36 protein-coding genes are annotated in these 45,427 nt (G+C 53.3%); 25 read left to right on the top strand and 11 right to left on the bottom strand.

The annotated features are described in order from the left end of the window. Window positions 1–322: 322 nt before the first annotated feature. The 3 genes from THS27_RS20785 (at window position 323) to THS27_RS20775 (ending at window position 3,436) form a co-directional block, all read left to right on the top strand. Complete coding sequence (locus tag THS27_RS20785; RefSeq protein ID WP_085594074.1) at window positions 323–1,303, top strand: C4-dicarboxylate TRAP transporter substrate-binding protein; 981 nt, start codon at window positions 323–325, stop codon at window positions 1,301–1,303. A gap of 307 nt (window positions 1,304–1,610) precedes the next feature. Further along, on the top strand, window positions 1,611–2,156 hold the full coding sequence (locus THS27_RS20780) for a TRAP transporter small permease (protein WP_085594072.1): 546 nt from the start codon (window positions 1,611–1,613) through the stop codon (window positions 2,154–2,156). Window positions 2,157–2,158: 2 nt separating this feature from the next. Further along, on the top strand, window positions 2,159–3,436 hold the full coding sequence (locus THS27_RS20775) for a TRAP transporter large permease (RefSeq protein ID WP_085594070.1): 1,278 nt from the start codon (window positions 2,159–2,161) through the stop codon (window positions 3,434–3,436). 103 nt (window positions 3,437–3,539) lie between these two features. On the opposite strand, the gene THS27_RS20770 is transcribed toward THS27_RS20775, so the two are convergent. Next, window positions 3,540–4,433, bottom strand: a complete 894-nt coding sequence (locus tag THS27_RS20770; protein WP_085594068.1) for a LysR family transcriptional regulator — start codon at window positions 4,431–4,433, stop codon at window positions 3,540–3,542. Between the two features lie 133 nt (window positions 4,434–4,566). Here THS27_RS20770 and THS27_RS20765 point away from each other — a divergent pair, with 133 nt between their 5' ends. The 4 genes from THS27_RS20765 to THS27_RS20750 all read left to right on the top strand — a co-directional run bounded on the left by THS27_RS20765 (window position 4,567) and on the right by THS27_RS20750 (window position 8,990). Then, complete coding sequence (locus tag THS27_RS20765; protein WP_085594066.1) at window positions 4,567–5,853, top strand: TRAP transporter large permease; 1,287 nt, start codon at window positions 4,567–4,569, stop codon at window positions 5,851–5,853. A 37-nt stretch (window positions 5,854–5,890) separates the two neighbouring features. Next, window positions 5,891–6,889, top strand: coding sequence for a TRAP transporter substrate-binding protein (locus tag THS27_RS20760; RefSeq protein ID WP_085594064.1), 999 nt, complete (start codon window positions 5,891–5,893; stop codon window positions 6,887–6,889). 16 nt (window positions 6,890–6,905) lie between these two features. Further along, complete coding sequence (locus tag THS27_RS20755) at window positions 6,906–7,448, top strand: TRAP transporter small permease (RefSeq protein ID WP_210402961.1); 543 nt, start codon at window positions 6,906–6,908, stop codon at window positions 7,446–7,448. 99 nt (window positions 7,449–7,547) lie between these two features. Then, entirely contained in the window at window positions 7,548–8,990 is a 1,443-nt protein-coding gene (locus tag THS27_RS20750) for an amidohydrolase family protein (RefSeq protein WP_085594060.1), read from the top strand. A 107-nt stretch (window positions 8,991–9,097) separates the two neighbouring features. Here the strand turns inward: THS27_RS20750 and THS27_RS20745 are convergent, their stop codons facing one another. Both THS27_RS20745 and hmgA read right to left on the bottom strand, forming a co-directional pair. Then, window positions 9,098–10,108, bottom strand: coding sequence for a fumarylacetoacetate hydrolase family protein (locus THS27_RS20745; protein ID WP_085594058.1), 1,011 nt, complete (start codon window positions 10,106–10,108; stop codon window positions 9,098–9,100). Between the two features lie 221 nt (window positions 10,109–10,329). Continuing rightward, the gene (gene hmgA, locus THS27_RS20740; RefSeq protein WP_085594056.1) at window positions 10,330–11,703 is read right to left on the bottom strand and encodes a homogentisate 1,2-dioxygenase; all 1,374 of its coding nucleotides are present in this window, start codon (window positions 11,701–11,703) and stop codon (window positions 10,330–10,332) included. 79 nt (window positions 11,704–11,782) lie between these two features. On the opposite strand from hmgA, the gene THS27_RS20735 reads away from it, so the two are divergent. Beyond that, window positions 11,783–12,211 (top strand): MarR family winged helix-turn-helix transcriptional regulator, encoded by a 429-nt coding sequence (locus THS27_RS20735; RefSeq protein ID WP_085594054.1) that lies wholly within the window; start codon window positions 11,783–11,785, stop codon window positions 12,209–12,211. A gap of 8 nt (window positions 12,212–12,219) precedes the next feature. Here THS27_RS20735 and THS27_RS20730 read toward each other — a convergent pair whose 3' ends face one another. Further along, window positions 12,220–13,038, bottom strand: a complete 819-nt coding sequence (locus THS27_RS20730) for an IclR family transcriptional regulator (protein ID WP_246833051.1) — start codon at window positions 13,036–13,038, stop codon at window positions 12,220–12,222. A 219-nt stretch (window positions 13,039–13,257) separates the two neighbouring features. On the opposite strand from THS27_RS20730, the gene maiA reads away from it, so the two are divergent. From maiA to THS27_RS20700, 6 genes are all read left to right on the top strand, one after another. Further along, window positions 13,258–13,899, top strand: a complete 642-nt coding sequence (gene maiA, locus THS27_RS20725) for a maleylacetoacetate isomerase (RefSeq protein ID WP_085594050.1) — start codon at window positions 13,258–13,260, stop codon at window positions 13,897–13,899. Window positions 13,900–13,982: 83 nt separating this feature from the next. After that, on the top strand, window positions 13,983–15,041 hold the full coding sequence (locus THS27_RS20720; protein WP_085594048.1) for a TRAP transporter substrate-binding protein: 1,059 nt from the start codon (window positions 13,983–13,985) through the stop codon (window positions 15,039–15,041). Further along, a complete protein-coding gene (locus tag THS27_RS20715) occupies window positions 15,038–15,574 on the top strand; it encodes a TRAP transporter small permease (RefSeq protein WP_085594046.1) in 537 nt (178 codons plus the stop codon). The genes THS27_RS20720 and THS27_RS20715 overlap by 4 nt, the downstream gene beginning before the upstream one ends. After that, window positions 15,574–16,887, top strand: a complete 1,314-nt coding sequence (locus tag THS27_RS20710) for a TRAP transporter large permease (RefSeq protein WP_085594044.1) — start codon at window positions 15,574–15,576, stop codon at window positions 16,885–16,887. The genes THS27_RS20715 and THS27_RS20710 overlap by 1 nt, the downstream gene beginning before the upstream one ends. Before the next feature lie 187 nt (window positions 16,888–17,074). Continuing rightward, entirely contained in the window at window positions 17,075–18,247 is a 1,173-nt protein-coding gene (locus THS27_RS20705) for a hypothetical protein (protein WP_085594042.1), read from the top strand. After that, window positions 18,244–19,872 carry a WG repeat-containing protein gene (locus THS27_RS20700; RefSeq protein WP_085594040.1) on the top strand — a complete coding sequence of 543 codons (1,629 nt, stop codon included), beginning with the start codon at window positions 18,244–18,246 and terminating at the stop codon, window positions 19,870–19,872. The genes THS27_RS20705 and THS27_RS20700 overlap by 4 nt, the downstream gene beginning before the upstream one ends. 63 nt (window positions 19,873–19,935) lie before the next feature. Here THS27_RS20700 and hppD read toward each other — a convergent pair whose 3' ends face one another. Further along, entirely contained in the window at window positions 19,936–21,048 is a 1,113-nt protein-coding gene (hppD, locus tag THS27_RS20695) for a 4-hydroxyphenylpyruvate dioxygenase (RefSeq protein WP_085594038.1), read from the bottom strand. A 142-nt stretch (window positions 21,049–21,190) separates the two neighbouring features. Between hppD and THS27_RS20690 the strand changes: the two genes are divergently transcribed. Beyond that, window positions 21,191–21,655 (top strand): Lrp/AsnC family transcriptional regulator, encoded by a 465-nt coding sequence (locus tag THS27_RS20690; protein ID WP_085594037.1) that lies wholly within the window; start codon window positions 21,191–21,193, stop codon window positions 21,653–21,655. Between the two features lie 317 nt (window positions 21,656–21,972). Here THS27_RS20690 and torA read toward each other — a convergent pair whose 3' ends face one another. The 4 genes from torA to THS27_RS20665 all read right to left on the bottom strand — a co-directional run bounded on the left by torA (window position 21,973) and on the right by THS27_RS20665 (window position 28,368). After that, the gene (torA, locus tag THS27_RS20680) at window positions 21,973–24,459 is read right to left on the bottom strand and encodes a trimethylamine-N-oxide reductase TorA (protein ID WP_085594078.1); all 2,487 of its coding nucleotides are present in this window, start codon (window positions 24,457–24,459) and stop codon (window positions 21,973–21,975) included. A gap of 20 nt (window positions 24,460–24,479) precedes the next feature. Then, window positions 24,480–25,142, bottom strand: coding sequence for a molecular chaperone (locus THS27_RS20675; RefSeq protein WP_085594033.1), 663 nt, complete (start codon window positions 25,140–25,142; stop codon window positions 24,480–24,482). Continuing rightward, window positions 25,139–26,674, bottom strand: coding sequence for a c-type cytochrome (locus tag THS27_RS20670; protein ID WP_256376824.1), 1,536 nt, complete (start codon window positions 26,672–26,674; stop codon window positions 25,139–25,141). The genes THS27_RS20675 and THS27_RS20670 overlap by 4 nt, the downstream gene beginning before the upstream one ends. A 563-nt stretch (window positions 26,675–27,237) precedes the next feature. Continuing rightward, window positions 27,238–28,368 (bottom strand): Gfo/Idh/MocA family protein, encoded by a 1,131-nt coding sequence (locus THS27_RS20665; protein WP_085594031.1) that lies wholly within the window; start codon window positions 28,366–28,368, stop codon window positions 27,238–27,240. Window positions 28,369–28,469: 101 nt separating this feature from the next. On the opposite strand from THS27_RS20665, the gene THS27_RS20660 reads away from it, so the two are divergent. The 10 genes from THS27_RS20660 to iolG all read left to right on the top strand — a co-directional run bounded on the left by THS27_RS20660 (window position 28,470) and on the right by iolG (window position 40,420). Continuing rightward, entirely contained in the window at window positions 28,470–29,294 is an 825-nt protein-coding gene (locus THS27_RS20660) for a MurR/RpiR family transcriptional regulator (protein ID WP_085594029.1), read from the top strand. Window positions 29,295–29,502: 208 nt separating this feature from the next. Further along, window positions 29,503–30,453: a sugar ABC transporter substrate-binding protein gene (locus THS27_RS20655; protein WP_085594076.1), complete on the top strand. Its 951-nt coding sequence runs from the start codon at window positions 29,503–29,505 to the stop codon at window positions 30,451–30,453. A gap of 88 nt (window positions 30,454–30,541) precedes the next feature. Then, window positions 30,542–31,639, top strand: a complete 1,098-nt coding sequence (locus THS27_RS20650) for an ABC transporter permease (RefSeq protein ID WP_085594027.1) — start codon at window positions 30,542–30,544, stop codon at window positions 31,637–31,639. Next, window positions 31,639–32,418 (top strand): ATP-binding cassette domain-containing protein, encoded by a 780-nt coding sequence (locus THS27_RS20645; protein ID WP_085594025.1) that lies wholly within the window; start codon window positions 31,639–31,641, stop codon window positions 32,416–32,418. Before THS27_RS20650 ends, THS27_RS20645 begins: the two co-directional genes overlap by 1 nt. Further along, window positions 32,415–34,328 (top strand): 5-dehydro-2-deoxygluconokinase, encoded by a 1,914-nt coding sequence (gene iolC, locus THS27_RS20640; RefSeq protein ID WP_210402959.1) that lies wholly within the window; start codon window positions 32,415–32,417, stop codon window positions 34,326–34,328. Before THS27_RS20645 ends, iolC begins: the two co-directional genes overlap by 4 nt. Further along, entirely contained in the window at window positions 34,325–36,154 is a 1,830-nt protein-coding gene (gene iolD / locus THS27_RS20635; protein ID WP_085594021.1) for a 3D-(3,5/4)-trihydroxycyclohexane-1,2-dione acylhydrolase (decyclizing), read from the top strand. Before iolC ends, iolD begins: the two co-directional genes overlap by 4 nt. Before the next feature lie 6 nt (window positions 36,155–36,160). Beyond that, a complete protein-coding gene (gene iolE / locus THS27_RS20630) occupies window positions 36,161–37,066 on the top strand; it encodes a myo-inosose-2 dehydratase (RefSeq protein WP_085594019.1) in 906 nt (301 codons plus the stop codon). Next, the gene (gene iolB, locus THS27_RS20625) at window positions 37,066–37,869 is read left to right on the top strand and encodes a 5-deoxy-glucuronate isomerase (protein WP_085594017.1); all 804 of its coding nucleotides are present in this window, start codon (window positions 37,066–37,068) and stop codon (window positions 37,867–37,869) included. The genes iolE and iolB overlap by 1 nt, the downstream gene beginning before the upstream one ends. A 44-nt stretch (window positions 37,870–37,913) precedes the next feature. Beyond that, window positions 37,914–39,416, top strand: a complete 1,503-nt coding sequence (locus THS27_RS20620; RefSeq protein ID WP_085594015.1) for a CoA-acylating methylmalonate-semialdehyde dehydrogenase — start codon at window positions 37,914–37,916, stop codon at window positions 39,414–39,416. A gap of 11 nt (window positions 39,417–39,427) precedes the next feature. Continuing rightward, window positions 39,428–40,420 carry an inositol 2-dehydrogenase gene (iolG, locus tag THS27_RS20615; RefSeq protein WP_085594013.1) on the top strand — a complete coding sequence of 331 codons (993 nt, stop codon included), beginning with the start codon at window positions 39,428–39,430 and terminating at the stop codon, window positions 40,418–40,420. 81 nt (window positions 40,421–40,501) lie between these two features. Here the strand turns inward: iolG and THS27_RS20610 are convergent, their stop codons facing one another. Both THS27_RS20610 and THS27_RS26930 read right to left on the bottom strand, forming a co-directional pair. Further along, window positions 40,502–42,295, bottom strand: coding sequence for a ShlB/FhaC/HecB family hemolysin secretion/activation protein (locus tag THS27_RS20610; protein WP_139835684.1), 1,794 nt, complete (start codon window positions 42,293–42,295; stop codon window positions 40,502–40,504). 89 nt (window positions 42,296–42,384) lie between these two features. Continuing rightward, on the bottom strand, window positions 42,385–45,427 hold a 3,043-nt coding region (locus THS27_RS26930; RefSeq protein WP_168184958.1), incomplete at its 5' end, for a hypothetical protein.

Below are 45,427 nucleotides of genomic sequence, written 5' to 3'. Positions count from 1 at the left end.
TAATGAGTCCTGAGCCTAGGTACAACACCCAAAAAGCCCGGCCATCCGCGCACGCCAGGGTCACGGCACCAAACATCAGGTCCAGTCCTGTCAACAAAAGACCGCAAAGACATTAATATCTTTGCCATGTCACCTGGCCTGGGATTACCCATCAGCCCACCTCACCCGAACTGTAATAGCAGCCACCCCAAACGCCTGAAACATACTCCAGCCACCAGAAAGGCAGTTTTTACCCCTCTGTTAATTGACACTGATATATTAGTATGCTATTTGACAAAAAATAAGGCTGGCATCCATAGCTGGCATCTTCAGGGAGGAAAGAATGAAGATCTCACGTTTGACAACTTTCATCGTATCGGGTGTTGCCGGTATGACCATGGCAATGGCGGCACATGCTGCTGATTACACGCTAAGTGTAAACACGGCCCTTGCCACCAGCGACCCGCTTTACAAAGGCCTTGAAGCCTTTGTTAAAAATGTCGATGAACGCACCAAAGGCCAGATCAAGGTAACGCTGTTTCCCAATTCACAGCTTGGCCCGGATGAAGACGTTCTTGAACAGGCCCGCGCCGGTGCCCCGGTTGCTGTTATTGTTGATGGTGGCCGCCTGGCCGTTTTTGAAAAAGAATTCGGTATTCTTGGCGCCCCTTATCTGGCACAGGGCTATGACGGCATTCGCAAGGTTGTCACATCCGACCTGTTTGAAACCTGGGTGCAAAAACTGCGCAAGGCATCGGGCCATCAGGTTTTGTCATTTAACTGGTGGCAGGGCGAACGCCATTTGCTGACCAAAAAACCAATCACCAAACCGGCCGACCTTAATGGTCTGGTTTTGCGCACACCAGGCGCACCTGTCTGGACCGAAACGGTCAAGGCAATGGGTGGCACACCAACACCAATGCCGTTTTCCGATGTTTACAGCGCCCTGCAACTTGGCACCATTGATGGCACCGAAGCCCAGCTTCCTGCTGTGGTCGGCGCGAACCTTCAGGAAGTTATCACGCACATCACCAAAACCGGCCATATCAACCTGATCACCGGTCTGGTGACCAGTGCCGCATGGTTTGACAGCCTGCCGGAAGATTTGCAGAAAATCCTGCGCGAGGAATCGCTTAAAGCCGGTGACATTGCATCATACGGCACACGCGATGCGCTGGCATCGATTGAACAACAGCTTAAAGACGACGGCGTTGAAGTTTCCGAAGTCGACACCACCCCGTTCAAGGAAGCCACCCAGGGCGTTTACGAAAAACTGGGGTACAGCGATCTGCACAAGCAGGTTGATAAAATCCTGAACCAATAAGCATTTTAACAGACGAAGGGCCGTCCAAACGGTCCTTCGTCTGTTGCTTTCCCTGATACATTCCAAATATCAGGCGGAAATTTTCCTGAATTGACCGGCATGTGATGTTCAGGTGTGATAATTTAATAATTCCGGCTAACGGGCTATCGCGGCCCCGCAGCAGCATCTTTTCCGGTGTCAGATCAGCGTTAAAACATCCGGTTTCCACGCTGGATGGCATTTTAAAATCGCGAACACCCCAATTCACCCACCCCACCATTGGTCCATGGCGCTTTTGGGCGCCCAAGCAAAGGGAGGAAAACCGGGCATGAAAAAACGTCTGGCTCAGGCCGAGTTTGCACTGGTTTCCGCAATATTCATCGCCATCGTCATGCTGGTTTTTGTCGCGTCCATCATGCGGACCTTTGGTCATCCTGTCATGTGGTCGGTCGATATGGCGCAATTGCTGTTTATCTGGCTGTGCTTTTTTGGTGCCATCCGCGCCATGCGTCAGCGCGGGCATCTTGGCGTTGACCTGTTTGTCCGTCTTGCACCGCATCGCTATCGGCTGATTATTGAAACTGCCGTTGGTCTGATCTTCTGCGCCATGCTGGCCATTCTTGCGGTCGAAGGTTACGACCTGACGATCCTTAACAAGCAGCGCCAGTTTGGTGATTCCGGTATTTCCTATGCCTTTGTCACCATTGCCGTGCCGGTCGGGTCGGTCATTCTGGGTGGCACCATCATATACAATATTATCGATGCATGGCGAAACCGCCGGGCCGAACAGGTTCTTGTTTATTCGCTGCCGGAAGAAGGGATTGATGCAATCCCGCCCGCGACCACACCCAAAACGACCACGCAGGAAATCTGACCATGCTGTTGATCGGTTCCATCTTTTTGTTTTTCCTGATCATTGGCGCCCCGGTGGCCTTTGCCATTGGCCTGTCAGGTTTCGCATTTTTTGTCACATCCAATGTCATGCCACTATCAATTGGTGTGCAAAAAATTGCCGCTGTGTCGCAAAGTTTCCCCCTGCTGGCCGTGCCGTTTTTTGTGCTGGCCGGTCACTTGATGAACGAAAGCGGCATCACCGACCGCCTGTTTAAATTTTCCAACATCGCCGTTTCGTGGATGGCCGGTGGTCTGGCCCAGGTTTCCATCATTCTGTCGACCTTGATGGGCGGTATTTCCGGTTCGGCCGTGGCCGACGCCGCTATGGAAGCGCGCGTTATTGGCCCCAAAATGATCGAGAACGGTTATTCCAAAGGCTTTTCCGCGGCTGTTATCGCACTAAGTTCCCTTATCACTGCCACCATTCCCCCGTCCATCGGGCTGATCCTGTATGGGTATGTCGGCAATGTTTCCATCGGGCGGCTGTTTCTGGCTGGCATCATTCCCGGTGTGCTGATGATGATTGTGTTAATGGTCACTGCCTATATCATCGCCAAAAAGCGCAATTATGTTGCCAAGGACGCGCGCAAACCCACCGTGCGTGAATTGGCCGTAGCCTTTTGGGAAGCCAAATGGGCGTTGCTGTTTCCAGTCTTGCTGATCATTACCATTCGTGGCGGGCTGTTCACCCCGTCCGAGGTTGGTTCCTTTGCCGTGGTATATGCCGTTGTTGTCGGGGTTTTCAGCCACCGCGAGCTTAGCTTTACCGATATCAAACGTGCGTTGGCCGATGCTATTTCCGATATTGGCATGATCATGTTGATTATTCTGATGTCGGGCATGGTCGGTTTTGCCATTACGTTTTTGCAAATCCCGCAAACCGTTTCAGGCGCCCTGCTGTCAGGTTTAAGCAACCCCACTGCCATTGTTGCTGCCATTCTGGGCATTCTGTTTGTCGCCGGGTTGTTTGTTGAAAGCACGGTTCTGGTGTTGCTGCTGACGCCAATTTTTGTGCCGATCATTAAACAGCTTGGTGTTGATCCGGTTCATTTCGGCATCCTGATGATGACGCTGGTAACACTGGGGTCAATGACACCACCGGTCGGTGTTGCCATGTATACCGTCTGTGCGATCATGAATGTCAGGGTTGAACATTACGTGCGGGAATCCCTGCCATTTCTGGCCGCCATTTTGCTGCTGGTTTTTGCCCTGCTGATGTTACCCGACCTGGTATTATTTTTGCCAAGGCTGGCATTTTAACAGCCAACAAAACCGGTATTTCATACAAACCCCTGTCGTCTTGTCGGCAGGGGTTTTGTTTGTATATAACCGGATTTTACACTGACCTGTTGCCGCCCGTGTCTTATCTTTCTGCCAGCAAACTGCGTAATGCATCGGAAAAAAGGCGAATGGCGTTACGGTTCCCGGTCGAGGACAAGGTCACAGCCCAGATATCAAAATTTATCGCTGGTTCCAGGTCAATACAGACAATATCGGTTTGCAGCAGGGAACGGGCTGTAAATTCATCAATGATGGCGCACCGTTTCAGAATTTGCGCCATCGGCGGCACCGCTTCCAGCGAATTACAGGTCACGGCCCCGGCCATGCTCAGCCCCCGTGTTCTAAGGGCTTCTTCAAGGACATTGCCAATCGGCCCGCGTGCGGTGGTATCCACCATCGGATAGTCAAAAATCTGTTCCAGTGTCACTTGCCGTTTTTGCGCAAGCGGGTTTTCACGTGGCACGATGGCCTTTAACTTTCCACGCCCCAACAGGGTAAATTCTTCGTCGCGCATCGTTACCCGCCCGGCCATAATCCCAAGGTCGATCAGCCCGGCATGTAGCAATTCCATTTGATGCGCCGCCTTGCTGATATCAAGGATCAGGCGCAATTGGGGCATTTTCTGCATCAGCCGGGCGCAGGCCTGGGGCACAAAATGGTTCATCATAAGGCCGATCGACATCACCGAAAGTTTGCCACCCACCCCTTTTTTCAACGCATCGATACGCCCCTCAAGCTGACCAATTCCATCCTGCAAAAACCGGCTTTCGCTGTAAATCGCATCGGCGTCCGCCGTTTGTAAAATACGCCCGCGTTCCAGCACAAACAGCGTCAGACCCGATGCTGCCTCGAAATCGCGCAAATGCTTGCTAACAGTTGGTTGCGACAACCCCAGTGCGCGGGCCGCTGCACTGATCGAATTGCGTTCATAAACCTCGCAAAATACCTGCAATCGCTGAAGCGTTATCCCGCGCATAATGCGCTCCTGTACCTTACCAAATTGTCACGATCCATAGCATATTACTATGGATGAAATAAATATTTTCTATTTCCTAACGTAGGAAAGCACTTCAGTCTTGCTTTAAATAAAAAACAGAAAGGGGAATAGGATGCAGGCGGTATTTCTGCTTATCCTAATCGGAGCGGGGCTTCTATCTGGCGCGGCGATTGCGTATGTCATCGGTGCGGCATCGATCATGACGTTTATTTTGGGCGACCATGCCAATTTCATGGCGGCCCTGCCTCAACGCCTGTTTAGCCAGCTCGACGTTTTTGCTTTTCTGGCAATGCCACTTTTTATCTTTGCCGGGGATTTGATGAACCGGGGCGGCATTGCTTCTGCGCTGATTGATTTTTCAATGTCATTGTTGGGGCGGGTCAAAGGCGGGCTTGGCCATGTCAACGTTCTCACCAGCGTGTTCTTTGCCGGTGTGTCCGGGTCGGCGGTGTCCGATGCGGCAGCCCTTGGCAATTCGCTGGTCCCCGAAATGCAAAAACGCGGTTATTCGCTGGATTATGCCGTCGCCATTACCGGCGCGTCCTCTATCATCGGACCGATCATTCCGCCGTCCAGCATCCTGATTTTTTACGGCGCGTTGATGAATACATCGGTTACGGCCCTGTTTGCTGCCGGTGTTGTACCGGGGCTTCTGTTGGCCGCAGTCCTGATGGTAATGAACGCCTTTTATGCCTGGCGCGATGATCATCCAGGTGGTGGCGACCCGGCAACCATCCCCCCGATCAAAAAATCGTTTTTTCGCGCCCTGCCCGCAATGACCCTGCCCATCATCATTTTGGGTGGCACGCTTTTTGGCATCATGACACCGGCCGAGGCAGCGGCAGTAGCGGTTGGCGCAGCCCTGATCATTGGTTTTTCATATCGCAAACTTGATCTGGAAGCCGTACGCCAAAGTGCCATCCGCACCGCTGTTTTGTTGGGTGCGCTGTTTATCATTTTATGTGCGATTTCGACCTTTTCCTATATTGCCGCCCTTGATCGCCTGCCGCAGGCCATTGCCGCCCAGATCACGGAATGGGGCCTTGGCCCGCTGCAATATCTGATGCTGGTCAATGTGGTATTTTTGATCGCGGGCATGGCAATGGATGTCAAAGCTGCTGTGGCATTGTTCGCTCCCATCTTTGTTCCCGTTGCGCTGGCGATGGGCATTGATCCGGTCCATCTCGGCATCGTTATCTGCTTCAATATTTCAACGGGGCTTTTATCGCCCCCCATCGGCGGGGTCCTGCTGATTTTGGCGACAACATGCAACATCAATTACTGGCGATTGATCCGCGCAACCCTGCCGTTTTTCTTTGCCGAAGTCATCCTGCTGGTCGTGCTGACTTTCTTTCCGGCCATCTCACTGGCTCTGCCACATGCCCTGGGGCTTAGCTGATAACAAAAAAAGGGTACAACAGAGGAGTTCACGTAACATGACCTTGATGAAATCCGGGAAGGCTCTTGCCTCTCTCAGCCTGTTATTAACGACGACAATGGTGGCACCGGCATTCGCCGCCGATGTTAAAATCGCCATGAACGGCATTGATGACCCGACCACCAATGCCGAAGCCGCCTTTGTTCACGGCTTTGCCGATGCGTTAAAAGGTACAGACTTCAAGGCGGTTGTTTTCCCGTCCGATACCTTAGGCAGCGAAAAGGAACGGTTCGACGCAACAGCCCAGGGGCTGGTCGAAATCGATCTGGCAACCGTTTCCACCGGTGTTGGCATGAGCCCGCTTCTAAAAGGCATTTTGCTGCCTTTCATGTTCAAGGACAGCGCTGAATTTGACGCTGTTATTGAAAAAAGCGACCTTCTTGACGAAATGAACAAGCCACTGCTTGAAAACGGCGTTCGCCTTGCCGGATTCAACTATATCGGCGTCGGCATTGGCATTCACAACAGCCAGCGTGACGTCACCAAAATGTCTGACCTTAAAGGTTTGCGGTTGCGCGCCCTTAATGCCGAACAGCTGGAATATGAAGAAGCCCTGGGTGCCAATGGCACAATCGTCGCATGGTCAGAAGTTGCAAATGCCATTCAGGTCGGAATTGCCGATGGCTATCTCAATCCGCCGAATTCCTCGCTTAGAACCGGTCACACTGCTTTTCTGACGCATTTCACACCGGCCGATATTTCGCCTTCAGCCCGTGCCGTTTTTGTTTCCAACGACTGGTACGAAACATTACCGGCCAACGAAAAAGCCGAAATCGACAAGGCACTTGATGCCGGGATTGCGGCCAATCGTGAATGGCTGGCGAACTGGAGCACCAGCGTCATGGCCCGAATGGAAAAGGCAGGTGTCACCATTTCCCAACTGGAACCGGGCGAGCGCGACAAGATGGTGAAGGCGACAGCTCCGACATGGACGTCAATCATGGCCGCCGACGACTTACAAAAGTATCTCGACGCGCTCAAATTGGTTCGTAATTAAGCAGGAGGCGGTGAAGGTGAACACGATCCGAAAAACAGCCATGGCAATCAGCCACGGTCTTGATCAACTTGCATGCTTTATTGCCATTATCGCACTGACGGTGCTGGTGGGGTCGGTATTGTTGCAGGTTATCGCCCGTTATCTGTTCGCCTCGCCGCCCTCCTGGACAGAAGAACTGGCCCGTTATGCCATGATATGGGCGGGTCTTATCGGCGCGACCATGAGCTTTAAACGCCGTTTCGACCCCGCCCTTTTTACAAGCGAGGGCAATGGTGGCAAACTAATGGGCATTATAACCGGCACCGTCCAGTCTGCCGTTGTGATCATCTATCTTACCCCGGTTCTCTGGTACTGCTTTTTTGGCCCTGGCAATAATCCGGCCCGGGGGTTTCTTCTGCGCCACAGCCGGACAATGGCCGACGCGCTTGATTTCTCGACACTCTGGGTCGCGATTGCGGTGCCCCTCATGATCGTGATCATCTTTGTCCATGTCATAGCCCGTTGGGCGGGCGATGACGCCCCGCCTTCTGCACCCGCACAAGCCGACACGTTCAACTAAGGCCGAATATGCAGGCATTTTTCATAATGGCCCAACCGAGGGTCGCCCATAAACACGCCTGAACAACAATAAATTATAAGCATTCTGGAGTTTCCGACGATGCAAGCTGACGTCATTTTTCGCAACGCCGATATCGTGGATGGCACAGGCCAAACACGCATACACGGTGATGTCGCAATCCGTGACGATCGGATTGTCGCCGTTGGCGAACTGTCAAAATGGCATGGCGGACGCGATGTTGATTGCACCGGTTTAACCCTTGCACCCGGCTTTATCGACCCGCATGTTCACCACGACGAAGCCCTGCTGACTGACCCGGGCATGGATTGTATGCTTAGCCAGGGTGTGACAACAATCATTGCGGGCAATTGCGGTTTTTCAATTGCCCCCCTTACGGCAACCATTGATATTCTACCCCAACCCCTGGGCATGATCCTGACATCCACCCGCCCCCGCTTTGCCCGGTTTGCCGATTATCGCAACCAGTTACGCCAATCCCCCGCCGCTGTTAATTCCGCCTGCCTGATCGGGCATGGCACCCTGCGTATCAACGAGGTTGCCGACCTTGGCCGCCCGGCAGACGCCGCCGAATTAAAAGCAATGGAAAAATCGCTTGATCAGGCTCTGGGCGAAGGCGGGATTGGTGTTTCAACCGGCCTGTTTTATCCGCCTGCGCGCGCGGCCACCACCGCCGAAGCCATTGCCATGGCCCGCATTGCCAGGGCACATGGCAAACTTTACGTCACCCATATGCGCGACGAAGGCGACCAGGGCATTGAAGCCCTTGAAGAAACCCTTGAAATCGGGCGCGAAGCCTGTTGCGGGGTACATGTTAGTCATCATAAATGTGCCGGGCTCGCCAATCACGGTCAGTCGGAAATTACCCTGCCAATGTTTAGCAAGGCGATGCTTGATCAGGATGTCAGTCTTGATACCACACCCTGGACGGCATCCTCGACCATGCTTAATTCCGGGCGCCATCGCCAGGCCACCCGCGTGATTGTGGCGGAATCACTGGCTTATCCGAAAATGGCCGGTCGTGATCTGGCCGATATTGCCAGGGAATGGAACACCGACCTCGATACCGCGATGGAGCGTTTGCTCCCCGCCACCGGCATTTTCTTCATCATGGATGAAAGTGATGTAAGGCGCATTCTGTCGTTCGAACACACCATCATCTGCTCGGACGGCATAGCACGCGGCGACCATTCGCACCCCCGCGTGTGGGGCACATTCCCGCGTGTTTTAGGCCATTATGTGCGCGATATCGGCCTGTTTACACTGGAAGAAGGTGTAAAACGCATGACATCAATGCCTGCTGATCGCTTTGGCCTTAAGGACCGCGGACGGATCAGGGAAGGCGGATATGCCGATCTGGTGCTGTTTGATCCGGCAACAATTGAATCCGGTGCAACCTACGAAAAACCCAAAACACCGGCGCATGGCATTAAAAATGTATGGGTAAATGGCCGGGAAAGCTGGGCCGATGGAGCAAACAAAGGAAACCGTGCAGGCGTGGTATTAGACCGCGACCCAAGCTGACCCTCCTTTTTCACCGTCATCAAAACGTTCTGATTAACAATAAAACCCCTGCCAGCATATGCTGGCAGGGGTTTTGTCTTTGGGCCACGTCGAGCAAGCCCGCAAGTTTAACCGTTATATTTTTCAACCGTTTGATCAATCATACCAAAAATCGATTGTCCATCCCGGTTGCACATGCTGATTTTAACATTATCGCCAAACTGCATAAATGGCGTTGCCGGTTTGCCATCGCGAATGGTTTCGATCATGCGAATTTCGGCAATGCAGGAATAGCCCGCCCCGCCATCGGCCACCGGTTTGCCCGGTTCGCCGTTCAGTTTGTTCGAAACCGTGCCCGACCCCACAATGCTACCCGCGCATAGCGGGCGGGTTTTGGCGGCATGGGCCACCAGCTGGCCAAAATCAAACGTCATGTCGATCCCGGCATTGGCACGGCCAAAGGGTTTGCCGTTCAAATCCACATTCAGGGGCAAATGCACCTTGCCACCATCCCAGGCATCACCAAGTTCATCAGGCGTTACCGCAACAGGTGAAAAGGCCGATGACGGCTTAGACTGGAAAAAACCAAATCCCTTTGCCAGTTCGCCCGGAATCAAACCACGTAACGACACATCATTAACCAGCATCACCAACCGAATGCATTTGCGGGCTTCTTCGGGGGACACACCCATCGGCACGTCGCCCGTAATCACGGCAACTTCGCCTTCCATATCAATACCCCAGGCTTCATCGCCCAGAATAATCGGGTCCGTCGGGGCCAGAAAGCTGTCTGATCCACCTTGATACATCAATGGATCGGTCCAGAAACTTTCGGGAATTTCAGCCCCGCGCGCCTTGCGCACCAATTCCACATGATTGACATAAGCCGACCCGTCCGCCCACTGATAGGCACGCGGCAGCGGTGAATGGGCCTGTTTTTGATCAAACGGCTGGCCATAATCGGTGTCGCTTTCCAGCCGGGTTGCAATATCGGCCAACGGAGCCGCCAGATCATTCCAGTGATCAAGGGCAAATTGCAGGTTCGGGGCATGATCGCACGCGATATAGCGGGTTAAATCGCCTGATACCAAAACCAGCTTTCCATCACGGCTGCCGTCTTTCAGGGTGGCAAATTTCATCGGTCCTGTCTCCTTGCCGAATGTTTCCGGTCATTTTTAAAATCATATTTCAAATAGTGAAATTCGGGTTTTCCACGTCTCTGCGAGGTCAACGCGCCGGGACGTGGTTAGGTGCGACGGACGGCCCCGCGCGGCTTATGCCGCGTAAGGCAAGGGCTTTCAAAAAGCCAGCCCGCCGATTGAGGGCCGGTTGATCGGAAATCGATCAACCGGCTTTAACACTAGTCCTGACGGCCTTCCGGGGTGCCGTCAAACCGGCGTTCCAACCCTTGCCAGCAATCCTGATAATCGTTTTGCAAGCCGGGCAGTTCGGCGGCAAAGCGGGTCAGTTGCTGGGGAAAACGGGTTTCAAACATAAAGGCCATCGTGCCTTCCTGTTTGACCGGCTCCAGCTTTGTTTCCGATGCCTTGGTAAAACCTTCGGTATCGGGGCCATGGGCCAACATCATGTTATGCAGGCTCATGCCGCCGGGAACAAACCCCTGTTCCTTGGCATCATACTGGCCCTCGATCAGGCCCATAAACTCGCTCATGATGTTGCGATGATACCAAGGCGGGCGAAAGGTGTTTTCCGCCACCATCCAGCGTGGTGGAAAAATAACAAAATCGATATTCGCCGTGCCGGCTTCGCCCGATGGCGCTGTTAACACGGTAAAAATCGACGGATCCGGATGATCAAACAAAATGGCGCCAACCGGCGAAAAAGTACGCAAATCGTATTTGAACGGGGTGTAATTGCCGTGCCAGCCCACAACGTCCAGCGGCGAATGGCCAATTTCAGTGACATGAAACTGCCCGCACCATTTAACCAGTACCCGGCACGGTGTTTCCTTGTCTTCATAGGCGGCAACGGGCGTTTTAAAATCACGCGGATTGGCAAGGCAGTTTGCGCCAATCGGCCCGCGTTCCGGCAAGGTAAATTTCGCCCCGTAATTTTCGCACACATACCCCCGCGCCCCACCATCGGCCCCCGCATCGAGAATGGAAACCTTAAACATCATGCCGCGCGGGATTAGCGCCACTTCTAACGGCGCGACGTCCATAACGCCCAATTCGGTAAAAATGCGCAGCGCGCCAATTTGCGGCACCACCAGCAATTCCGCATCGGCATTAAAAAAGTAATCGTCAACCATATCGGCATTGCACACATAAACATGTGTCGCCATGCCCGACTGGCCCAATGCATCACCTGCCGTGGTAATGGTGCGCATCCCGGCAATAAAATCGGTCGGGGTGGTTGGCATCTCAACCGGGTCCCATCGTAACTGCCCCAGTGCCAGACTATGATCATTCAGGCAGGGGGCTGTTTTCCAATGCGGCAAATCAAGTGTTTCAAATCGGCCATTGTGGCGCACGCTCGGCCGAATGCGATACAGCCACGACCGTTCGTTGGTGCCACGTGGTGCGGTAAAGGGCGACCCGGAAAGCTGTTCGGCATACAAGCCATAGGCACATTTTTGCGGGCTGTTTTGCCCCTGCGGCAGCACGCCTGGCAAGCATTCGGTTTCAAAATCATTACCAAAACCGGACATATAGTGCAGTTCGCCCATACTTGCTGCCGGGTCCTTTTTTGCAGAAACAATGTGATCAGTCATTGCCTTCTCCCTAACATTATTTGATATAGTTACATTCGTAACTATAATTTTTGTAACTATCAAACAGCGATCAGACGCGATGACAGAAAAATTCAACCTGCACGGTTTCCTGCCGTTTTTGCTGCATCACACCAGCGAAAAAGTCAGCCTTGGCTTTCGCGACATTTACCGGGACCGCTATAAAATGACCCGATCGGAATGGCGCGTGTTAGCCACACTTGGCCAATACGGCCCACAAACCGCAACCGATATCGGCACCCGAACCGGCCTTCATAAAACCAAAGTGTCCCGCGCGGTTCATTCCATCGAAACGCGGCGCTGGCTGAACCGCCGACAGGATGAAAACGACCGGCGCATTCACCTGATCGAACTGACAAAGCAGGGCCAAAGTGCCTTTTTATCCCTATGCCAGGCGGGCGTTACCTATAACCAAAAAGCCCGCGATTTTCTGGGCGACAAAGACTTTGATGCGCTGGTGACCCTCCTTGGCAAACTCAACCACATGTAATCCAGTCGTCAGGGCGTTGCGCGTGCGCGCCCGCCCCAGTTTTGATTAAACAATTCAATTTCGTGCAAAAACGCCTCAAAGGCGGCATGACCGGGCTGAAAATAATTGGCCTGCGGGTTCATCAGGGTCACACAACAGGCAACCGCCCCGTCGAGATTAAAAACCGGCGCGCTGATCGCTGAAAGCCCTGGCACAATGTCACCCTCGATCACGGCCGCCCCGCGCTGGCGGGTTTCCGTGATTAACTGATCCACCTTGGCATCGTTCCAACCCAGAATTTCCTGTTCGGCGACAATCACATGTTCAATGGCTGACCGTGGCATGGCCGCCAAAAATGCCTGCCCGGTGGCAGAGCGCAAAAGCGGCATTACCGTTCCCAGCCCCATGGTTGAAATAACCGGCGGCCCGCCATGTTCCGTCCGGATAAGGACCGGCCCGCGTTCGCCCCAAATTGCCAAATGCCCGGATGATCGCCATTCAATTGTCAGGCTGCGCAGCAAACGCCCGGCCCGCATCACCACATCATTGCGTTCAATCGCAGACAGACCCATGCGCAATGCCATTGGCCCCAGACCATACAAACCGGACCGGTCATCCTGGAACGCCAGGCCGATGCGCGCCAGACTGGTAAGATAACGATGCACCTTTGCCGCAGGCATATCAACCGCGGCCGCCAGATCCTTTAGCGGCACGGGATATTGAAAATCGCACAAGGCCGAAATAATTCGGCCACCAACCTCGATAGACTGAATGCCTTTACGGGTATCGCCGACCTCTTCAACCGTCGGGTCAATGGCATCGTGTTGCGATATATGCGATGGGGTCACGATCAAAAAATGCCTGTGAAAATTTCATATTGCGTAATTCATTATATATAGCATAATTCCAATCTGAAAGAGGAAATCGCTTTTGCAATGAAGTTGGGATTGCCCGGCATCCAAAAATCAGGGCCGTTCCAACAGACAGCAGCAAGGGGGATTTTCTTTGTCATGCGTGCAGAACTGTTCCTATGCACGCCAAGGCCACCTTTTAAAAAAGAGCCAGGGATGAAACCAGACGACCTGATATTCTATGATTACTTCCGCTCATCGGCATCGTATCGGGTTCGCATTGCCCTTAACCTTAAAGGGTTGCAAGCGAACAAGGTCGAAACCGTTGATCTGCGCACCGGGGCACACGCACAAAAGCCCTATAAATCGGTTGCGCCTTCGGGGCTGGTGCCATCCTTTACCTTTGGCGGTAAAACATTTGGTCAGTCGCTGGCACTGATTGAATGGCTGGATGCCATATACCCGTCGCCCCGGCTGATCCCGGCGGAACCGCTGGTCGCACTTGGCGTGCGCGAGGTGGCCCACACCATTGCCTGCGACGTTCACCCGTTAAACAATTTGCGCATTTTAAAATACATCACGGGCACGCTAGGCGCGTCAGAAGATGCCAAGCTGGAATGGTATCACCACTGGATTTGTGCTGGGTTTGACACCCTTGAAGCGCTGATTGCACCGCATCGCGACAAAGGGCCGTTTTGCCTGGGGGCCGATGTGTCGCTGGCCGATGTCTGCCTTGTGCCGCAGGTTTACAATGCCCGCCGGTTCGACGTCGATTTATCGCCTTATCCGGCCATTTGCGCGGTAGATGCCCATTGCACCACCCTACCCGGCTTTGCCGATGCCGCCCCGGAATATTAATGTGCCATCAATTCAGATCAAAACAGTCTGGCTGCATAAATAACGGCAGCCAACAAACAAGATAAAACAACAGGGAGAGAAACATGAATCGCCTGAATTTACGTAAAACCATCCTTGGCCTTTTGGCCGGTGCCACCGCTCTTGCCGGGGCAACCTGTGCCAATGCCGCCGATATTACCCTTAAAATCAGCCATTACCTGCCGCCCAGCCATGGCTTCCAGAAGGATTTTCTGGAACCCTGGGCCAAGCAGCTGGAAGAAAAAACCAATGGCAAGGTTGAGGTAAAAATCTATGACGCCACCTCGGCCTTTGGCAAAATTGACCGTCAGGCCGATCAGGTTCGGGCCGGTGTGATTGACATGGCCGTTGGCCTTAACGGTATTCCGCGTGACCGTTACCCGGCGGCTTCAATTATTGAAATGCCGTTTCTGGTCAAATATGCAGATTCAGGATCAGAAACCCTGTGGAACCTGTATAAGGAAGGCATGCTGGGCAGCGATTACAAGGATTTCAAGGTTCTGGCCCTGTTCACCCATGAAGGCGGCCTGATCCATACCCTTGATAAGCCGGTACGGTCGCTTGATGACCTGAAAGGTCTTCGTTTACGCACGCCAAGCCCCGCAGTTTCCGCCATGCTGGAATCTTATGGGGCTTCACCGGTTGGTTTGCCGCCCTCGGCAATTTATGAAAACCTGCAAAAAGGCAATATTGACGGGCTGGTGACCACCTGGGACCTGGTCAATGCGGTTAAAGCCAACGAACTTTTGAAATACCACACCGATGCCGGGGCCTATGTGGCCGGGTTCTATTTTTTGATGAACCAGAAAAAGTTTGAGTCCCTGCCTGAAGATGTTCGCAAAGCGATTGATGAAATTTCAGGCGATCCTTTGGTCGCAAAATTTGGCGACTGGTGGGACAAATGGGAAGCCGCAGGCAAAGCCGATGCCGTTAAGCATGGCAATGAAATCATCGAAATTGACGATAAAACCCGTGCAGAATGGAAAGACGCCGTTCAGCCCATGATCAAGGATTACCTTGAAGGCCTGAAAGCCAAAGGCGTGAAAGACCCCGAAGCCATTTACAAACGCGCCCAGGAACTGGTTGCACAATTTGACACCAAATATCACGCTGGCGACAAATGACCCAATCGGCCAACTTTCGTGATGAACCGCAGCTTCGTGCTGCGGTTCGCCGCCTTGACCATATCATGACCCGCATCACCGATATTTTTGCTTTTGCCGGCATGACCGCCCTGATCGGTGCAATTGCCGTTGTCGTCGCCGACATCGTTTGGCGGCGCATTGGCGGGCAGTCATTTATCGGTGCTGTCGACTTAACCCAGTTTTGCGTAATGGCGGCGGCATCCTGGGCCATTCCCCATGCCTTTAGCACAGGTGCCCATGTGACCGTCGACCTGTTTGGCAAACGAACCTTTCGCGGGTTTTTCCGCGTGGTCGATACCCTGATCCCGCTGACCGGCGCGGCATTAATGGCGTTTTTGTTTTACCTGTCATGGGGCCGGGCGATGGAACAATTGGCCTATGGCGATGTATCGCAAAACCTGGCGATCCCTATGATTTTGTTCTGGGTGTTTTTGCTAAGCGGGCTGGCCCTTTCGACACTGGTTTGTTTTGTGAAGTTTCTGAAATTTGTTTTTACGGGCGAGACGATTTAATGGCGACTGAGTGGGCAGGATTAATCGGCTTTGTAGTTGCCCTTGGCCTGGCATTGCTACGGGTACCGGTGGCCGTTGCCATGGCGCTGGTTGGCATTGGTGGCACCTTGATGCTGATGGACTGGACATCGGCCAGTTATGTGATGGCAAGCCTGCCGTTCGAGGCGATATTTCCCTACGGCCTGTCGGTGGTGCCGCTTTTCATTTTCATGGGTGTGTTTGCCTCCCATTCCGGCCTGTCGGGCAATTTGTTTCGCGGCATAACAGCCTTTGCCGGCCATCGCCGGGGCGGGTTGGCCGCATCCAGCATTGGGGCCAGTGCCATTTTTGGCGCCATTTGCGGATCATCGCTTGCGACCTGTGCAACGATGGGTCGCGTCGCCCTGCCCGAAATGCAAAGCCGGGGTTATGCCAAAAGCCTGGCCGGGGCGTCGATTGCGGCAGGCGGCACATTGGGCGTGTTGATCCCGCCATCAATCTTGCTGGTGATTTATGCATTGATGACCGAACAGTCGATTGGGGCGCTGTTTGCCGGGGCCATGATTCCCGGTGTTTTGGCAACGGTTCTCTATATCATCTCGATCCGTTTGCAAGTCATGCGCAAACCTGAATTGGCACCAGTCAGCAATTATACCCCATGGTCGCAACGCTGGGGCGCGCTTTGGCGAATGTGGGATGCGATTGTTCTGATCCTGCTGGTGATTGGCGGCATCTATGCCGGGCTGTTTTCGCCCACCGAAGCCGCCGCCGTGGGCGCGGGCGGCGCATTACTGTTTGCCTTTATCCGCAAAAAACTGACATGGACGGTACTGCGAAGCGGTATTCGTGAAACCGCTGGCATGACCGGGATGATCTTTCTGATTCTGATCGGGGCATCTTTATTTAACTTTTTCATCGAAACCAGCGGGCTGACCCAAACACTGGTAAACTGGATTACCAGTCAGGGTTTCTCCCCGCTTGCGGTTTTGGTTTCATTGCTGGTTTTTTATGTCGTGCTGGGCTGTTTCATGGACAGCCTGTCAATGATTTTGCTAACCGTGGTGCCAGCCTATAGCGTGATTACCGGTATTGGTTACGACCCGGTATGGTTTGGTGTGCTGCTGGTTTCTGTGGTTGAAATTGGCCTGATCACCCCGCCGATCGGCATGAACCTGTTCATCATTCAGGGCGTTGCCCCCGATATGACCATCACCACACTTTCGCGCGGTATTCTGCCATTTCTGGCGGCTGATTTTATTCGTGTGGTGCTTATGATCACCATTCCCGGCCTGATCATGTGGTTGCCACAAATGCTGGGGCTTGGCGGGTATTGATTTGTCGACGAGATGTTGTGAACCCCGGGTTTTCCCGGGTAAAATCCGGGGTTCTGTTTTTTCATCAAGAAAAAACCGGTCGAATAATTATCTAACACACTGATTCAATCGCAATAATCCATTCCAAAATCAACCGGATCAATATATAGGATTATACAATCCTATAGTACAAAATCGGACATTGGTAATGGATGAGCAGAAGATCGTTATTAACTGTCCGGTGTGCGATGAACCCACCCGAATACCCCTCAGGGATAAAGTCCTGAAAATCATTTGCCCGTTATGCAAAAGCGATTTTCACTATTCTGCCAGTGCCGGTTTTATTGATCTGGCAACAGAAAATGACGAAACACCGGACAACACAGAAACAGAAAAGCCTGCCGCACCAGAGGCCAAAGCCAATCAACCAACATACGAAAACAAGATAACCGATATCATATTACCAGGTGCGCTGTGGTTTGTTCTGCTGGCAAACGGGTGGTTGATCACGCAATTTGGTCCAGATACATTTCTTGATACCAGTTTTCGCATCATTGCCTTTATAGCGGTCATTGTGACCGGCAATTTCCTGCTCAGCCGAAACGAAAACATCGGCTGGGCGACAATCATTGTCGGTTTGATGCTGGCCACCAAATGGCTTGGCAAGGGGAACTGGCTTTTTATCGAGCAAATATTGGCCGCCTTTGCCATCTTGCTGGCGTTTTATGGGCTTTTACGGCTTATTACCGGTCGCGATAAGGATGCCTATCGGGTCAGCAGATTTTTCAAGGCGTGTTGCATAGTTGCCGTTCCGCTTTTATCGATGGCGGTCCTTGTTTATTCTGACATCTGGGACGCCAGGATCTTTCGTAAAAACCTTATGGTCATGGTCCCGGAAAGTGTTTCCGACACAGAAAACGCATCTTGCACCCCAAAGGCCCTTCCCGCCCTGATGTATCGTTTGGGCCTGTTGCAAAAGAAAACACCGAAAGTCACTTTACCCAAATACCTTACGTTCAACCTGACAGACAAAAAAATTGCCCATGCCCGGGACGTCGAACAAATCCTTTTTGACGATAAAAAAACAGCTGCCCAAAACCTGCTTCGGTTTGCGGCGTATGCCTTTAAAGAAAAGGATTTCGAACTGGGCTTGCAATATATGGGGCGCGCCCGCAAAGAGACCAGCGATCTGCCGGACAGCTATTATTTCTATTACGCCTATATGGTGCAAAAACTTTCCCATTCAGAACGATATTCAACGTCAACCGAATTTTTTGCACAATACACCAAAGATTATGCCAATACCTATCTCGCCCTGTCGGGAGACTGCGCTGCTTTTAAGAACGAGGCCCAGATACTTGCCCGGGGGAACGAGTTGTGAAATTTGCATCAATCCGGTTTGTGTTTTTAATCATTGCCCTGATTTTACCCTTCCATACCCCCGCCTTTGCCGATGATGAGGAGATCACCCGCATTAACCGCGTGGAATCCGACGTCATTACCTTTAAAGATGTACAGGTTCGTTTCCCCGCGCCAATGTTAGATGGATGGGACGCAACAGGGGAAGGAACGGCCTGGGTTGATATTCGGGCAAAGTTGCTGATTTATACCCTGTGGGGGGAACCTGTTGTTTATTGCACGGCAAACTGGACTTTTAAAAAAGCAGAAACCAACAACAGTTTTGTCTCGACCATAAAAGGTGTCGGCACCTATGTGCCTGATGACATTGCCAAAAAGATCGAGCTTTACAGCGTCGACCTGAAATTTTCCCCAAGCCTTTTTGAGAATGTGTGGGTCGAATGTGACCCCGGTATTTTTGGGGCCTCGGGCAACCCGGATGTTAGCTTTAATATCCCCGGCAGTCCAAGCTGGGACGATCTTTTCCAAAGCAGCGGATTTGAACTTTCAGACGCCTCAACACGCGCAAAATCCTATTATCGCGACCTGTTAAAAACCGGCAAGGTCCAAACTAACGCACTGCATGAAGTGCAAAAAGCGCACATTAATCTGTATGCGGTTGGAGAATGGCTTGCGAAGCGCGACCAGAAAATAGCACAGGACAAACTCGACCAGGCCCGCACGCGCCAAAACGACATTCCCGACGACCCGGAAAAAGAGATTAGCGAAGCAGACATCCAGAACCTGTTTGAAAGCACGTTTCGCGCACAGCGCCTTGAACAAATACAGGACCGTTTTCCAACCGATATACCGGTGAATGAGGCTTTGATGGCGCGGGCGGCAGATCTAAAACAACAAATTGCAAACTGCCCGGCTTTTCATCAACCCAATGGGTTTGAAGACGCCCCCGAAGCCCTTGCCGGTTATCGTGCCTGCCTGCCCTCGCCGCTTGATGAACTTGTTGATTTTTCAGTTGACGACGGAAATGACTATCGCTGTGGGTACAAGGATAAGCAGGGCAAGGTTGTGCTGGAGGCGGAATATACAAACTGTAGCGCAAGCCTGAACGGAATTGGCCTTGTTAAAAAAATTGTCGGCACACGGGAAATAGACGTCCCAATGTTCGGACTTTGCAGCGGGCGTTGTTCTGGCAGCACCGTCTCACACACAACATTCACAGAAAATATCAAAAAATGGACGATCATTAATTCGCGCGGCGAGACCCTGGTGCAGGAAGGCAATGCCGCAGACTTCTTTGGCTTTGAACCATCAGATTTCAGGTTCTATGACGGTTATCTGGTTCTGACCCGGAAAGAAAATGATGTGGAACAGGACTTTGTGTACGATACCCGGATGAAGCTAAAAATGTCCCTGCCCGAGAACTGGCGCTATCGCGGATATTCGGAAGGGTTATTCGTGCTTCAGTCCAACGCCGACCGAAATGATGATGACGAGTATTTGTTTGGGTATTACGGTTTTGACGGCCAGTTTGCCTTTGCCCCCATAGAGGCGAAAGACGCCGATCCGTTTGAAAAGGGACTTGCCCGGGTCGAATTTTCAGATGGTGACGTACTGTACTTTGATAAAAATGGACATTATGTGAGATAAACACGAAAACAAAAAGCCAGAGGCGCACCTGTTCACGCACCTCTGGCACCATAATGAACGATTTTATTCCGCCGCATCCACCTTCAAAACACCCCGACGGATCTGGTCTTCTTCGATGCTTTCAAACAGGGCGCGGAAATTGCCTTCGCCAAAGCCTTCGTCGCCTTTGCGCTGAATGAATTCGAAAAAGATCGGGCCGATTACGGTTTTCGAGAAGATTTGCAGCAGAATTTTCGTCATGCCGCCATCAATCACCCCTTCGCCATCAATCAGGATGCCGTGTTTTTTCATCCGTTCAATCGGTTCATCATGGCCATTTACGCGCTCATGGGACTGCTCGTAATACACCTCGGGCGGGCCGGGCATGAATTTAAGGTCGTTGGCGGCCAGTTTGTCGGTCGCTTCGTAAATGCCATCGGTGCCAACCGCGATATGCTGAATACCCTCGCCTTTGTATTTTTTCAGATATTCCTCGATCTGGCTGTTATCATCGGTCGATTCATTAAGCGGAATACGAATTTTGCCGCACGGCGAGGTGATGGCACGGCTGACCAGCCCTGTCATTTTACCAGCAATGTCAAAGAAATGGATCTGTTTAAAGTTAAACAGATTGCGGTAGAAATCCCACCATTTGTCCATATTGCCACGAAAGACATTGTGGGTCAGATGGTCGAGGAAATAAAAGCCAACCCCTTCGGGTTTCGGATCACGTTCGCCGATCCAGTCAAATTCGGCGTCATAAGCCGAACCGGTATCGTTATACCGATCAATAAAATACAAAAGCGACCCGCCAATACCAACAATGGCTGGCACATCAAGCGTTTTATCATCCCCCAAATAAGGTTCGGCCCCCTTCGCAACGGCATGGTCAAAGGCATGTTGCGCATTCACAACGCGCCATGCCATCGCGGGCGCACACGGACCATGCTTTTCAACAAATTTCATGCCATGCGAACCGGGTTCCGCATTGACGATATAGTTAATATCACCCTGCCGCCAAACGGTGATATTTTTGCTTTTATGTTTGGCAACCGGCACATAACCCATGCGATCAAAAAGCACGGCGAGCTTTTCGGGATCATCATGGGAAAATTCAACAAATTCAAAACCATCGGTACCAGCGGGGTTTTCATCGCTAATGGTGGCGCGAGGGGCATCGTGCGGGAACGGACCCATAGGAAGTCTCCTGATTTTGTATTTGTCTAATTATTAACTTGCCTCAATCTTGCACTTAAACCCGTGCAATGTGCTTGCATTTTTGGGCACTTCTGGCAAAATTTTGCACGAAATACGCATTAAAACCTAAAATGGCGCACACATGACGCATCTTGATAAAATGGACCTGAAGCTTCTGGCCGAACTACAAAAAGATGGCCGCCTGACCAATAACGAGCTTTCGGATCGCATCGCGCTGTCGCCCTCGCAATGTTCGCGCCGGCGGACAAGGCTGGAGGCCGAAGGCTTTATTTCCGGCTATCACGCCGCAATTGACCGACAGAAACTGGGGCTGGGCCTGATGGTGGTGATTTCGGTGACACTGGCCACCCATAACCGCGACAATGCCAAACGATTTGGCGAATTACTGGCCGATTTACCCGAAGTGCTGGAAGCCTATGCCCTGACCGGCGAGATGGATTATCACCTGAAAGTTGTCACCCGCGATTTGAATGACCTATCGCGTTTTGTGAATGATGTGCTGCTGCCCCATGATTCGGTTCAACACGTTAAAACATCAATTGTCCTGAATGTACTGAAAGATTTTGAAGGTTTGGCCGTGCAATGAATGTGCATAAAAACTTCAACGGGCAGCCATAGTGACCGCCCGTTGCACAATATTCCCAAGCTGGCCAAAAACACGCGACAAACAGACCGCCAATCAAAATCGGCCAGGCGCACAGGCCAAACTTCGCGGATGGAAGTTGCCATAGGAAGCGTTGTGCAGGCTGGTGATGATGGTTTTAAAACCTGCGCCGGGCCATCGGCAGTATTTTGATAAAACTGCAATTCGTTCATGCGTTCCTGATCAAAGCACAACCAAAAGCCCCGGGGTCTTTAAACTGACCCCGGGGCTTTTTCTGATTACGCTTTCACACAATACGATCAGGCGGCCGGAGCGTCAAACACCGTTACTTCGGGCGGAACACCCTCGAATTTCTCGACCTCGGCGTTACCCGTTTGACCACAGTTTGACTGAGCCAATTTCGATGTCGAGATACCCACGGTAAGATTGTTGACATCACCGTAGCTATCAAGGCTGCCCGGTGTACGCGGGTCAACCGGGTTGTACCATCCGCCTTCGTCAATGCGGATCACACCTGGCATAATGACATCTGTCACCACCAGACCGGCAAGGATTTGCCCTCGATCGTTGAAGACCCGGACCAAATCGCCATCCTTCAGGTTACGGGCCTTGGCATCTTCCGGGTTCATCCAGCAAGGTTCACGTCCCTGCACAGCATAACTTTCGCGCAGGGAAGTTCCGCAAAGCTGGGAGTGCAAACGCAAGACCGGATGAATTGCCGCAACATGCAAAGGATACTTCTGCGATGCCTTGCCTGGTCCGCCAAGACGCTCGACCGGCTCCATCCATGTCGGATGGGGCGGACAGTCATCATACTTCATTTTGGCAATATCGTGGGAATAGACCTCGATCTTGCCGGTTGCGGTGCCAAGCGCGTTGAGTAACGGATCCTTGCGATAATCCGCATAGCGAACGTAATTCTTGTTTGCGTCCGCCAGCGGGAATTCAAGCGCCTCGTTACTCTCCCAGAATACTTCAAAAACCGGCATTTCCATACCACGAGCACGGGATTCAATCTTGGCGGCCTCGTAGAAACCACGGATCCAGTCAATCGGCGTTTTGCCTTCGGTATAGGTATAGCCCTGGCCCATCTTCTGGGCGATGGCAGTAAAGATATCGTAATCCGACTTTGCCTCGAAAACCGGATCGACGACTTTTTTCATCGGCAAGATATGACTCATCGCATAATCACCGATAACCGAAATATCATCACGTTCGTAGGATGTGGTGGCAGGCAGGACAATATCCGCGTGACGTGCTGTTGCCGTCCACTGGAAGTCGTGAACGATGAACGTCTCGAGTTGCTGCCAGGCTCTGACCATCTCGTCGCGGTCCTGCTGATGCGAGAAAGGATTCCCACCAACCCAGTAAGCCAGCTTGATAAGCGGCAAGGTGACCTGGCCGCCATTGAAATCCATTGTCTTGCCCGGATTAAGCAACGTTTCGGCGAACCGCGAAACCGGGATCGAAGCAGCGCCACCACCGGCAAGCCAGGCAGGACCGCCACTTGGTGCAACCGCGCCGGGCGTATCCGAAATTGCTGGCAAAGACGGTGCCAGGTGCGTGGGTGCACCGCCCGAAGCATAGTGATAGCTCAGGCCGTAACCACCGCCAGGAAGGCCGATCTGGCCCAGCATGGAAGCCAGCGTAATCAGCATCCAGTGTACTTGCTCACCATGGTGCTGACGCTGGGTAGAATATCCCAGGGCCAGCATGGTGCGCTGTTTTGCAAAGCGACGGGCCAGATCCTTAAGGGTTTCCGGATCGACGCCGCAAATCTCCGAAGCCCATTCGGCCGTTTTGGGCTGTCCGTCATCCTTGCCCAGAAGGTAGGGCAGGAAAAGATCAAAACCGGAAGTATATTTGTCGAGGAACTTCTGATCATGCAGCCCTTCGCTATAAAGCGTATGGGCAATGCCCAGCATCATCGCCACGTCGGTTTGCGGCCGCGGTTTGATCCATTCCGATCCCAGCTTCTGCGCGGTTTCGGTGTATATCGGATCAATACAGATCGATTTGGTCCCTGCCCTTTTAAGTTGGTCGATGCCAGCAAAGGACCCGTGATCGGCAATGGCCCAGCAAATTTCAGAATTGCGTAACGGGTTGGATCCCCAGAACACCATAAGTTCGGTATTCTCGGCAACAACCGGCCAGGTTGTGCATTGCTCGTAAACTTCGATCGAGCCAACAACGTAAGGCAGGATAACCTGGGCGGCACCGGTTGAATAGTCACCGGACGAGTTGGTAAAGCCGCCATTAAGGTTCAACAAACGGCGCAAAAGCGTTTGGCAGTTGTGCATCTTGCCCGGGCTTTTCCAGCCATAGGAGCCGCCATAAACTGCAGTCGGCCCATATTTCTCTTTTACCCGGACGAGTTCGTTGGCAACAAGCTCAACCGCCTTCTCCCAGCTTACCCGCACGAAATCATCCGTACCGCGCCCGGCCGGATCGGCACCAGGACCGTTTTCCAACCATGCCCGACGCACCATCGGATATTTGATGCGTGACGGCGAATAAACCGAATCACGCACCCCGGCCAACTGGGGAGACGGGTATTTGTCGCCCTCCCACGGCGTTATGCTGGTAAACCGTCCATCCTCGACATGGCCGCGAAAGGCACCCCAATGGCTGCCTGTCAGTGTTGCCTTTTTCGGCTCGGCGGCAAAAGCGCCCCGGCCAAGCAAAGGTGTTCCGACAGCACTAAGCGCGCCCAAAGCAGCAGCACTTTGCATAAAGCGCCGACGCGATATCGACGGAAATGTTGACGATCCATTATTGCTGGACATAGATTTTTTCTGTTCCTTGCTCATAACGTCTCATCCCCTTGCGAGAAGTACAGTCGATCATCTGCCAGCCAGACAAGGAAGGCAGAAAGAATAATGGCCACAGCGCCATAAAAACCCTGTGGATCCGTTTTGCGAATTTTGGCAACAAGACCGGGCACCCAGTTTTGCAATCGCTGAACCAGGGCAGAAACAATGTCGCCCCGGCCTTGCCGAAGTGCCTCGGCAAGCGCACTCAGTTCGATCGAAAGATGGTCGGCTGGCTCGCAACAATCCGGCGCAACCCACATATCGATCTCGCGTAAAACTTCACGCATTCTGGTAACCGGTTCCTGAAACAACAGGCCGTTACCGACATGTCCGCTTTCATAAAGAACGATCATTTCAGGACCGGCGAGCCCTTCGAACATGCGCAGAAAACAACGCGATAACGTCAGCGCAGTTTCCGATGCCGGACCGGCCAAGGCGGTTTGCAACCTTGCACCGGCCTCCTCGCAGCCAAAAGCCGCGCAGAAAGCATCCAGAAGTTCCGACGCCGAACCGTTCTGAAAGGCGGCAATCGCCTCGGCATCAAGCGGCCCCATAAACAGCCCTGCCAGCCAATCGGCAAAAAAAGCAGTCGATTCACGATCAGGATGGGGCACGTGCATTAAAGTTTCGGTTTCACGGGCTACTGCGATACTCATTTCTCGCCCTCCCCGTCCGGGTTCACATCCTTCGAATGGTTCTGCAAATAGGCCAGGACAAGATGGTACTGGTCATCATTAAGAGACGTGAAACGCCGCATTGCGTTGATGGTCCCGACCCACTGATTAGCAAGATAGGCGCCTGTTTCGGGCTGGGTATGGCAGGCAGAACATGTTTTGTTGAACAATGCCGACGAGAAGTCCCACAATTTTTCGGTGTTCACGATGACGCCATCGGCCTTTGTCCACCCCGTCAACGAGGCCTGACCCCACGTCTGTCCGGTATTGGCAGAAATTTCCGTCTTGCCAGTCTCAAGGGCTGCGATTGCCGACTTATCGAGAACAGCCTCCAGGATCCGCTGCCCCTTTAGTGCATAGAGCACAGCCTTAACACCCTCGGGCTGCCAACCGGTGATTTTCACCTTGATCAGGTCGTCCTTGCGTTCAAGGATTTCCATTTCGGTGCCACCAATCAGCTTGCCTGCCGGTTCGGCATCCGCTTTGGTCACATCTGCCGGGTCAAGGAAAAGCGATTTGGTGTAAACCACATTCACGGTTTTTGCCTGCGCGATGTCTTCCGGAGAAGAAACAGGAAGGACTACCGGCTTGGCCTTCTGTTTGGGCAGCATGACCAGTTTAGATGTCCGGTTCGGTTCCGGCACGCCAGGGGCAGGATGATCAACTGCGGGCAAGGTCTTGAGATAGACCGCAATCGCGTAGCGATCAGCAGTAGAAAGCTGCGAGGTGTTTTCGATCACCTCGGCCATGTCGCCTGCTGCAATCTGGCCCACCGGGCTTACGCCACTTTTCAGGTAATTGGTGATTTCATTGGCAGTCCATGAACCGATGCCGGTTTCGGACGGCGTAATATTCGGATAATAGCCAACGCCCGAAACTTGCGGCCCGCCACTAAAGCGCATGTCCGAGGGGATATTGCCCGCAATGGTACGCGGCGAGTGACACTCGGCACAATGCCCGGCACCTTCTACCAGATAACGACCGCGCGCCAGAATATCTTCACTTTTCGACAGAATATCAACCGGCTTCATCGGGTCGTTATTGACGGGTGCGACTTCCAGCGGTTTTGGCTGGCCGTCAACAACTTGCTTGCCGTTGAGGAACGCCAGGCGCCAAACGCCAACGCCGCGACGCATATTGAAGGGAAATTTCAGGTCATGTGGCGGCACCTGGCTTTGTACGGGATCCAGGGTATTGAGATAGGCGAACAGGTCGCGCACATCATTGGCCGTCATATGCTGATAGGACGTATAAGGGAACGCCGGATAAAGGTTTTCACCATCTGGCATGATACTGTCCGGGCCAACACCCTCGCGCAATGCACGGGTAAATTCAGCCAGGGTCCAGTTCCCGATACCATCTTTCTTGTCGGGCGAGATATTTGGCATATAGAAAGTACCAAAATCAGTTGTGAGCGCGTGCCCACCCCCAAGATCAAGCGGGTCTTTCTTGCCTGGCGTCGCGTGACATGTCGAACAGTCCCCCGCAAGAAACATCTCGCGGCCATTCTCCAGGTTCGCCGGGCCCGCATCCGCAACATCAGGCGTCGGGTAAAATAGTGATCAGGTCCAGGGAGACGTAAGGACGACAAATCCAGCCACGCCCAAAATAGCAAGCGCGGCAAGCCAAATGGATAATTTCCAGGCAAGTCCAGACGATTTTCGAAACATATTAATCTTCCCCATCACCCATTGTTGCAATGCAAAACATTGGAATGATAACAATGAACAACTCATTGAAATAAATTGATGTTTTAAATCCTGCGCCGCACTATAAACCTAAATATCCCTATGCCAAGTAAGGTTATTTCGCCGCAAAGATGTAATTTTCTTCGCCCCCCTACCAAGGATTATGCGGATGAGATGGGGAAAGTACGCTTCCTTGACAAAAAGGCGCAAAAGGGGGCCTGACCGACCACAGGGGAGGAACCGGCAGGTTGAAATTCCATTTCTATTAAAATGGTCTCGCCAACCACCAGATCAAATCCACCCGGGTCGAACAGCCAACAAAAAGGGAAGAACGGGGAATTTATCTAACTTTCAGACATTCCGATGAAACGACTCGCTGATAAAATGGCTCAGTCAAAATCGGCCAGTTTTACGCGCCGATCTTCACGGGCGGAGGTTGCAACGGCATGAATAACCTTTTCAAATTCAAAGGCATCGTTGAAATTCGGATAGGCATCCTCGCCCTTGGCAAGGGCAGACAGGAACGTGGCACATTCGATGACCTTAAGGTCGTTAAAGCCCAACTGATGGCCCGGTGCGGGGCAGAAGTGACCATAAGGTGCATGATGGGGATTGGTCAGAATGGTTTTAAAGCCCTGCTCGGCCGGGTTGCCGGTATTTTGATAAAGCTGCAATTCATTCATGCGTTCCTGATCATAACAAATCATGCCTTCACTGCCGTGAACTTCCCATGCCAGACGGCTTTTGCGCCCCCAGGCCGACCGTGATGTTGATATACTGCCCTGCACCCCGCTTTCAAAGCGGATCAGCGCGGTTGCGGTATCTTCGTTTTCAACGCGGGCATGGCCGGAACCATCGGCCAGCGGGCGGGTTTCGTGCACGGTTTGCATATCGCCAATCAGGCTGTTGACCGGACCAAGCAAGCCATAGGTCATAGAAACCAGATGGCAGCCCATATCGCCCAAGGCCCCCAACCCGGCATCGGCAATGGTGCTGCGCCATGTCCAGGGAAGGTTGGGGTCGGCCTGATAATCTTCGTCTACCCAGCCACGAAAATGCACCACCCGGCCAATGGCCCCCGATTTTACCAGCCGACAGGCATGGGTAAAGGCCGGGTTATGGATGTAATTATAACCGACCATCGTTTTCACCCCGGCGCGGACAGCGGCATCGCGCATTGCGCGCGCCTGATCCAACGTTAAGGCCAGTGGCTTTTCGCAATAGACATGTTTGCCCGCCGCAATCGCGGCCAGCGCCATTTCATGATGCAGCATATTGGGCGTAGTAACGGAAATAACATCAATCGCCGGGTCGGTCAGCAAATCGCGCCAGTTATCGGTGGCACGCGCAAAGCCAAACTGGTCGGCCATTTTTTGCGCCTTATCAAGCGGCGTTTCGCATAAAACTTCCATCCGAATGTCGGGCACATCCCCCATAACGGCCTTTGCCGCCCCATAAGCCAGCGCATGGGCCTTGCCCATAAAACCGGTTCCAATCAGGCCCACGCCAATGCTGCTCATTTTCCTAGACTCCTCGCCCAAATAAAAATAGAATTTTTGTTCTATAATCTGGATGACCATGGAACATGTCATTCGTCAAGAAAAAACAAAAAAGGCACGACATGAGCGATCAAACCGCCCCCGTTTCGTTGGAAGAATTTAATCACCGCTTGCTCGATATTTCCGAATCGATACCCAAACGCCTGCGTCAATGTGCCGATTACATTGCCCAAAACACCGACCGCATTGCAGTTTCTACCGTTGCCGAACTCTCTGCTGCTGCGGGTGTGCAGCCATCAGCATTTATGCGGTTTTGCCAGTTAATGGGCTTTTCCGGCTTTAGCGACATGCAAAAAATGTTTCGCGAAACCTATGCCCTGAAATGGCCGGATTACGCTACACGGCTGGATAATTTAAAGGCATCGGGGGCCGATAGCCCATCGGCCTTGTTGGCCGAATTTGTCGAGGCCGGGCGGCTGTCGCTGGAAAATCTGGCATCCTCGATCAACCCGGAAACGCTGGAACAGGCGGTCGATTTGCTGGCCCATGCGCCCATGATCCACATCATCGGACTGCGCCGGGCCTTTCCAGTCGCGTCCTATTTGTCCTATGCGCTGGAAAAAATGGATATTCCCGCCGTTTTCCACGATGGCGTTGGCAAGCTGAACCACCGCCACACCATTCGTAAAGGCGACGTTCTCATCGCCATTACCTTTGCCCCCTATTCGCAGGAAACCGTGGAACTCGCACAATATGCCCGCGGACTCGGCAATGAAGTCATTGCCATAACCGACACCGTCACCAGCCCGCTTCAGAAATTGCGTGCGCTGACCTTGCACGTCACCGAGGTCGATGTCGGGGCGTTTCGCGCCCTTTCGGCCACGCTGTCGCTGGCTATTTCCCTTGCAGTTGCAATTGGGGCGCGACGTGACCAAACAGAAAAATAGAAAATTCTGTTGCATTTCATTTTTAATGGAATAAAAATTCCATCCGAAACATGAAGAGAAAGCAAAACGCTTTCCTTTTTTGCCAAGCGGTCCGCCGCAACAAGAAGCCGTAAAGCAAAATGCCGAGACAACGGCACAGAACCATCGCACCGATCCTACAACGGTGTTCCGACCAAAAGCCGATAGGGAGGCTAGGACCAAGATGAAAATGAAAAAGACACTGACCGCGATTGCCGCCGCAACCGTGGCATTTGCCGGGTTGGCCACATCTGCCACCAGTGCGCAGGCAGCGGGCGAAAATTTTGTTCTGATCAGCCATGCACCGGACTCAGATAGCTGGTGGAACGTGATCAAAAACGCCATCAAAATTGCCGGCGACCAGATGGACGTGAATGTTGAATACCGCAACCCGCCCACCGGCGACCTTGCCGACATGGCCCGCATTGTTCAACAGGCAGCGGCATCCAACCCCGATGGTATCATTGTTACCATCGCCGATTTTAACGTGCTCAAAGGCCCGGTCGAAGACGCCATCGCCAAAGGCATCCCGGTCATCACGATTAATTCCGGCACGATCGAACAATCGCACGAGCTTGGCGCGCTGATGCATGTCGGCCAGCCGGAATATGATGCCGGTTTTGGTGCAGGCAAGCGCATGGCGGCCAAAGGCGTTAAATCATTTGTTTGTGTGAACCATTACATCACCAACCCGGCATCGGTTGAACGTTGCCGTGGTTTTGCCGAAGCGATTGGCACCAAACTGGGCGACCAGATGATTGATACCGGCATGGACCCGTCGGAAGTGAAAAACAAGGTTTCGGCTTATCTTAATTCCCATCAGGACGTTGGCGCTGTTTTGGCACTTGGCCCAAATTCGGCTGAACCGACCCTTGATGCCCTGCGGGAACTGGGCATGAACGGTGCCATTCCGTTTGGCACGTTCGATCTTTCGGCCAAAATTGCCGATGGCATCAAAAAAGGCGATATCGACTTTGCAATTGACCAGCAGCCCTACCTACAAGGTTATCTGCCGGTTGTCATCCTGACCAACTATGTCCGTTATGGCGTCCTTCCGTCGGGCGACATCAATTCAGGCCCCGGTTTCATTACCAAAGACAATATTGGCCTGGTTGAAAAATATGCGGGCGAATATCGTTAAAACCTGAACCTTTTTCCTCCCGTCAGGGGGTGCGCAAACACCGCCGCCCCCTGGCAACTCTCCCTTCCCAAAATACAAGAGTAATGCCATGACGGACGAGCGATTAAAGCAAGTCTCAAGCCTTCGTCGTGCCATGATCCGGCCCGAACTGGGCGCGATTTGCGGTGCAATTCTGGTTTTTGTGTTCTTTTTGATGATTGCAGGCGACAGCGGCATGTTCGCGCCGGAAGGCATCAAAAACTGGACCGTGGTTTCGGCACAATTTGCCATCATTGCCGTAGGTGCCTGCCTGTTGATGATTGCAGGCGAATTTGACCTTTCCGTCGGCTCCATGATCGGTTTTTCCGGTGTGGTTATCGCCATTCTTTCCGTACATATGGGCTGGCCGGTATGGGCCGCCATCATTGCTGCCTTTGTTATTGCAATGGCAATTGGCGCATTAAACGGGTTTCTGGTGATCAAAACCGGCTTGCCCAGTTTTATCGTTACCCTGGCATTTTTATATATTCTGCGCGGCCTAACCATCTGGTTATCCATCACCACCACCCGCCAAACCATTATTGGCGGCGTAAAAGAAGCCGCCGTGGGCGACCCGCTAGCCTTTTTGTTTGGTGGCGTGATTTTCAAGGATTTGTTCCAGTGGTTCGGCGATATGGGCTGGGTTGGCACCTTTACCCGTGGCACACGGGCCGGACAGCCGATTGTTGAAGGCATTCCGATGCTGGTCGTCTGGGCGATTGTGCTGGTCATTTTTGGGCATTTCCTGCTGACCCGCACACGTTTTGGCAACTGGATTTTCGCCGCCGGCGGCGATGCCAAGGCAGCCCGTTATGTGGGCGTGCCGGTCGATCGGGTAAAAATCCTGATGTTCATGTTCACCGCCTTTTGCGCCACTGTTTTTGCCACCTGCCAGGTCATGGAATTTGGCTCGGCCGCAGCGGACCGTGGCTTGCTTAAGGAATTTGAAGCCATCATTTGCGTGGTTATCGGCGGTGCCCTTTTGACCGGTGGATATGGCTCTGTCATCGGGGCGGCGTTAGGAGCCCTGATATTTGGTGTTGTGCAACAGGGGCTGTTTTTTGCCGGGGCCGAAAGTTCGTTGTTCCGGGTATTCCTGGGCACAATCCTGATTTTGGCTGTGATTATGAACACCTATATCCGCCGCATGATTACAGGAGAACGGTGATGGCAACACCCTTGATGGAAATGGACAACATCAAAAAGAATTTTGGCCCCGTGATTGCACTGGGTGGCGTGTCCTTCGATATTTATGCCGGTGAATGCCACTGCCTGCTCGGCGATAATGGTGCCGGGAAATCGACCTTCATTAAAACCATGTCGGGCGTGCATAAACCAACCGGCGGCGTGATGCGCGTCAATGGCAAGGAAGTCAGCTTTGCCACCCCGCGCGATGCCATGACCGCCGGGATTGCGACGGTGTATCAGGATCTGGCGATGATTCCGCTGATGTCGGTTACCCGCAATTTCTGGATGGGACGCGAACCGCGCAAGGGGTTTGGTCCGTTTAAATGGATCGATTTTAAAACAGCAAACCGCATCACATTTGAAGAAATGGCCCGCATGGGCATTAATCTGCGCGAAGCAGATCAGGCCGTTGGCACCCTTTCGGGGGGCGAACGCCAAAGTGTTGCTATTGCCCGTGCTGTTCATTTTGGGGCCAAAGTGTTGATTTTGGACGAACCAACATCGGCCCTTGGCGTGCGGCAAACATCAAACGTTCTGGCCACCATTGACCGCGTGCGCAAGGCCGGCATTGGCGTGGTGTTTATCACCCACAATGTGCGCCATGCCATGGCCGTGGGCGACCGGTTTACCGTGCTTAATCGCGGGCAAACCCACGGCACCGCCATGCGCGGCGACATCAAACCTGAAGAATTGCAGGATTTGATGGCAGGCGGGCAGGAACTGGCCGAACTTGAAGGATCGCTGGGAGGAACCATTTGATGACCCTGGATGTCATTACCATCGGCCGATCATCGGTCGACCTGTATGGAGCGCAAATTGGCGGCCGCCTGGAGGACATGGCATCCTTCAACAAATATATTGGTGGATCGCCCACCAATATGGCGTGTGGCACCGCCCGGCTCGGCCTTAAATCGGGCCTGATTACCCGGGTTGGCGACGAACATATGGGCCGTTTCATTCGCGAACAGCTGATTGCCGAAGGGGTTGATGTGCAAGGGGTTATTACCGACCCCGAACGCCTGACGGCCCTTGTCTTATTGGGCATTCGCGACCAGGAACAGTTTCCGTTGATATTTTACCGCGAAAACTGTGCCGACATGGCCCTGTGCGAAGACGATATTGACCCGGACTATATTGCCAGCAGCCGCTGTGTAACCGTTACCGGCACACATTTATCACATCCGCGCACGCGCGCTGCGGTGTTAAAGGCCCTGGCACTGGCCCGGGCCAATGGGGCGAAAACCGCCCTTGATATTGACTATCGCCCTAATCTTTGGGGGCTTTCGGGGCATGGCGACGGGGAAAACCGTTTTATTGCCTCGGCCAAGGTCACCAGCGAATTGCAGGCCACCCTGGGCCTGTTTGATTTGATCGTCGGCACCGAGGAAGAATTTCACATTGCTGGCGGCACCACCGATACGCTGGCGGCGTTACGTGCTGTTCGTGCCCTTTCAACGGCTACGCTGGTGTGCAAACGCGGCCCTATGGGGGCATCGGCCTTTGACGGTGCGATTGGCGACAGCCTGGATGATGGCATTTCCGGCCCCGGCTTCCCGGTGGAGGTTTTTAACGTATTGGGGGCGGGCGACGGCTTTATGTCGGGCCTATTAAAAGGCTGGCTCACCGGGGAAGACTGGGAAACCAGCCTTAAATATGCCAACGCCTGCGGCGCCTTTGCCGTTTCACGCCACGGCTGCACCCCGGCCTATCCCAGTTGGGAGGAATTACAGTTTTTCTTTAAACGCGGCATGAAAACCCCGGCGCTGCGCCATGATGCGGAACTTGAACAGGTGCATTGGGCCACCAACCGCATCGGCGACTGGCCGGAAATGCGCGTTTTCGCCTTTGACCACCGCATGCAACTGGAAGATATGGCCGATGAACTGGGCGTATCGCCCGATAAAATTGGCCCGTTTAAAAAGCTGTGCTTAAAGGCGGTTGAACAGGTCGCCGACGGCAAGCCGGGCTATGGCCTGTTATGCGATGGCCGTTTGGGGCGCGATGCGCTTTATGCCGCAGCGGGCAAAGGGCTTTGGATTGGTCGCCCGGTCGAGGTGCCCGGTTCCCGGCCGCTTCAGCTGGAAATCGGCCCGGATCTGGGCAGCAAGCTGGCCGAATGGCCGGTGGAAAATGTCATCAAGGTTTTGTGTTTTTATCATCCCGATGATGATGACGCGATGAAGGCCCAACAGGAAGAAACCATTTTGCGCCTTTTTGATGCCGGACGGGCCAATCGCCTGGAATTTTTGCTGGAGATCATTCCCTCAAAGGTTGCGCCATGCGATGATCAGACCACGGCAAAGATCATTCAGCGGTTCTATGACATTGGCGTTTACCCCGACTGGTGGAAACTGGAACCGATGAAAAGCGATGCCGCATGGCGCCATGCCTGCGACACGATTGCACAGAATGATCCCTATTGCCGGGGTGTGGTGGTTCTGGGCCTGGAAGCCCCCAGCGAGGAACTCGCCGCCAGCTTTGAAGCGGCAGCCCGCCACGAACTGGTGCGCGGTTTTGCCGTGGGACGGACGATTTTTGCCGGAACAGCCCGTGAATGGCTGACCGGGACGATTGATGATCAAACGGCCATTGCACAAATGGCCGACAAATACCGTGCCCTGTGCCAGTCATGGGACCAGGCACGAAAAAATAGCGGAGGAACGGCGTGAACACCATTCGTTTGACTGCCGCCCAGGCAATGGTGCGGTATTTAAGTGTGCAATATAACGCCGATAACGTGCCGTTTTTCGGCGGTTGCTGGGCCATTTTCGGCCATGGCAATGTTGCTGGCATTGGCGAAGCTCTGTATGGTATTGGCGATGCCCTGCCAACATGGCGCGCCCATAATGAACAGGGCATGGCCCATGCAGCCATTGCCTATGCAAAAGCATCAAACCGCAAACGGGCGATGGCCGTCACCACATCCATTGGCCCCGGTGCCACCAATATGATAACGGCAGCGGCGCTGGCCCATGTCAACCGCCTGCCGGTTTTGCTGATCCCGGGTGATGTCTTTGCCAACCGTGCGCCGGACCCGGTTTTACAGCAGATCGAGGATTTTGGCGATGCCACGATCAGCGCCAATGACTGCTTTAAACCCGTCAGCCGTTATTTTGACCGCATTTCACGGCCCGAACATTTATTAACCGCCCTGCCGCGCGCCATGGCGACCCTGACCGACCCGGCCGATTGCGGCCCGGTCACCCTGGCCTTTTGCCAGGATGTGCAGGCCGAGGCCTATGATTGGCCGGAAAGCTTTTTTGCCCCCAAAACCTGGAAACCGCGCCGCCCGCGCCCGGACCAGGACGAACTAGATACTGCCGTTGTCGCCCTTAAACAGGCAAAAAACCCGGTGATTATTGCCGGTGGCGGCGTGCATTATGCCGATGCCTGCGTTACCCTGCGCGACTTTGCCCATAAACACGGCATTGGCGTTGGTGAAACCCAGGCTGGCAAATCGGCCCTGCCGTGGGATGACGCGCTGAATTTGGGCTCCATTGGTGTCACCGGGGCCAGCAGTGCCAATACGGTTGCCGAAAATGCCGACCTGATCATCGCGGTTGGCACGCGCTTGCAGGATTTCACCACCGGTAGCTGGGCGCTGTTCAAACACCCGAACCGCCGTATTTTGGGCATTAACGTTGCTGCCTTTGATGGCACCAAACACAATGCCCTGCCGTTGATTGGCGATGCCAAGGTCATTTTGGAAGAACTTTCCAGTGCGTTAGGCGACCATAGCTTTGAACGCCCAGATCATGCGCTTAAAAATGAATGGATTGCCGCCGTTGATGCGGTAACAGCCACCCCCACCGGCAATGCCCTGCCCACCGATGCGCAAGTCATTGGTGCCGTTCAGCGCAGCCTGGACGAAGACGGCATTCTGGTTTGTGCCGCCGGCGGCCTACCCGGCGAGTTGCACAAACTATGGAAAACGGCCAAACCCAATGGCTACCATGTTGAATATGGCTATAGCTGCATGGGCTATGAAATTGCTGGCGGCGTAGGTGTTAAAATGGCCCGTCCCGATCAGGAGGTTGTCGTGATGGTTGGCGATGGCTCCTATATGATGATGAATTCCGAACTGGCGACCAGTGTGATGCTGGGCCACAAGATCATCACGGTCATTCTCGATAATCGCGGTTTTGGCTGCATCAACCGCCTGCAAATGGCAACTGGCGGGGAAAGCTTTAACAACCTGCTTGATACCGCCCGCCATGTTGAACCTTCATCGATTGATTTTACCGCCCATGCGGCATCAATGGGCGCAATTGCCGAAAAGGTTTCCTCCATTACCGAATTGGAAGAAGCAATGGTCCGCGCCCGTGCGGCCGATAAATCCTATGCCATCATCATTGATACCGACCCCCTGCCTTCGACCGAGGCCGGTGGTCATTGGTGGGACGTTGCCATACCCGAAGTTTCGGTGCGACCCAGTGTGAATGAAGCCCACGAAAATTACCAAAACGCGCTGAAAAACCAGCGCCCCGGAGATTAAGTTCCCATGATTCTTTATGGCACCAACCCGATTGCCTGGTCCAACGATGACGACCAAACCCTTGGCGCGGATATTTCGCTTGAAACCTGCCTGAGCCAGGCAGGCGAAATCGGCTTTGACGGCATTGAAAAAGGCCACAAAATGCCGACCGACCCGGCTGCCCTGAAAGCAGCCCTTGAGCCAAACGGCCTTAAATTCGTTTCCGGCTGGCATTCGCTCAACCTTTTGACCCATTCGGTCGAAGACGAAAAGAAGGCCATTCAGCCACATCTCGATTTGTTAAAGGCCATGGGCTGCAAGGTGTGCATTGTGTGCGAAACATCCAATGCCATTCACGGCAATGACAACATGCCCCTTGCCAACAGCCCGGTTTTGCCTGCCGACCAATGGGCAAAATTTGGGGCCGATGTGGAAGCCATTGCCCAATATTGCGCCGATCAGGGCATTACGCTGGTCTATCATCATCATATGGGCACCATCGTTGAAAGTGCCGACGAAATTGATGCCCTGATGGCCCATACCGGCCCGGCCACGCATTTGTTGCTTGATACCGGGCATGCCTTGTTTGGCGGTGCCAACCCCGCAGAAGTCGCGCACAAATATATGGATCGCGTTGGGCATATTCACTGCAAAAATGTGCGCCCGGTCATTCGTCAGCAGGTGGAAGGCGAAAAACTCAGCTTCCTGGAAGGGGTGCGGCGCGGCGTGTTTACCGTTCCCGGTGACGGAGAAGGCGAAGTTGCCTTTGAACCGGTGTTAAAAATTGCTGGCGAACATGGCTATAGCGGCTGGCTGGTGATTGAAGCCGAACAGGACCCTGCCGTTCGCAACCCGCTTGAATATCAAACCCTTGGCCTTAAATCGCTGCGTGCGATGGCCAAAGAAACCGGACTGGATAAAGGAGACGCCTGATGGCCGACCTTCTACGCAAACCCACCGGCACCCACGGCAAGGTGCACGACATTACTGCACAATCAGCCAATTGGGGCTATGTCGGTTTTGGGCTTTATCACCTCGAACCGGGCGAAACCGCCAGTGAACCTACCGGCGACCGTGAAGTTATTTTGGTACTGGTGGAGGGCAAGGCCGAGATCTCGGTTGATGACCAGAATTTTGGCGAACTTGGCGACCGCATGAGTGTGTTTGAACGCAAATCACCCCACTGCGTTTATGCCCCCAATGAAGCGAACTGGACGGCACAGGCCACCACCAAATGCACCCTTGCGGTTTGCACGGCACCGGGCAAAGGCAATTACCCCACCCGTGTTATTCGCGACGTGCAAATGGTGGAACGCGGCAAAGGTAGCAACACCCGCTATATCCATCCGATTGCGATGGAGGAATCCGATGTGGCCGACAGCCTGCTGGTGACCGAGGTTTTCACCCCGCAAGGCAACTGGTCGTCCTATCCGCCGCACCGCCATGACGAGGATAATTACCCCGAGATGACTTATCTTGAGGAAACCTATTATCACCGTTTGAACCCCGAACAGGGTTTTGGTTTTCAACGTGTTTTCACCGAAGACGGTGAACTTGACGAAACCATGGCCGTGCAAAGCGGGGACGTGGTGCTGGTGCCCAAGGGGCATCATCCGTGCGGATCGCCTTATGGCTATGAAATGTATTACCTCAATGTCATGGCCGGGCCGATGCGCAAATGGCGGTTCCAGAACCACCCCGATCACGACTGGATTTTCCAGCGCGACAGCAAATAAGCTGGCGCGAATGAATGAACGCCCCGAATCAAAGGATTTTACCCATGACCGAAATCGCCCATTACATTAATGGCGCACATGTTGCTGGCACATCGGGCCGGTCGCAGGATGTATTTAACCCCGCCACCGGGGATGTTGAGAAAACCGTTGCCCTGGCATCAACTGCCGAAATTGACCAGGCCGTTGCCGCCGCCAAAGCCGCATGGCGCGATTGGTCCAAAACGCCGCCGCTGCGCCGCGCCCGTATTTTGGACCGGTTCAAAACCATTTTGTGGGAACGCGCCGATAAGATGGCAGAAGCCATTAGTGCCGAACATGGCAAAACCCACGACGATGCCCTGGGTGAAGTGACCCGTGGATTGGAAGTGGTGGAATTTGCCACCGGTGCCCCGCACCTGCTCAAAGGCGAATTTACCGAAAATGTTGGCACCGGCGTTGATAGCCATTCTGTCCGTCAGGCATTGGGTGTTGTTGCCGGGATTACCCCGTTTAACTTCCCCGCCATGGTGCCCATGTGGATGTTCCCTGTCGCGCTTGCATGCGGCAATACTTTCATCCTTAAACCGTCCGAACGCGATCCGTCTGCATCCCTTCTGATGGCGGACTGGCTGACCGAAGCAGGCCTGCCCGACGGCGTTTTCAACGTTATTCAGGGTGACAAGGAAGCGGTTGATGCCCTTTTGAACAACCCGGATGTCAAGGCTATCAGCTTTGTCGGCTCCACGCCGATTGCCAAATATATTTACACAACCGGCACAGCGAATGGCAAACGTGTGCAGGCATTGGGCGGGGCAAAGAACCATATGGTGATTATGCCCGATGCAGACCTTGATATGGCGGTGAATGCCCTGATGGGCGCGGCCTATGGTTCGGCCGGGGAACGGTGCATGGCGATTTCGGTGGCGGTGCCCGTGACCGATGCCGTTGCCGATGCGCTGGTCGAAAAACTGGTGCCGAAAATCAACGCCCTTAAAATTGGCCCGGCGGCAGATAAATCATCCGATATGGGGCCGCTGGTCACCAAACAGCACCTTGAAAAAGTGCGCGGATATATTGATTCGGCTGAAACCGAAGGGGCCAAAATTGTTGTCGATGGTCGCACCTTCCGCCAGGACAAGCAAGGTTATGAAAACGGCTATTATATTGGTGGCACCTTGTTTGATCACGTCACCCCGGAAATGAAAATCTACCGCGAGGAAATTTTTGGCCCGGCATTGTCCATCGTCCGTCGCCCCGATTACCAGGCGGCCGTTGATTTGATCCACAGCCATGAATACGCCAATGGCACAGCAGTTTTCACCCGCGATGGTGACGTTGCCCGTGCCTTTAGCCAGGATATCGAGGTTGGCATGGTCGGCATTAACGTGCCAATTCCGGTGCCAATGGCGTTCCATTCCTTTGGCGGCTGGAAATCATCAATCTTTGGCGATCACCACATGCATGGCATGGAAGGCGTTCGTTTCTTTACCCGCCTTAAAACCACCACCACCCGGTGGCCAACCGGCCAGCGGACCGACCCTGAATTCACCATGCCGACCCTTGGTTAAGGAAAATAGCCATGCTTAATATCGGACTGCTGGGTGCCGGACGTATCGGCATCACCCATGCCAAAGCAGTGCTGGGCGTGCCCAATGCAAAAATCGCTGCGGTTTATGACCCCGTGGACGCAGCGGCGGATGCTGCCATCGCGCTAACCGGGGCCAAACGCGCCTCGGTCGAAGAAATTATGAACGATACCAGCATTGGTGCCGTCATTATTGCCACCCCGACCGACCTTCATGCCGATCAGATCGAACTGGCGGCCAGGGCTGGCAAGGCGATTTTCTGCGAAAAACCGGTGGACCTTTCAGCCGAGCGCGTAAGGGCCTGCCTGAAAGTGGTTGAAGAAACCGGTGCCAAACTGATGGTTGGTTTCAACCGCCGCTTTGACCCCAGCTTTGCCCGCGTCCATGCTGAAATTCGTGCGGGTAATGTTGGTGATGTTGAACTGGTACAAATCACCTCACGCGACCCGGGTGCCCCGCCGGTTGATTATATCAAACGGTCCGGCGGCCTGTTTCGCGACATGATGATTCACGACTTTGATATGGCGCGTTTTCTGCTCGGCGAAGAGGTGACCGAGGTTTTTGCCACCGGCGCCGTTTTGACCGACCCGGCAATCAAGGAAACCGGTGATGTCGATACAGCAACCGCAACCCTGCGTACTGCCAGCGGCAAAATGGCCGTGATTACCAATTCACGCCGGGCGACCTATGGCTATGACCAACGGGTCGAGGTTCATGGTTCCAAGGGCATGGTGCAGGCCGAAAACCACCGGGCAACATCGGTAACGATTGCCAATGGCGACGGTTATACCACCGAACCACTGCTGGACTTTTTCATGCAGCGTTATGCCGATGCGTACCGGTTTGAACTGACCACGTTTTGCAACATGCTCAGTGGCGAAAATGTCGCCTTCCCAAGCGGGCATGACGGCCTGAAAGCCCTTGAGCTGGCCGATGCCGCCGTTCAGTCCCTTAAAACTGGGTCGGCTGTAAAACCTGGCGCGTGAATAATCGTGACCCTGACATAATAAAGCCCGGCAGGTGACATCCTGCCGGGCTTTTATAATTCTGAACGTCTTTAACTGCGCCTAAAAGTTCATCCGCAGGCTGATCAGAAAACTGGGTTTACGGGCTTCTTCATTATTGGTGTTGTAATCCAGATCCTGGAAAAACGCGGCATCAAGCGAACCAATACCGACAAAATTATTTACCCGCACACCAATACCTGCCGCGCTGGTGAAATCTTCGCGACGATAACGGTCATTTTGTGAACCATCGCGATAACGAAAAGCACCGGCATGATCAAAAAACACATAAACACTGGCCTGGGTGTTTTCAGGTTGCCCCTTCCAGAACGCAGTAGGGAAATTGAAATTGTAATGCAGTTCGGTATCGATGAAATAACCGTCGTCACCGGAGAACGCACCGGGTTCATAGCCCCGCATGGTGCCAACGCCGCCGACCGAAAACTGTTCTGCTGGCGGCAACACACGGTCTTTTGTCATTTGTCCGCCCGCCGTGACCTGTGCCGTAAACGGCCCGCCAAGTTGCTGATAGGCAAAGGCATTGGCAGTGTATTTGCTGGTTACGCGATATTCTGTTGCAGCCTGACGAATATGGGAAAACATCCGGTGTCCGCGTAAACCGAACGAATAAAAGCCGGTATCGCCCAGATAGTTAAAATCAACCCCGATTGAATGACGATTAATCCATGTTTCGGTTAATGCCGCCCCGAATGTAGTATAGGAAATATTGCCATTATAGCTGTAATCGACATTCATCAACCAGTGCGGCGATAAAATGAACGGCTGTTTTAACGAGGCCGTAATCAACTGCGTTTGGCCATAAACATCGGGATCGGCCGGGTCATCGGCAAAGGGACCATCGATGATATGGATACGCGTTTGCGTATACCCCACCGACAGGCGCGTATCATATGAATTAACCGGCAATTCATATGAGGTAAACACCGACCGCGACCCGCGAGACTCCGTTACACCCACGGTTAACGGGTCATCTATGCCAAACAGGCTGTTGGCACGGGCATAGCCCCCGCTCCGACGATGCCCTGTCGATAGCGCACCATAATTGTCAATAAACAGGGAATAGGCCATGCGGTCCGGCTCTTTTGCCGTAACGACAATATCGGTCTGGCCAAAATTCTCGCCCGGTTCCAGCCTGGCGGTCAGCTTTGTCTGATGCAGCCGATTAAAACGGCTTAATGCCTTTTCCAAAACATCCAGACTAACAAGATCACCTTCCTGAATATGAAGGCTGCTGGCGATATAATCTTCAAGCATATAGTCATTCTGCTCGACGCGCAGACGGCCTACCCGCCCCTCAACCAGAATGACACGGACTTCACCACCTGCAATTTTCTGTGGCGGGATATAGGCCCGCGCCGTGACAAAACCTTTTTCGTGATAAAGCTCGTTAAACTCGGCCAGCATGTCATACAGGTCCGCCAGATAAAGCGAACGACCAACATATTTTTCCAAAACATCACGAATGGTCTGATCGTCGAGGATTTCGGACCGGTTGATGTCAAACCGCTGAACCGTAAATTTTGCCCCCGCACCCGCCTTTGGCGGGGTAAAATCCGGGCTGCCATCAACGATTTCAGGCAGCTCAAAACCATTGAATTCGTTGATCTGTTTTTGACGCTGTTCCTGACGGATGACATTTTCCAGCGGATTGCTTTGTTGATCACTTTGAACACTGTTGGGCGCCTGCTGGGCGTGTGCGGCCAACGGTGCCAGCACACAAATCCCACTCATCCCCCCGGCCATCAACACAGCCTTCATGGCGTAAACCATCGGGCGCAACGACCCTTTTCCGGTCAAACCGGAAACACCCGGTATGGTACGGCTAGAAATTGCCAAAATGTCGTCCCCCAAAGACAGCGCCCCGGCGCTGTTTATGCACGTATCGTCAATTTTCGAAGTGACGGCCGCACCGCCACTTCGTTCTTTTACTGGTCCTGTTCGTCCGACCTGTTCACAGTACCGGCATCCCCATTTGATCCCGGCTGCCCGGCAGCGTTACCTGCGCTGGTTCCCGCCGTGCTGCCCGTTGGCGTAGAAGGATTAACAGGTACAGATGGCGTATTGGCAGATGGCGTCGTCCCTGAACCGGTCGACGATACAGGCGTTACCGGTGTTAAATTACCAACCGAAATGCTCGGCTGGAAGGCTGCATTCCGGAAACCGTTACCGTTGGTCGCCCCATTGCCCTGACCCGTAACAACCGCACCACCAGCGCCCCCAGTTGGACGGCCAAGTGCAACCATGCTTCCCGTTCCCACCGTTACACTTGCCGGTGCCACCTGTGTGGTTGTGCTCGGTTGAATACCGGCTGTCTGGTTACCCGTTATCGGGCGTGGTGTTTCGGTGGGTGTGGTCGCGGTAATACGGCCAATGCGGTCTTCGGGGTCGTCAATTACGATCGGACCATGGAAAATCGTGTCATCCATGGTGACGATACGGGTATCAACCGGCAGGTTGAAATCGGTATCATCGAACGACAGTTCGTTGAAATAGGTATTATTGTCAAACAGTTGCAACTGATATCCCAGACGGATTTTCTGGGTCACGTTATCCATTAGCATTTTGGCAAATGGCAGTGACATGATCATGTCACCGGTAATCTGCCCCGTCACGATACGGGTTTGGACAGACTGAACATCAAACACTGCCTTGTTGGTCCGCAACAGATCAAACTGGATCTTTTTGGGCGCGCTGATATTTGCATTTACCGTCTGTGCAAGGCTGCCATTCAGGCCCGTCACCTTCATCAGCAACTGCGCGCTATTGACGTAGTTTTCCAGCCTGGTCAGGGAAATATGCTGGGCTTCCATGACCGTGCTTTCACCAACACTGCCTTTTTCAATATCAAGGCGTCCGTCACTTCCTTCCACATACAAATCAGCATTGCGCGAGGTCAGGCTTTCAATCTGAATATCCTGCCCGCTGGCCCGCATATCGATTTTTTCGGGTGCCGAAACCGTGCCGATATCGCTGCTGCCATTGCGAATGGCAAGGGCAATTTCAGCATTGTCATTGCTACCACCCTTTGCCGTTCCGGCAACAATACGATCCGCACTCAGATCACCGCTGGTTTCCGCCATATAAATGCCGTCACGGGCTTGCAGGGTGGTGTAACGGCGCTTGGTGGCAAACTGGTCACGGGTAACGGCGATTTCACTGCCATCCTGTGCCGTGGTCTGCACCTCGAAACGATCCGATGCAGAGGTGCCAATGGTGCCGCCTTCCGCAATCATCGCAATCGTATCGCCCTTCAGCACGGCAGTTGAAAGCTGGACCGACCCGCTGCCATGATCGACAAAGGCGTTCGATTCAACAATCGAGTTCCCCGCGACAATATCAATATGGTTGGTCGCGCTAATTTCACCCAGCGAGATCGTGCCGGCAACCGACCGCAGCGAAATCCCGATCATGCGGGTGACACCATCATAGGATGTACCGCTCGTGCCCGCCCCGGTCCGCAGGGTGGCTATACGCATATCCTGTGCTGCGCTCAGCGACAAACGACCATCACCGCCATCAATTTCCGAACCATCATTCTGCACGATCTTGCCAGTGGTCGCGGTAATATCAATGCTGCCTGATGCTTCGGAAATCACATCGGATTCCGAATTATTCAGGGTCACATCCTTATTGGCCAGTAATGTAATCGACCCATCCCTGGTGCGAATGAAGTCATTCGCCAGAATGGACCCGTTATCGGCCGTAACAGTAATATCAGCAGTATTGGTACGAACCTGATCAAGGGTAATGTCGTTCCCTGCTTTCAGGATGACATCGCCAGTTCCAGCATCGATCGTGCTTTCATCTTCCTGATACAGATCACCCGCCGAGGCAGTGATGCTCACATCCCCCGAACCAGTCGAGGTCACATCAGCTTCACCATTAAACAGCGTCACATTCTGTGCGGCTGTAATGCTGATATTGGCATTACTGGTCGTGATGAAGTCTTTTGCAGTAACCGAACCATTCTGCGCCGTAATAACGATATCCGCACCGCTTGTCTTGACCTGATCAAGCGTCAGGCTGTCGCCAGCGGTCAAGGTTACCTTGTCGCTGCCACCGTCGATGGTCGAGCCGTCGGCTTGCGTGATATCGCCTTTGGTTGCAATGATGGTAACAGCACCAGTACCCGACGAGGTAACGTCAGACAGGCCATTGGAGAAGGACACATCATTGTCGCCGGTGATCTCAATCGTCGCATCCGACGTTTTGATGAAGTCATTGGCAACAACGTCCCCGCCCTGTGCCGTAATGACAATGGCAGAGGTCGTCGTCTGAACCTGATCGAGCGTAATTTTCTTGCCCGCCGTCAGGGTAACTTTACCTGTACCACCATCAATGGTGCTGTCGTTCTCCTGATAGAGATCGCCTGCCGTTGCGGTGATGGTCACATCGCCGGAACCGGTCGAGGTCACATCAGCTTCACCATTAAACAGAGTCACATTCTGTGCGGCTGTAATGTCGATATTGGCATTGCTGGTGGCAATGAAGTCTTTCGCAGTAACCGAGCCATTTTGAGCGGTAATTGCGATATCCGCACCGGTGGTTTTCACCTGATCCAGTGTCTGGCTGTCACCCGCGGTCAAGGTTACCTTATCGCTGCCACCATCGATGGTCGAACCATCCGCTTGCGTGATTGAGCCTTTGGTTGCAATGATGGTAATCGCACCGGTACCCGACGAGGTAACGTCAGACAGGCCATTGCTGAAAGACACATCATTGTCGCCGGTGATCTCAATCGTCGCATCCGACGTTTTGATGAAGTCATTGGCAACAACGTCACCACCCTGTGCCGTAATGGCGATGGCTGAAGTCGTCGTCTGAACCTGATCAAGCGTAATTTTCTTGCCCGCCGTCAGGGTAACTTTGCCCGTACCGCCGTCAATCGTGCTGTCGTTTTCCTGATACAGATCACCCGCGGTGGCGGTAATCGCCACATCCCCCGAGCCGGTCGAGGTCACATCAGCT

The sequence above is a fragment of the Thalassospira sp. MCCC 1A01428 genome, from assembly GCF_002115825.1.
GTDB lineage: Bacteria > Pseudomonadota > Alphaproteobacteria > Rhodospirillales > Thalassospiraceae > Thalassospira.
Note: the sequence above shows the minus strand (reverse complement) of the source record. Positions and strands in the feature narration are given on the sequence as shown.

What these genes read in the sequence shown, in the direction of transcription:
- THS27_RS20785 (WP_085594074.1), top strand. Translation starts at nt 323, where the DNA reads ATGAAGATCTCACGTTTGACAACTTTCATCGTATCGGGTGTTGCCGGT.
- THS27_RS20780 (WP_085594072.1), top strand. Translation starts at nt 1,611, where the DNA reads ATGAAAAAACGTCTGGCTCAGGCCGAGTTTGCACTGGTTTCCGCAATA.
- THS27_RS20775 (WP_085594070.1), top strand. Translation starts at nt 2,159, where the DNA reads ATGCTGTTGATCGGTTCCATCTTTTTGTTTTTCCTGATCATTGGCGCC.
- THS27_RS20770 (WP_085594068.1), bottom strand. Translation starts at nt 4,433, where the DNA reads ATGCGCGGGATAACGCTTCAGCGATTGCAGGTATTTTGCGAGGTTTAT.
- THS27_RS20765 (WP_085594066.1), top strand. Translation starts at nt 4,567, where the DNA reads ATGCAGGCGGTATTTCTGCTTATCCTAATCGGAGCGGGGCTTCTATCT.
- THS27_RS20760 (WP_085594064.1), top strand. Translation starts at nt 5,891, where the DNA reads ATGACCTTGATGAAATCCGGGAAGGCTCTTGCCTCTCTCAGCCTGTTA.
- THS27_RS20750 (WP_085594060.1), top strand. Translation starts at nt 7,548, where the DNA reads ATGCAAGCTGACGTCATTTTTCGCAACGCCGATATCGTGGATGGCACA.
- THS27_RS20745 (WP_085594058.1), bottom strand. Translation starts at nt 10,108, where the DNA reads ATGAAATTTGCCACCCTGAAAGACGGCAGCCGTGATGGAAAGCTGGTT.
- hmgA (WP_085594056.1), bottom strand. Translation starts at nt 11,703, where the DNA reads ATGACTGATCACATTGTTTCTGCAAAAAAGGACCCGGCAGCAAGTATG.
- THS27_RS20735 (WP_085594054.1), top strand. Translation starts at nt 11,783, where the DNA reads ATGACAGAAAAATTCAACCTGCACGGTTTCCTGCCGTTTTTGCTGCAT.
- maiA (WP_085594050.1), top strand. Translation starts at nt 13,258, where the DNA reads ATGAAACCAGACGACCTGATATTCTATGATTACTTCCGCTCATCGGCA.
- THS27_RS20720 (WP_085594048.1), top strand. Translation starts at nt 13,983, where the DNA reads ATGAATCGCCTGAATTTACGTAAAACCATCCTTGGCCTTTTGGCCGGT.
- THS27_RS20715 (WP_085594046.1), top strand. Translation starts at nt 15,038, where the DNA reads ATGACCCAATCGGCCAACTTTCGTGATGAACCGCAGCTTCGTGCTGCG.
- THS27_RS20710 (WP_085594044.1), top strand. Translation starts at nt 15,574, where the DNA reads ATGGCGACTGAGTGGGCAGGATTAATCGGCTTTGTAGTTGCCCTTGGC.
- THS27_RS20705 (WP_085594042.1), top strand. Translation starts at nt 17,075, where the DNA reads ATGGATGAGCAGAAGATCGTTATTAACTGTCCGGTGTGCGATGAACCC.
- hppD (WP_085594038.1), bottom strand. Translation starts at nt 21,048, where the DNA reads ATGGGTCCGTTCCCGCACGATGCCCCTCGCGCCACCATTAGCGATGAA.
- THS27_RS20690 (WP_085594037.1), top strand. Translation starts at nt 21,191, where the DNA reads ATGACGCATCTTGATAAAATGGACCTGAAGCTTCTGGCCGAACTACAA.
- torA (WP_085594078.1), bottom strand. Translation starts at nt 24,459, where the DNA reads ATGTCCAGCAATAATGGATCGTCAACATTTCCGTCGATATCGCGTCGG.
- THS27_RS20675 (WP_085594033.1), bottom strand. Translation starts at nt 25,142, where the DNA reads ATGAGTATCGCAGTAGCCCGTGAAACCGAAACTTTAATGCACGTGCCC.
- THS27_RS20665 (WP_085594031.1), bottom strand. Translation starts at nt 28,368, where the DNA reads ATGAGCAGCATTGGCGTGGGCCTGATTGGAACCGGTTTTATGGGCAAG.
- THS27_RS20660 (WP_085594029.1), top strand. Translation starts at nt 28,470, where the DNA reads ATGAGCGATCAAACCGCCCCCGTTTCGTTGGAAGAATTTAATCACCGC.
- THS27_RS20655 (WP_085594076.1), top strand. Translation starts at nt 29,503, where the DNA reads ATGAAAAAGACACTGACCGCGATTGCCGCCGCAACCGTGGCATTTGCC.
- THS27_RS20650 (WP_085594027.1), top strand. Translation starts at nt 30,542, where the DNA reads ATGACGGACGAGCGATTAAAGCAAGTCTCAAGCCTTCGTCGTGCCATG.
- THS27_RS20645 (WP_085594025.1), top strand. Translation starts at nt 31,639, where the DNA reads ATGGCAACACCCTTGATGGAAATGGACAACATCAAAAAGAATTTTGGC.
- iolE (WP_085594019.1), top strand. Translation starts at nt 36,161, where the DNA reads ATGATTCTTTATGGCACCAACCCGATTGCCTGGTCCAACGATGACGAC.
- iolB (WP_085594017.1), top strand. Translation starts at nt 37,066, where the DNA reads ATGGCCGACCTTCTACGCAAACCCACCGGCACCCACGGCAAGGTGCAC.
- THS27_RS20620 (WP_085594015.1), top strand. Translation starts at nt 37,914, where the DNA reads ATGACCGAAATCGCCCATTACATTAATGGCGCACATGTTGCTGGCACA.
- iolG (WP_085594013.1), top strand. Translation starts at nt 39,428, where the DNA reads ATGCTTAATATCGGACTGCTGGGTGCCGGACGTATCGGCATCACCCAT.